The following is a 55,920-nucleotide window of genomic DNA, read 5'->3' as shown; positions in this document are numbered from 1 at the left end:
ACGAGGTAGACGACGGCGATTTGGAGCAGGATCGGCAGGTAGGTCATGGCGGCGCGGCCCGGCGGCGGGGCGATGGCGGAATGGGCAAGCCGCTACTGTAGCGCGCGCGGCGCGGTCGCGCTCCGGCGGCGCGCGTTCGGGGGTGGCCGAGGAAGGTTATTGCGGATCGAGGCGCAGGCGAGCGATGTACGGCAGGTGGTCCGACAGCCACGCGGCTTCGCCGGACGGCGCGCGCCATTCGAGCGGCGTCAGGCCGCGCACGAACATCTTGTCGAGCGCGAGCGCCGGCGAGAACGCAGGGAACGTGCGGCCCGATTCGCCGAGCAGCGTCGCGACCTCGGACATCCCGATTTCGCCGAACAGCGCGACCGAATCGTTGCGCCAGTCGTTGAAGTCGCCGGCGAGCATCAGCGGGCCGTCGCCCGCGTTGCGCACGATCCAGTGCGCGATCCAGTGCATCTGGCGCAGCCGCGCGGCGCGCGTGAGCGCGAGGTGCGCGCACAGCAGCGTGACCGGGCGCGCGCCCGCGAGCGTCGCACGCGCGACGAGCAGCCCGCGCCGCTCGAAGCGGTGCGCGGAGATGTCCCAGCGGCCGCCGAGGTCGAGCGGATGCGGCGACAGGATCGCATTGCCGTGCCGCCACGACGGCTTGAACACGTTCGGCCCGAGCGCGATCTGCCAGTCGAGCGCATGCGCGATCTCGGTGGCCTGGCAATGCCACACGTCGTCGACCGCGTCGTCCATCTGCGCGCCGAAGCCGGGCGCGAGCACGGGGCGCGGCATGCGGCGCGCCATCGCTTCCTGCAGGAAATACACGTCGGCGTGCGTCGACTGCATCCAGTTGCGCATCGCGTTCCACGCGGTGAAGCCGAGCGGCGAGCGACCCTTGTGCAGGTTCCAGCTGACGGCGGTGATTTCGTCGGGGGCGGCGTGCGGTTCGGCGAACGGCAAGGACAGGGCGTCGGCGGACATGACGCTCAGTCCTTCGCGACGTGCGCACGCACGCGGTACACGAGATGCGGATGCTGTTCGACGAGCGTCCAGTCGGTCCATGCGTCGGCGCCGACCGACAGGCCGGGGTGGCTCGCGACAATCTGCCGCGGCGACGCGGGCACGCACGGATCGCTGCGCGTCGCGTTTTCGTCGTCGAGCGTTTCCTGCACGTCGAGCGCGAGCGACACGGTGTTCGCGTTGGCGTCGACGGTGAGCGGCGCGACGGTGACCGAACGCGAACGCTCGGTCGGCACGACGCGCGCGGCATTGCCGCACCCGACCGGCACGGCGGACGGATAACGATGGGTATCGGTGCGGGTCTGACCCACGGTGGTGCGTTGCTGGAACGTGTCGATCGTCTGACCGTCGCGCACCACCTGGATCTCCCACGCGACGGAGGCCGGCGCGGGGCTTTGCGCATGGGCGGCGAGCGTGACGCTCGCGAGCAGGACGGCCAGGCCGTGTTTCAGCATGAAACGTCTCCGGAAACGCGCAATAGCGGGGAACGGACGCACATCTTACGCCCGATCGATTTCGATCGTGATGTGACAGGACGCACTGCGACAGGTTCGCAGCACGATGCGGTCCTGCCCGGCAGGTAGGGTCGCGTCACGCGTTTTCAAGCGAAAAAGCGCGCGAACTCGGCCACCGGCGCGCGCTCGGTGACGAGGCGGTTCTCGATCGCGTCGGGGTCCGCATGGCCGAGCGACATCCCGCAGACGAACTGTTCGTTGGCGGGAATGCCGAGGTGGTCGGCGACGATCCGGTGATACGGCACGAACGCGGCCTGCGGGCAGGTATCGAGCCCGCGTGCGCGTGCGGCCGTCATCACGCCCTGCAGGAACATCCCGCAATCGAGCCATGCCCCTAACGTCATCACGCGGTCGAGCGTGAAGAACAGCGCGACCGGCGCATCGAAGAAACGGAAGTTGCGCGCGTGCTGCGCGTGCATGCGCGCCTTCTCGTCGCGGCCGATGTTCAACAGCCCGTACAGATCCCAGCCGACCTTGCGGCGCCGGTCGATATACGGCGACACCCATTCGCGCGGGTAGTAGTCGTATTCGGCGACGTATTTCTCGTCGCGCGCGGGATCGTCGTGCGCCGCGGTCAGCGCGGCGGCGAGCGCATCGCGCGTGGCGCCCGTCGCGACGTATACGCGCCAGGGCTGGATGTTGGTGCCCGACGGCGCGCGGCTCGCGGCTTCGAGGATCGCCTCGAGCGTGTCGCGCGGCACGGGTGTCGGCAGGAAGGCGCGGATCGCGCGGCGCGACGTGAGCGCCGCGTCGACGGCGTCGATCGCATCGGCATCGACGTGGGGGGAAGCAGCGGGGGCGGACATCGGCATACCTTTGGGGCATCGCGCGACGCGCCGTGCGGGCGCCGTCGGCAAGGCCGGCGCGGCGGGTGGGTGAACCAACGATCATACGCTGCGGCGCGCGGCCATGCAGCGCGCGCGAAGTGTTAGCAGCAGACTCGCATGGCTGCTTGCTTGCGCGGGGATACGGGATCGCTACACTGAAATCGTAAGGGTCTGATGGTTGTGTGACGGCGAGTGCAGCGAGGTTGGTATGACGACGGCGATGGTGAAACAGGAACTGGCGGTGGCGTCCTTCAGCACGGTGTACGACCTCGAGCAGGTCGAGACGGCGCTGAGCGACCTGAACGAGAGCGCGAGCGACGCACTGCGCGCCACTTACGAGCGGATGCTCAAGACGGGGAATCTGCGCTTCTGCGTGAAGCCGAACCGGATGCCGTCGTTCGATGAACTTGGCGACGCATTGCCGAATTTCGGCGAGCCGCTCGACGACGTGCGCAAGCAGGTCGCGCTGTGCCTTGAAACGGACGACCGGCTCGAACTGATGCCGATCCTGCTGCTCGGGCCACCCGGGATCGGCAAGACGCATTTCGCGAAGGCGCTCGCGCAACTGCTCGGCACCGCGTACCACTACGTGCCGATGAGTTCGCTGACGGCCGGCTGGATCTTGTCGGGCGCGTCGTCGCAATGGAAGAACGCGAAGCCCGGCAAGGTGTTCGAGGCGCTCGTGAACGGCAGCTACGCAAACCCGGTGATCGCCGTCGACGAGATCGACAAGGCCGGCAGCGATGCGCAATACGATCCGCTCGGCGCGCTGTACGCGTTGCTCGAGCACGACACTGCGCGCGCATTCGTCGACGAATTCGCGGAAGTGCCGATCGATGCGGGCAACGTGATCTGGATCGCGACCGCGAACGACGCGCAGGCGATTCCGGAGCCGCTGCTCAACCGGATGAACGTGTACGAGATCGCGCCGCCCGATGCGGCCGGCGCGCGCCGGATCGCGCAGACGATCTACGACGAGATCCGCACGTCGCATGCGTGGGGGCGGCGCTTCCCCGACACGCTCGGCGACGACGCGCTCGACATGCTGGCCGCGACGCCGCCGCGCACAATGCGTCGCGCGCTGCTGCACGCATTCGGCGCCGCGCGGCTCGACGGCCGCGATGCGATCGGGCCGCACGACATCCGCGCGGACGAGGGCGCCGCGAAGCGCCGGCCGATCGGCTTCTGACACGGCGGCGCGCACGGCTGCTGCGTGTGCGCGCCGCGTCGTCGGCTGCGTCGGCGCGACGCGCTGCGGATGCGTTCGGCACGCGGGCGAACCGGGACGTACAATTCTCTTCTCTCCCTTCGACGCGTTAGCGGCGCGAACTGTCATGGAGCAGATGGATTGTGTCGTGATCGGCGCGGGTGTCGTCGGTCTGGCGATTGCGCGGGAACTGGCCGCGCGCGGGCGTGAAACGATCGTGCTCGAGGCGGCCGACGCGATCGGCACGGGCACGAGTTCGCGCAACAGCGAAGTGATTCACGCGGGGCTCTACTACCCGCGCGGGTCGCTGAAGGCGATGTCGTGCGTGCATGGCCGCGACATGCTGTACGAATTCTGCGAAACGCATCACGTGCCGCACCGGCGCGCGGGCAAGCTGCTGGTCGCGACGAGCGCCGCGCAGGTGAAGCAGTTGAAGGCGATCGCCGCGCGCGCGGTCGAAAACGGCGTGCTCGACCTGCTGCCGCTCACGCGTGCGGAGGCGCAGACGCTCGAGCCCGCGCTCGAATGCGTGGAGGCGCTGTTCTCGCCGTCGACCGGCATCGTCGACAGCCACCAGCTGATGCTCGCGCTGCTCGGCGACGCGGAACGCAACGGCGCGATGTGCGCGCTGAAATCCCCGGTCGAATCGATCGACGTGCTGCGCGGCGGGCGCTTCGTCGTGCGCACGGGCGGCGACGCGCCGACCGAGATCGAGGCCGCGTGCGTGATCAACAGCGCGGGCCTCGGCGCGCAGGCGCTCGCGCGCCGCACGCGCGGCCTCGACCCGCGCTGGGTGCCGCCGCTCTATCTCGCGCGCGGCAATTACTTCAGCCTGTCGGGCCGCGCGCCGTTCTCGCACCTGATCTACCCGATGCCCGATCGCGCAGGGCTCGGCGTGCACCTGACGCTCGATCTCGGCGGGCAGGCGCGCTTCGGCCCGGACGTCGAATGGTGCGATTCGCTGCGCTACGAAGTCGATCCGGCGCGTGCGACCGCGTTCTACGCGTCGATCCGCGCGTTCTGGCCCGGCCTGCCCGACGACGCGCTGCAGCCGGCGTATGCGGGCATCCGGCCGAAGCTCGCGGGGCCCGGCGAGCCGCCGGCCGACTTCATCGTGCAGGGCGCCGCGCAGCACGGCGTGCGCGGGCTCGTGAACCTGTTCGGCATCGAGTCGCCGGGGCTCACCGCGTCGCTCGCGCTCGCGCAGCGCGTGGGCGAGATGACCGCCTACCGCTGACGCGACGCACGGGCCGCCGTGTGAAATCCCTTATCTCTGGAATTTCGGCGCGCACATTTATTCGCTTGGGCGTTATTCTGTCGAACGGCTGTCGCCAGAACAGCTTTCAAACCGATAACGTTGGAGCGAGTCCCCCATGAAAACATCCCGTCGGAGTTTCCTGATTACGAGCATTGGTGCCGTGTCCGCGCTGGCGCTGTCGCGCGAAGCGCTGGCCGATGCGCCGATGCTGTCGGAAACGGATCCGACCGCCGTGGCGCTTGGCTACAAGGCCGATGCCACGAAGGTCGACAAGACGAAGTACCCGAAATACGCAGCGGGCCAGGATTGTGCGGCCTGCATGCTGTACCAGGGCAAGAAGGGCTCGGCATCGGGTCCGTGCGGCGCCTTCCCCGGCAAGCAGGTGTCGGCGAAGGGCTGGTGCAGCGCCTTCTCGAAGATGGGTTGAGTCCCGTGCGGCATCGTGCGATGCCGCATTGTGGCGAAAACCGCAAAACGCCCGCCGTCGAAAGATGGCGGGCGTTTTTTATGCTTGAAAACGGTTCCGTCGCTTTCTACACTCGCTGCAAACCTGTGCGCCGCGACCCACCCGCGCGCCGCGCCGCCTGACACGGCGAATTCACGAGGACGAGGCACGCATGGCGACGATTGCGAATTCAACGAAAACGATCCGGCCCGAGCGTGCGCTGAACCGCCGCGCGGTGGCCGCCGCCGTGATCGGCAACGCGCTCGAGTGGTACGACTTCACGGTGTTCGGCTTCATGACGGTCGTGATCGCCGAGCTGTTCTTCCCGACCTCCAGCGAATACTCGTCGCTGCTCCTCACCACCGCGACGTTCGGCGTCGCGTTCTTCATGCGCCCGATCGGCGGCATCGTGTTCGGGCTGTACGCGGATCGCGCGGGCCGCAAGGCCGCGCTGTCGCTCGTGATCCTGCTGATGACGGCCGGCATCTTCCTGCTCGCGATCGCGCCGCCCTATGCGGCGATCGGCATCGGCGGCCCGATCCTGATCGTGCTCGGCCGGCTGCTGCAGGGCTTCTCCGCGGGCGGCGAATTCGGCAGTGCGACGGCGCTGCTGATCGAAGCCGCACCGTTCTCGAAACGCGGCTTCTACGGCAGCTGGCAGATGGCGAGCCAGGCGGCCGCGCTGCTGATCGGCGCGCTCGTCGGCGCGGCCGTCACGCGCGGGCTGTCGCACGACGCGCTGCGCAGCTGGGGCTGGCGCGTGCCGTTCATCCTCGGGCTCGTGATCGGCCCGATCGGCTTCTACATCCGCCGCCATCTCGCCGATTCCGAAGCGTTCCTGCATGCGCAGCAGAGCGCGCGCCGCGCGACGCTCGGCGAAGTGTTCACGCGCCACCCGCGCGAGGTGCTGTGCGGGCTCGGCTCGGTGATCGCGCTGACGGTGACGATCTACGTGCTGATCAGCTATCTGCCGACTTTCGCGGTGAAGCAGCTGAAGCTGCCGTACGCGGAATCGTTCTACGCGGTGATCGTCGGCAACCTGCTGCTGATGGTGCTGTCGCCGGTCGCGGGCGCATGGTCCGATCGCATCGGCCGCAAGGGGCTGTCGCTGTGGTCGCTCGTGCTGACGCTCGCGCTGATGTATCCGCTGTTCGCGTGGCTCGACGCGGCGCCGAGCATCGGGCGGCTGATCGCGGTGCAGGCCGTGCTGTCGGTGACGCTCGCGGGTTACTACGGGCCGTTCGGCGCGATGATCGCCGAGCTGTTCCCGGCCAACGTGCGCTCGACCGGGCTGTCGATCGCGTACAACGTCGCGGTGATGCTGTTCGGCGGCTTCGGGCAGTTCATCGTCACGTGGCTGATCAAGGTCACGGGCACGCCGCTCGCACCGACCTACTACGTGATGGCCGGGATCGCGCTGTCGATCGTCGCGGTCGCGTTCGTGCCGGCGCGCAGTGCCGACCTCGATGCGCCGGCGTGATCGCATGACGATTTGAAGACGGTCATCGGATCGTTTCATAAAACGCAATGATGTGCTGCAGAGCACAGGGAGCGGCGCATCGAGCCGTCGTGTTCGCGCCCGAATTGTTTAGTCGTCGAACGAAACTTGCGCGAGATGAACGGAATTGTCGCTCGCGCGCGTTTTCGCATTTTTTACCCACACTAAACATCGGCACAAACCCGTGCGGGGCATATAGAAGAGTTTTTTCTCCGGCTTGTTGCCACATCGTTAGCTCAAGTAATATCCGCGTACACCGGCCCCTGGCGGGCCGGTTCCGATCTGGAGACCTGGAGGAAACATGGAATACAACCGTCTGTTGCACACCCTGCGTGTTACCGCCATTGCAGGCGTGGCAGCGGCATCGCTCGGCGTCGCGGGCTCTGCATTCGCACAGATCCCGAACAAAACGCTCGTCTACTGCTCAGAAGGCAGCCCGGCGGGTTTCGATTCCGCGCAATTTACGACCGGCGTCGATTTCACCGCCGCCACGTTCACCGTCTACAACCGCCTCGTCGAATTCGAGCGCGGCGGCACGAAGGTCGAGCCGGGCCTCGCCGAGAAGTGGGACGTATCGTCCGACGGCAAGGTGTACACGTTCCACCTGCGCCACGGCGTGAAGTTCCACACGACCGACTTCTTCAAGCCGACGCGTGAATTCAACGCGGACGACGTGCTGTTCACGTTCCAGCGCATGCTCGACCCGAACCAGGCGTTCCGCAAGGCGTACCCGGTGTCGTTCCCGTACTTCACCGACATGGGCCTCGACAAGCTGATCACGAAGGTCGAGAAGGTCGATCCGTACACCGTGAAGTTCACGCTGGCCGAGCCGAATGCGCCGTTCATCCAGAACATGGCGATGGAATTCGCGTCGATCCTGTCGGCCGAATACGGCGACCAGCTGATGAAGGCAGGCAAGGCCGCCGACATCAACCAGAAGCCGGTCGGCACGGGCCCGTTCATCTTCCGCAGCTACACGAAGGACGCGACGATCCGTTTCGACGGCAATCCTGATTACTGGAAGAAGGGCGAAGTGAAGCTGTCGAAGCTGATCTTCTCGATCACGCCGGATCCGGGCGTGCGCGTGCAGAAGATCAAGCGCAACGAATGCCAGGTGATGAGCTATCCGCGTCCGGCCGACATCGCGACGCTGAAGGCCGACTCGGGCGTCGACATGCCGTCGCAGGCCGGCTTCAATCTCGGCTACCTCGCGTACAACGTCGAGCACAAGCCGGTCGACAAGCTCGAAGTGCGTCAGGCGCTCGACATGGCGATCAACAAGAAGGCGATCCTCGAGTCCGTCTACCAGGGCGCCGGCCAGGCTGCGACCGCGCCGATGCCGCCGACCCAATGGTCGTACGACAAGAACCTGAAGATGGCGCCGAACGACACCGCGAAGGCGAAGGCGCTGCTCGCGAAGGCCGGCTATGCGAACGGTTTCGAGATCACGCTGTGGGCGATGCCCGTGCAGCGCGCATACAACCCGAATGCCCGCCTGATGGCCGAGATGATCCAGGCCGACTGGGCGAAGATCGGCGTGAAGGCGAAGATCGTCACGTACGAGTGGGGCGAGTACATCAAGCGCGCGCACTCGGGTGAGCAGGACACGATGCTGATCGGCTGGACGGGCGACAACGGCGATCCGGACAACTGGCTCGGCACGCTGCTCGGCTGCGAAGCGATCAAGGGCAACAACTTCTCGCACTGGTGCTACAAGCCGTTCGACGAGCTGGTCCAGAAGGGCCGCACGACGACGGGCCAGGACGCACGGACGAAGCTCTACATGCAGGCCCAGCAGATCTTCGCGCAACAGCTGCCGTTCTCGCCGATCGCGAACTCGACGGTCTACCAGCCGGTGCGCAAGAACGTGGTCGACATGCGTATCGAACCGCTCGGCTATGCCCGCTTCGACGGTGTTAGCGTGAAGTAACACGCCTGTCGTAAGCTGTCGCGAAGACCGGCTAACTCATCCGGCGGCGGGAGGCCAAAAGCTTCCCGTCGCCGGTCGCACATTTCCCACAAGAAAATACGAGACGCATCATGTTCACATTCGTGTTGCGCCGCGTGGGCATGGTGATCCCGACTTTCATCGGCATCACCATCCTGGCGTTTGCGCTGATTCACCTGATACCGGGCGACCCCATCGAAGTGATGATGGGCGAGCGCGGCGTCGATCCCGCGATGCACGCAGAGGCGATGAAACGCCTTGGGCTCGACCAGCCGCTGCCCATGCAGTACCTCCACTACATCGGCCGGGCGCTGCATGGCGACCTCGGCACGTCGATCATCACCAACACGAGCGTCGCGGGCGAATTCTTCGCGCGCTTCCCGGCGACCGTCGAGCTGTCGCTGTGCGCGCTCGTGTTCGCGCTCGCGGTCGGGCTGCCGGCCGGCGTGATCGCCGCGCTGCGGCGCGGCTCGGTCGTCGACCACGGCGTGATGGGCACCGCGCTCACCGGCTATTCGATGCCGATCTTCTGGTGGGGGCTGATCCTCATCATGGTGTTTTCGTCGTACCTCGGCTGGACGCCCGTGTCGGGGCGCATCGCCGTCGAATACGACTTCCCGCACCCGACGGGCTTCATGCTGATCGACGCGCTGCTCGCGCCGGACGAAGGCTCGTTCAAGTCGGCGGTCAGCCACCTGATCCTGCCCGCGATCGTGCTCGGCACGATCCCGCTCGCGGTGATCGCGCGGATGACGCGCTCGTCGATGCTCGAAGTGCTGCGCGAGGACTACATCCGCACCGCACGCGCGAAGGGGCTGTCGCCCGTGCGCGTGGTCGTCGTGCATGCGCTGCGCAACGCGCTGATCCCGGTCGTCACCGTGATCGGCCTGCAGATCGGCACGCTGCTCGCGGGCGCCGTGCTGACCGAGACGCTCTTTTCGTGGCCCGGTGTCGGCAAGTGGCTGATCGATGCGATCGGCCGCCGCGACTATCCGGTCGTCCAGGGCGGCATCCTGTTGATCGCGACGCTCGTGATCGTCGTGAACCTGGTCGTCGACCTGCTGTACGGCGTGCTGAATCCGCGCATCCGCCACACGAGGTAATCCCATGAGCAATCTGCAAAACACCCTGCCGACCGAATCCGCGCCGGCCGGCGGCCGTGCGCTCGCGCTGCGCGAGTTCTGGGCCAACTTCTCGCGCAACCGCGGCGCCGTCGGCGCCGGCATCGTCGTGCTCGTGCTGATCCTCGTCGCGCTGCTCGCGCCGCTGATCGCGCCGCACAGCCCGGTCGAGCAATACCGCGACTTCGTGAAGATCCCGCCCGCGTGGCTCGACGGCGGCAACTGGAAATTCATCCTCGGCACCGACGAAGCGGGCCGCGACATTCTTTCGCGGCTGATGTTCGGCGCGCGGATGTCGTTCTGGATCGGCTTCGTGTCGGTCGTGCTCGCGCTGATCCCCGGCATCGTGCTCGGGCTCGTCGCCGCGTTCTTCCAGAAGTGGGCCGACACGCCCGTGATGCGCATCATGGACGTGCTGCTCGCGCTGCCGTCGCTGCTGCTCGCGGTCGCGGTCGTCGCGATCATCGGCCCGGGCCTCACCAACACGATGTTCGCGATCGCGATCGTCGCGCTGCCGGCCTATGTGCGCCTCACGCGCGCATCGGCGCTCGGCGAGCTGCAGAAGGAATACGTGACGGCGTCGCGCGTGGCCGGTGCCGGCACGCTGCGCCTGATGTTCTCGCAGGTGCTGCCGAACTGTACCGCGCCGCTGATCGTGCAGGCGACGCTCGGCTTCTCGTCGGCCATCCTCGACGCGGCCGCGCTCGGCTTCCTCGGCCTCGGCGTGCAACCGCCGACCGCCGAGTGGGGCGCGATGCTGGCGTCCGCGCGCGACTACATCGACAACGCGTGGTGGATCGTGACGATGCCCGGCCTGTCGATCCTGATTTCGGTGCTCGCGATCAACCTGCTCGGCGACGGGCTGCGCGACGCGCTCGATCCCAAACTGAAACGGATGGCCTGACATGAGCAACAACCTTCTGACCATCCGCAATCTCGCGGTGAACTTCAACGGCCTGCCCGCTGTCGACCGGATCAACATGTCGATCGCGCCGGGCGAGGTGGTGGGCGTCGTCGGCGAATCGGGCTCGGGCAAGAGCGTGACGATGATGGCGCTGATGGGCCTGATCGACGCACCGGGCAAGGTGACGGCCGACGAGGTCACGTTCAACGGCGTCGACCTGCTGAAGGCGTCGCCGAAGGCGCGCCGCAAGATCGTCGGCAAGGACATCGCGATGGTGTTCCAGGACGCGCTGACGAGCCTGAACCCGAGCTACACGGTCGGCTACCAGATCAAGGAGGTGCTGAAGCTGCACGAAGGCCTGCGCGGCGACGCGCTGAACCGGCGCGCGCTCGAACTGCTCGACCAGGTCGGCATTCCCGACGCGAAGAACCGCATCGCGTCGTTCCCGCACCAGATGTCGGGCGGGATGAACCAGCGCGTGATGATCGCGATGGCCGTCGCGTGCAACCCGAAGCTCCTGATCGCCGACGAGCCGACCACCGCGCTCGACGTGACGATCCAGGCGCAGATCATGGATCTGCTCGTGAAGCTGCAAAAGGAACGCGGGATGGCGCTCGTGCTGATCTCGCACGACCTGGCCGTGGTGTCGGAGGTCGCGCACCGCGTCGCGGTGATGTACGCGGGCGAGATCATCGAGACCAACAGCGTGCCCGACATCTTCCGTGCGCCGCATCATCCGTACACGGAAGCGTTGCTCGCGGCGATTCCCGAGCACAATAAGGGTGCGCGTCGCCTTGCCGCATTGCCCGGCATGGTGCCCGGCCGCGATGATCGCCCGTCCGGGTGCCTGTTCGCGCCGCGCTGCAAGTATGTCGTCGACGATTGCCGCAAGGCGCGGCCGGCGCTCGACACGCTGGTGTCCGGCAACGATGCGATGCGCGCGCGCTGCATCAAGCCGCTCAATGTTTCCAACCTCGACCTGACGGGAGGCGCACGATGAATGCAGTCCACGAAACGCGCCACGCGTCGCACGACGAGGACGTACTGGTGGCCGACGGCCTCGCGAAGCACTATTCGGTGAAGCGCGGGATGTTCGGGCAGGGCACCGTGAAGGCGCTGAACGGCGTGTCGTTCTCGCTGAAGCGCGGCAAGACGCTCGCCGTCGTCGGCGAGTCGGGCTGCGGGAAGTCGACGCTCGCGCGCCAGCTCACGATGATCGAGACGCCCACGTCGGGCAGCCTGACGATCGACGGCAAGAACGTGGCCGGCGCGAGCCGCGAGACGGTCGCCGACCTGCGCCGCCGCGTGCAGATGGTGTTCCAGAACCCGTTCGCGTCGCTGAACCCGCGCAAGACCGTCGAGCAGACGCTTTCCGAGCCGCTCGAGATCAACGCGAACCTGACGGCCGCCGAGCGCGCGCAGCGCATCGCGCAGATCATGCGCACGGTCGGGCTGCGGCCCGAGCATGCGAAGCGCTATCCGCACATGTTCTCGGGCGGCCAGCGCCAGCGTGTCGCGATCGCGCGCGCGATGATCCTCGATCCGCGCATCGTCGTCGCCGACGAGCCGGTATCCGCGCTCGACGTGTCGATCCAGGCGCAGATCCTGAACCTGTTCATGGATCTGCAGGAGCAGTTCAAGACGAGCTACGTGTTCATCTCGCACAACCTGTCGGTGGTCGAGCACGTCGCGGACGACGTGATGGTGATGTACTTCGGCAGCGTCGCCGAGCTCGGCGACAAGGCAACGATCTACGCGCGGCCACGCCACCCGTACACGCGGGCGCTGATGTCGGCGACGCCGGCGATCTTCGAGGAAGACCGCCGCGTGCAGATCAAGCTGCAGGGCGAACTGCCGTCGCCGCTCAATCCGCCGTCGGGCTGCGCGTTCCACCAGCGCTGCCCGTATGCGGTCGAGCGGTGCCGCGCGGAGGAGCCGAAGCTGCGCGAGGTCGATGGCCGGCAGGTGGCGTGCCATCGCGCCGAGGAGGTAGGGGAGGCGAATGCCTGATGTGTTGGCGGCGCGCGTGTCCTGCGTGCGCCGTGCGGGGGCAAGCGGCGCGCGCGTGATGCGCGCGTACCGCTACGCGCGGCGCTGGAGCGTGCGTACCGTCACGGGCGCGGCGCTGGCCGGCGCGTGCGTGGCGGCCAGCCTCGTGGTTCCCGTCGAAACCGCGCGCGCCGAAGGGCGCGCGCCGGCCACTTCACCGATCCATCCGTCGCAAGTCCCGCCGCCCGGCATGAGCCTGCCGGGCTTCCACGCACCGTCCGTATCGGACGGCACGGTGTCGCGCGGCACCGTGCGCGTGCAGCCCGCGCGCATGCCGTTCTACGTCGCGACCAAAGGCAACGTCACGCTCTACGTGCTCGGCACGCTGCATACGGGCGATCCGTCCGATTACCCGAGCGCGCAGCCGTTCCGGCCGCGCATCCTCGCGGCGCTCGCCGCGTCGCCGACGCTCGCGCTGGAGCTGTCGCCCGACGATCTGCTCGAATCGCAGGACGACGTGTCGAAGTACGGCGTGTGCCGCTACCCGTGCCTGCAGCGCCTGCTGCCCGAACCGCTGTGGCAGCGGCTCGCGGCGCGCCTGCGCGGCAACCCGGCCGCGCTCGCCGAGATCCGCAAGATGCGGCCGTGGCTCGCGGCGCTCGTCGTCGAGACCTACGATTCGCTGTCGGCCGGCCTGCAGACCGAATACGGCACCGAGGCGCAACTGCAGAACGTGTTCCTGAAGAAGAAGGGCGGCCGCGTGATCGGGCTCGAGACGCTCGCCGAACAGATGCGCGCGTTCACCGGGCTGACGCTGGCCGAACAGCGCGAGATGCTCGCGCAGGACATGGTGCAGACGCCCGCGCAGAACGCCGACGACATCAAGGCGCTGCACCGGCTGTGGCGAATTGGCGACGCCGATGCGATTTCCGCGTGGGCCGTCGCGAAGAGCGAGCGGCTCGCACGTTCGAAGGCGCTGTCGGCGTCGATCGACAACAAGATCGTGTACGAGCGCAACCGGCGCTTCGTTGCACGAATGACGGCAATCGCCGCGCCGAACCGGCCGCTGTTCGTCGCGATCGGCGCGCTGCATCTGGGCGGCCCGCGCGGCGTGCTCGAATTGTTGCGTCAACAAGGTTACAGCGTCGACGCGAACTGAGCGTCGTCATCGCGTCCGAACCGATCCTCCCCTGTTTGATCGACGTCGCTCGAGCCCGTCAAACGCCTGTATGGGCATGCGATTCGATAAGGAAAACCCTCGATTCGTCGGAAAATAGCGTTTCAAACGATTGACATCCCGTTCTGCCAATATCTATTCTTCGATCCACAAGTTGAAAAAATGAAAAGAATAGAAAAAGTTCTACGGGGTAGCAGAAAATAAAGCGCGGGGTTAGCGCGTTGCCGGCACGTGGTGCATACGTGCCGGCCGCGGAAAGTGTCTGCATGTACGGCGGGGCCAATCATCGTCGGACAACAAGAATGCATGCAGGCCGACTTGCACATAAGCAACGCTCCGTCGTCTGACCGGGGAATGCAGTGATCGGGCGGCGGCGGACGTTTTTTAATCCGGAAGAATTTTCCGGTCACCGTCGAAAGACGGTTTCGGGGGGTGAATCGGCAGACGGCGAAGCCGCAGCGATTGCGCCAACGGAAAAGCGCCACGAGGGCGCTTTTTTCTTTTGTGCGGCCGCTACACGCAACGTGCGTTGCGCGGGATGAATGCGCGTCACGCGCCCTCGTCGGCCTGCAGCGCGCCGGGCGCGACGACGTCGACGCCGGCGGCCTCCAGCGCCGCGCGAATCCGCTTCGCGAACGCCAGCGCATGCGGCCCGTCGCCGTGCAGGCAGACGGTCTGCGCGTTGAGCGGCACCCATTCGCCGCTCAGGGCGCGCACCTGCCGGTTGCGCACCATGTCGAGCGTGCGCGCGAGCACCGCGTCTTCATCGTCGATCAATGCGCCGGGCTGGCTGCGCGGCACGAGCGAGCCGTCGGCGCGGTAGCCGCGATCGGCGAACACTTCTTCCACGGCGGCGAGCCCCGCATGCCGCGCGGCCGCGACGAACACGCTGTTCGCGAGCCCGAACACCGCGAGCGACGGATCGAAGTCGTGGATGGCGGACACCACCGCATCGGCGATCATCGGGTCGCGCGCGGCCTGGTTGTACAGCGCGCCGTGCGGCTTCACGTGCGCGATGCGCCCGCCTTCGGCCTGCGCGATCGCCGACAGCGCGCCGAGCTGGTACAGGACGCCCGCGTAGATGTCGCCGGCCGGCAGCTGCATTTCCTTGCGGCCGAAATTCTCCGGATCGTGAAAGCTCGGGTGCGCGCCGATCGACACGCCTTTCTGCACGGCCCAGCGCACGCAGTCGCGCATCGCATTCGCGCCGCCTGCATGCCAGCCGCATGCGATGTTCGCCGACGTGACGAGGTCGAGCAGCGCCTCGTCCGATCCGCATCCTTCGCCGAGATCGGCATTCAGATCGATTTCCATGTTGTTCCTCGTCCACTGATGGCGTGGCGCGTCTTTCGTTACTGCTCCGCCATTGTCACGCTGCGCGCGATTGGGCGCGGCGGCGCGCTTCTTCTCGCATGTCGATCGCAACGTCGATCTGCCGCAGATAGGCACGTTCTGCGGAGAGGGCGGCGCGCGCGGCGTCGGGTGTCGTGCGCACGAAGCGGATCGGCAGGTTGAGCCGCGCCTGTGCGAGTTTCCACAGATCGGCGCGGATCACCGTGCCGATCTTCGGGTAGCCGCCGGTGGTCTGCGCGTCGTGCATCAGCACGATCGGCTGGCCGTTCGGCGGCACCTGGATCGTACCGGGCAGCACCGCGTGCGACAGCAGCTCGACCGGCCGCTCGCGCACGAGCTCGGCGCCGGCGAGGCGATAGCCCATCCGGTTGCTGTTCGCGGTGACGAGCCATTCCTCGTCCCAGAACGCCTGCTGCGAATCGGCCGCGAACGATGCGTAATCGGGGCCCGGCAGCACGCGCACGGGCATCGCCCACGGCGCATGCGCGGGGCGGTGACGGCGCGGCGGCTCGTCGACGCGCACGAAGGCGCACCACGCGGGCGCCTTCACGCCGAATTCGGGCGCATCGGCCGCGAGGCAGCCCGCGCCGGCCGGCGGCACGCCGACCGGGAGCCGGTCGCCGTCGCGCAGCGTGCGGCCGCCGAGGCCGCCGAAGCGCGACGCGAGATCGGTGCTGCGCGAGCCGAGCATCGGCAGCACGTCGATGCCGCCCGCGATGCACAGATAGCCGCGCATCCCGCGTTTCGCGGCCGGCAGCACGAGCGTCTGCCCGGCCTCGACCGGCAGGCTCCACCACGAATACACGCGCTGGCCGTCGAGCGTCGCGCCGAACTCGGTGCCGGTGATCGCGATGCGCGTCGCGCGCGTGAAGCGGAACGTGGCAGGACCGATCGTGACTTCGACGGCCGCCGCGTCGGGGCGGTTGCCGACGAGCCGGTTGCCGACCTCGAGCGCGAGGCCGTCGAGCGCGCCGCCCTGCGCGACGCCGAGGTGGCGTGCGCCGCGGCGCCCGAGATCCTGCACGGTCGACAGCGGGCCGGCGCGCAACACCTCGATGGTGCCCGGTGCGTTGCTCTGGGTCATGACGCGTCGACTCCCGCAATGGTGAATCGCACGCGATCGCCGGGCAGCAGCAGCGTCGGCTGCGGCCGCGCCGGATCGAACAGCACCTGCGACGTGCGGCCGATCAGCTGCCAGCCGCCGGGCGACGTGGCCGGGTAGATGCCCGTCTGCGCGCCGCCGATGCCGACCGAGCCGGCCGGCACCTCGAGGCGCGGCGCCGCGCGGCGCGGCGTGTGCAGCGATGCGTCGAGGCCGCCGAGATACGCGAAGCCCGGCTGGAAGCCGACGAAGAACACGACATAGTCGCCCGCCGCGTGGCGGGTGACGACTTCGTCGGCCGGCAGGCCCGTGTGCGCGGCGACGGCCGCCAGGTCGGGGCCGGCGGCACCGCCGTACTCGACCGGAATCTCGATTTCGCGGCCGTCCGCGTGCTCGACGTCGGCCGTCTCCCACGCGTCGCGCAGCGCGGGCGTGAGCGATTCGGCCGTCGCGGCGAGCGCGTCGAACACGATGGTCAGGTTGTTCATGCCCGGCACGACGTCGATCACGTCGGGCCACGCGCGCGCGGCCTCGGCAACGGCCCAGACGCGGCGCTGGCAGTCGAGCGTGGCGGGCGGCGGCACCTCACAGACGAGGGCGGCATCGCCGAGCGGATAAATGCGGGGTTGCGTCATCGGACTGGCACGGTTCGGACGGCAATGTTAGCGCACATTGTCAATAAAATATCGACAACTTCCCAATAAGCGTTTTCGCCTAGCCCGTATGTCCGGGCTTCTGGCGTACACTCGGCACTCCCTGTCATCCGGCTTGCTCCGCCTTTCCATGAAGCGTCCTGCGACCAAGATCGTGTCATCCGAACACCTCGTTTCCGATTCGAGCGCGGAGCTGTCGGAGCTCGAATACGGGCTCATCATGGCAGGCAATGCGTTCAACCGGTGGATGGTGCGCTGCATGTCGGCGGCCGGCGCGAAGGACATGACGGCGGTCGAGGTGTCGCTGCTGCATCACGTCAGCCATCGCGAACGCAAGAAGAAGCTCGCCGACATCTGCTTCGTGCTCAATATCGAGGATACGCACGTCGCGACCTATGCGCTGAAAAAACTGATCGCCCGCGGCTATGTGAAGAGCGAGAAGAGCGGCAAGGAAGCGTTCTTCTTCGCGACCGACGCCGGCCGCGACCTGTGCCTGAAATATCGCGAGGTGCGCGAGCATTGCCTGATCGAGACGCTGAAGGACAGCGGGCTCACCAACGAGCAGATCGGCGACGCGGCGCAGCTGCTGCGCCACGCATCGGGCCTCTACGACACGGCCGCACGCGCGGCGGCGTCGCTGTAAACGATTGCGGAGACCGGGGCGCGCGGGCCTGCGCTGACGGGCGCGAGACGACCGCGGCGCCGCGCGCCGCGTCATCCGGCGGCCGGGTAGAGCGCGCCGTCGGTCACGATCCAGCGCAGCGCGAGATCATGCGCCTCGGCCGGCAGCGCATCGACGCGGCACGCTTCATACGCGATGCCGACCGTTACGGGCGGGGCGTCGCCCGGCCATGCGGCGAGCGTGCGGTCGTAATAGCCGCCGCCGTAGCCGAGCCGGTAGCGCTGCGGATCGAATCCGACACAGGGAATCAGCAACAGGTCGGGCACGACGACGATTCCCGAAGCCGGTTCCGGAATCCGGTGATGACCTTCGCGCATCGGCGTGTGCGCATCCCACGCATGGAACGCGAGCGGCGTGTGCCGCTCGCCGATCACGGGCAGCGCGGCGCGCCGGCCGGCACCTGCCGCGCACCACGCGAGCACCGCATCGCGCGCATCGAATTCGCCGGGCAGCGGCCAGTAGAACCCGACCGTGCGCGGCGCCAGACGGTCGAGCAGCGTGCGCAGCCGCGCGTCGAGCGCGGCGTTCGCGGCGGGTTGCGACGCGGCGTCGCGACGCGCACCGGACAGCGTTTTGCGCAGCGCAACCTTCGGGTTCGGCACAGGGTTGCGTGCTATGCTTTCGCTCACTTCGCGCTCCATTCAAAACGATGTCGAACAGCCTTTTCCGAGTATATCGCGCGGTCGCGCTGACGCTTTCGGCCACCGCGCTCGTCGCGGGCACCGCCGCGTGCGCCGCACCGAACGACGATGCGGTCTCCGGGGACGACCAGACCTTCGTGCAGCTTCGTGAAGCCGCACGCCGCAACGACGCCGCGAAAGCCGCGCAGCTCGCGTCGATGATCCCGAACTATCCGGTCCCGTCCTACGTCGAGTATTTCCAGATCAAGCCGCAGCTGTTCGATTCGACGGGCCGTGCGCGCGTCGACGCGCCGGACGCACCGGTGCAGTCGTTCCTGCAGCGCTACGACGGCCAGGCGATCGCCGACCGCCTGCGCAACGACTACCTGCTCGTGCTCGGCGCGCGCCACGACTGGCGCAACTTCGACGATCAATACAAGCGCTTCGTGCTCGACGACGACACGCAGGTCAAGTGCTATGCGCTCGAATCGCGCGCGGCGCGCGGCGAGAACGTCGCCGATGCGGCGCGTGCGCTGCTCGTCGAGCCGAAGAACTACGGCGACGCATGCGTCGACCTGATCACCGCGTTGACCGTCAACCAGCAGTTCACGAGCGACGACGTGTGGCAGCAGGCACGTCTCGCGTACGAGCAGAACTACACGACGCTCGGCGGCAAGATCGTCGACGCGCTCGGCCCGCGCCCGGTCGGCTTCGACCAGGCGACGAGCGCGCCGCCGCTGTACCTCGCGCGCGGCGTCGGCGCCGACGCGACGTCGCACCAGCTCGCGCTGATCGCGCTCGGCCGCATGGCGCGCAACGATCCGGACGCGGCCGCCGGCATGCTGACGACGGTCGCGCCTTCGCTGACCAAGCAGGAACAGGCGATCGCGTGGGGCGCGATCGGCTACCAGGGCGCGATCAAGCGCTCGCCGCTCGCGTCGGTCTGGTACGCGAAATCCACGAATGCGCCGCTGTCGAACCCGGGCTACGAATGGCGCACGCGCGCCGCGCTGCTTGCCGGCAACTGGCCGATGGTGCGCTGGTCGATCGAGCAGATGCCGCCGTCGCTGCGCGACGATCCGGCGTGGATCTACTGGCATGCGCGCGCGCTCAAGCAGAGCGGCGACACGCTGCAGGCGAACCAGGAATTCGAGCAGGTCGCGGGCCAGTTCAACTTCTACGGGCAGCTCGCCGGTGAAGAGCTCGGCCAGCGCACGTCGATCCCGCCGCGCACGAAGGTGAGCGACGCCGAGGTCGACGCGATGGGCAAGATTCCGGGCTTCGCGCTCGCGCAGCGCTTCTACGGGCTGAACCTGCGTCTCGAAGGCAACCGCGAATGGAACTGGCCGCTGCGCGGGATGACCGATCGACAGCTGCTCGCGGCCGCCGAATACGGCAAGCGCGTCGAGTTGCTCGACCGCACGGTCAACACGGCCGACCGCACGAAGGCCGAGCACGACTTCACGCTGCGCTACCCGTCGCCGTACCGCAACATCGTCGAGCGCTATGCGCAATCGACCGGCCTCGACGTCGAATGGGCGTACGGGCTGATCCGCCAGGAATCGCGCTTCATCATCAGCGCGCGTTCGTCGGTGGGCGCGGGTGGCCTGATGCAGCTGATGCCGGCCACCGCCCAGATGGTCGCGAAGAAGCTCGGCATGGGCACGATCACGCGTGCGCAGATGCACGACATCGATACCAACATCCAGCTCGGCACCTGGTATCTGGCGGACATCTACAACAACTTCGACAGCTCGCCGGTGCTCGCCACCGCCGGCTACAACGCGGGCCCGGGCCGGCCGCGCCAGTGGCGCCAGGTGTTGACGCAGCCGGTCGAAGGCGCGATCTTCGCAGAAACGATTCCGTTCAACGAGACGCGCGACTACGTGAAGAACGTGCTGTCGAACACCGTCTACTACGCGGCGCTCTTCGAGGGCAAACCGCAGTCGTTGAAGAAACGTCTAGGCATGATCTCGCCCTGATACGCAATCTTCACACTGCCGCGCGAGACGCGGCAGTGTTCTTTTGAGGTCCCGAACATGGATCGCCAGACCGTCGCGCTGCTGGGCGGCACCGGCTTCATCGGCAGCCGGCTCGTCAATGCGCTGATCGATGCCGGCAAGCAGGTGCGGATCGGCACGCGCCGGCGCGACCACGCGCGCCACCTGCAGATGCTGCCGGTCGAGATCGTCGAGCTCGAAGCACTCGACACGCGTACGCTCGCGCGCTTCGTCGCCGGCGCGCATGCGGCGATCAACCTGGTCGGCGTGCTGCACGGCGGCCGCGGCACGCCGTACGGGCCCGGCTTCGAGCGCGCGCACGTCGCGCTGCCGGCCGCGCTCGCGAGCGCCTGTACCGAGGTCGGCGTGCGGCGCCTGCTGCACATGAGCGCGCTCGGCGCCGATTCGCGCGGCGCAAGCATGTACCAGCGCTCGAAGGGCGACGGCGAGGCCGCGCTGCATGCGATCGCGGCGACCGATTCGCTCGCGCTGACGATCTTCCGCCCGTCGGTCGTGTTCGGCCCCGGCGACGCGTTCCTCAACACTTTCGCGAACCTGCAGCGCACGGTGCCCGTGCTGCCGCTCGCGATGCCCGATGCGCGTTTCCAGCCGGTGTTCGTCGGCGATGTCGTCCGCGCGTTCGTCAACACGCTCGATCTCGCGGCCGCGCACGGCAAGACCTACGAACTCGGCGGCCCGACCGTCTATACGCTCGAGCAGCTGGTGCGTTATTGCGGCACGCTGGTCGGCCGGCAGGCGCGCATCGTGCGGCTGCCCGACGCGCTCGCGCGGCTGCAGGCGAGCGTGTTCGAATGCCTGCCCGGCGAGCCGGTGCTCACGCGCGACAATCTCGCGACGATGTCGGTGCCGAACGTGCTGTCGGGGCCGCTCGCGCCGGAGCTCGGGATCTCGCCCGCGAGCCTCGAAAGCATCGCGCCCGCGTATCTCGGCGAAGCCACGAAGCGTTCGCGGTTCGACTGGTTCCGCTCTCGCCGCTAGCGCCCGCGCGGGTTGCCGTCGTCCGGCCCCATTCCTTTCCCTTTTCGCGTTGTCCGGAACCCTGTCATGAAACTCGTCATTGGTGACAAGAATTACTCGTCGTGGTCGATGCGGCCCTGGCTGCTGCTCGCGCATTTCGGCATCCCGTTCGACGAGATCGCGGTCGAGCTGCGCCGCGACGACACGGCCGCGCGCATCCGCGAATACTCGCCGACCGGCAAGGTGCCGTGCCTGATCGACGACCACGGCGTCGCGATCTGGGATTCGCTCGCGATCGCCGAGACGCTCGCCGAGCGTTATCCGCAGTTCCCGATGTGGCCGGCCGATCCGCTCGAGCGTGCGCATGCGCGCTGCGTGTCGGCCGAGATGCACTCGGGCTTCGCTGCGCTGCGCACGCAGATGGGCATGAACGTGCGCGCGTCGATGCCGGGGCGCGGCGCGACGCCGGACGCGCTCGCCGACGTCGCACGCATCGATGCGCTGTGGAGCGCATGTCTCGAGGCGTCGGGCGGGCCGTTCCTGTTCGGCGAATTCGGGATTGCCGATGCGATGTACGCGCCCGTCGTGATGCGCTTCAACACGTATGAGCCGGGCCTGTCGCCGGACGCGGCCGGCTATGCGGCGCGCGTGACGGCGCTGCCGGCCGTGCAGCGCTGGATCGACGCCGCGCGCCGCGAAACGAACGTGATCGCCGAATACGAGCCGACGCCATGAACATTTACGCGGTAGGCGGAGCGATCCGCGACGAATTGCTCGGCGTGCCCGTGCAGGACCGCGACTACGTGGTGGTCGGCGCGACGCCCGAGCAGATGGCCGCGCAGGGCTTCCGGCCGGTCGGCAAGGATTTCCCGGTGTTCCTGCATCCGCAGACGCAGGAGGAGTACGCGCTGGCGCGCACCGAGCGCAAGACGGCGGCCGGCTATCACGGCTTCCAGTTCCATTACGCGCCGGACGTGACGCTCGACGAGGATCTCGCGCGGCGCGACCTGACGGTCAACGCGATGGCGCGCGAGGTGAGCCCGGAGGGCGCGCTGGTCGGGCCCGTGATCGATCCGTTCGACGGCCAGGCCGACCTGCGCGCGCGCGTGTTCCGGCACGTGAGCGACGCGTTCGTCGAGGATCCGGTGCGGATCCTGCGGATTGCGCGCTTCGCCGCGCGGTTTGCCGATTTCACGGTGGCGGACGAAACGCTCGCGCTGATGCGGCGGATGGTCGACGCGGGCGAGGTCGATGCGCTGGTGCCCGAGCGCGTATGGCAGGAACTCGCGCGCGGGCTGATGGAGGCGAAGCCGTCGCGGATGTTCGCGGTGCTGCGCGAGTGCGGCGCGCTCGCGCGCATCCTGCCCGAGGTCGATGCGCTGTGGGGTGTGCCGCAGCGTGCCGACTATCACCCGGAAGTCGATACCGGCGTGCACGTGATGATGGTCGTCGACTATGCGGCGAAGCAGCGCTATTCGCTGCCGGTGCGCTTCGCGGCGCTCACGCACGATCTCGGCAAGGCGACGACGCCCGCGGACGTGCTGCCGCGCCACGTCGGCCACGAAGGCCGCAGCGTCGATCTGCTCAAGCCGTTGTGCGAGCGGCTGCGCGTGCCTAACGAATGCCGCGATCTTGCGCTCGTGGTCGCGCGCGAGCACGGCAACCTGCATCGCGTGATGGAGATGGGCGCGGCCGCGCTGGTGCGGCTGTTCGAGCGCAGCGACGCGCTGCGCAAGCCGGCGCGTTTCGCCGAGATGCTGCAGGCGTGCGAATCGGATGCGCGCGGGCGGCTGGGGCTCGATGCGCAACCGTATCCGCAGGCCGAGCGGCTGCGCGTCGCGCTCGCGGCCGCGCGTAGCGTCGATGCCGGCGCGATCGCGCGCGGCATCGGCAACGACGCGGAGAAGATCAAGGATGCCGTGCATCGCGCGCGGATCTTGGCCGTCGCGCAAGCGCTCGAGATCGACGAGTAAGGGCGACGAATACGGCGGCGAATACGGCGACGAACAGGGCGGCGCGCGCCCGCAGCCGTTACGCCTTCTTCTTGCGCGCCGGGGTAGCGGCCGCCGGGCGTTTGCCGGTGGACGCGCGCGGTTTCGCCGAAGCCTTCTTTTCCGCGGCGCCTGCCTTGGCCGGCCGGGCTGCCTCGGCGTCGCGGTCGCTGCGTTTCGCGGCCGGCGCGGCGCGGCGGCTCATACGCGGCTCGCCGGGCGCCGGCGGCCTGATTTCCATCGTCGCCGACACCAGTTCGGCGCACCTGTCGTCGAACAGCGGCAGCGTGCCGACCGCGATCAGCTCGGCCGGCCCGTCGCCGACGTTCGCGACGCGATGCCGCTTGCGTGCGTCGAAGTGCAGCGAATCGCCGGGCCCCAGCGGGTAGACCTTCTTGCCGACCGTGTAGCAGATGCGGCCGGCCAGCACGTACACGAACTCGTCGCCGCCGTGCGACACCCATTCCGAACGGTAGCCTTCCATCATCCGCACCTTGAGCGCGTTGACCTGGCTGCCTTCGAAGGTGGTGGAGAGCCGCTCGTACCACTGCGACGTGGCGTCGAGCGCGTACGGCTTGCGGCTGCCTTCGTGCGAATCGGGCTGCACCTGGCGCGGCTGGTCGATCAGCGCGCCGAGCGGGACGTCGAGCGCCTTGGCGACGTTGACGAGCGAAGACAGCGAGATGCCGGTGAGATGCCGCTCGACCTGCGACAGGAACCCGACCGACAGCTTCGCCTCGGTCGCGACTTCCAGCAGCGTCTTCTTCGCTTCCCGGCGCAGGCGGCGAATGCGCAGGCCGATACGCATGATGTCTGAATCCATGAATCTCTTTCGTGGCAACGAGTCGGGAGGCGAGCGGAGAGGCGGTGCAGTCGCCGGGACTTGCTTTCCGCGCATCGCACGAAGCACGGCCGTCGGGACGGCGATGCCGGCGCATTGTACCGCGCAGTGCCGCCGGGCGAATTCGCGTTGTGCCGGAATCCGCGGCCGTCGCGCCGATTTTAGTCCTACGAAAATTTTAGCTTGACCTCAATTTCAGCGTGCTCTAGATTCTGTCGCGCATCAAACAAAGTTAAGTGAGACAAAAATTCCCCGAAGGCCTGCCGCCGGAACGGCACCGCGGGCCGGCTGCGCGCCGGGCCGTGCGTGATCCGCGCCACGGCGGCGTGTCGTTTGCGGCATGCGCCATGCCGCGTCACGCCGCCGGCCGCCGACAACAATGAATAACGGGCACACGATGATCGATCGACTGAAATACAGCTTCTCCGGCCTTCCCCCGTACGACGCGTCCGTCGCCGACACGCAGGCCGGCCTGTCGCGCCTGCTCGACGCCGCGCGCCTCGACGCGGTGATCGTCACGTCGCAGGACGAATACGTGACCGAGTACCTGCCGCGCAGCAACAACCCGCGCTACGCGCTGTCGGGTTTCGACGGATCGGCCGGCTGCGGGATCTTCCTGAGCGCGGCGACCGCACAGGCGCTCGGCGTGCCGCCGTTCGTCCTGTTCGTCGATGGCCGTTATCACCTGCAGGCCGAGCAGCAGTGCGATCCGGCGCGCGTGCATATCGAGAAGCTCGGGATGAACGTGACGATCTGGCAGGCGATGGCCGACTGGCTGGTCGCGCATGCGAGCCGGCTCGCGCGGGTCGGCTACGACGCGCTGCGGATCAGCGTCGCGCAGCGCGACCGGCTGCTCGCGCAGACGCAGGCCGCGTCGCTCGACTGGACGAGCCTCGCCGATCGCGAGATCGACCGTGCGATCGCGCTGCCGGGCTGGATCGTCGAGCGGCCGATCTTCGAGGTGCCGGAAGCGATGACCGGCCTGAGCGTCGCGCAGAACCTCGACACGCTGAACCGCCAGCTCGCCGCGCACACCGGCGCGGCCGACGGCAAGACCGCGTTCTTCTCGTGCGCGTCGGACGATCTCGCGTATCTGCTGAACAGCCGCGGTTATCACATCCCGAATGCGTCGTCGCACCTCGGCTTCCTGTTCGCGGTCGGCGGGCAGGTCGCGCTGTTCCTGCCGGAAGGCTGCGACGGCTGCGAGGTCGCGCTCGATTCGTATCCGGCGCTGAACGTGATCCGCCGCGATGTGGCGGCGCTCGAGCGTTTTCTTGCGCAGTTCGCGGTCGAGCATGTGTGCTACGGCTTCGAATCGGTGAACTGCGCGCTCGTCGATGCGGTGAGCCGCGTGTGGCCGCGCGCTCGGCATGCCGATTTCAACCCGGTCGAGGCGATGCGGGCGAGCAAGACGCCGGCGGTGCTCGACCGGTTCCGCGACGCGTTCGCGCGCAGCTCGGCGGCGATTGCCGAGACGATGCGCTGGGCGAAGACCGGCGAGCCGGGCGCCCGCCACACCGAATACGACCTCGCACGCACGATCAACGACGCGTACGGCGCGCGTTCGGCCGTCGCGCTGACGTTCCCGTCGATCGCGGCGAACGGCGCGAACAGCGCGTTCGCGCATTACACGGCGGCAAGCGCCGGCGTCGAGCTGACGGAAGGCGAGCTCGTGCTGCTCGACAGCGGCGCCTATTACGAAGCCGGCTTCGCGACGGACTGCACGCGCGTCGTGCTGCGCCGCACGCACCCGGACACGGTTGCGCAGCCGTGGCAGCGCGAGATCTACACGGTCGCGCTGAAGGCCTGCATCAAGGGGCTCGTCACGCGCTTCCCGAGCACGGCGACGGGCGCCGACGTCGACGCGCTCGTGCGGCAGGTGTGCCGCGACCACGGCCACGATTTCGGCCACGGCACCGGGCACGGCGTCGGGATTCACGTGCACGAAGGCGGCGTGCGGTTCGCGCCGGGCGCGAAGTACGGGCTGGTGCCGAATGCGGTGATTTCGGTCGAGCCGGGCATCTACCTGGCGGGCAAGGGCGGCGTGCGGATCGAGAACATCGTGATCATCCGGCCCGACGAAACGCAGCCGGGCACGGTGAGGTTCGAGAACATCGTGACGGTCGGCTACGACTGGGACCTGATCGATCTCGACCTGCTCGACGACGACGAGCGCGCATACCTGCGCGACTACGAGCGGCTGTGCGTGGAACGCGGCACGCAGGTCACTGCGTGTCCGCTGCTGTAAGCGCCGCCGCCCGCCGCGATCAGTTCAGCAGGCGCGCACGCACGAACGGTGCGATCCGCTCGGCGAGCCACGCGTGCGTGCGCGTCGTCGGGTGCAGCGTGTCCCAGAACACGAAGCGCGCCGGATCGTGGCAGTCCGCCCGTGGCGTCTGCGCGCTCAGGTAGGTGAGCGACGACGGCTTCGGGATGTCGAGGCAGGCGCGCGTCGAGTCGTCGAAGCCGTACCGGGCCGGGTGGCTCAGCAGGTCGTCGAACGGCGCGTAGGCGTCGAACACCTCGAGCCGCAGCGTCGCGCCGTAGCGATCGCGCAGCGCGGCGGCCGCGTCGACGAGGCGCCGGTTGTAGTCCTTGACCTGCGCCGCGACGCTCGCCGTATCGGCGCGGGTCGCGAACACCGGCGCGCGCGACACGTCCGGCAGCGTGACGAGCATGATCCGCGTCGCGCCGGCCGCGGCGAGCCGCTCGAGGCTGTCGCGCACCGCATTCGCCGCCTGCTCGGGCGAGCGTCCGTAGTTCACGAGATCGTTGCCGCCCGCGAACACCGCGAACAGCGTGTTGGCAGGCCGGTAGTCCGGGGCGCGCTCCATGTATTCGCGCCACGAGTCGATCTGCTGCACGAGGCCCGGCACGACGAGGTGCTGGTCGGTCGCCGCACCGCCGATCGCCCAGTTGTAGAACGGCAGCCGCAGCGCGTTCGCGAGATATTCGGCCCACACCGGGCCGTTGCTGAAGCGCCCCGCATGCCAGCTCGTGCCGTTAGGCAGCTTCCACTGGCTCGCGTTGAACATGTTCTGGGTGTCGGACAGGCTGTCGCCGAACACGATCAGCTTGTTGACGCGCGCGTCCTGTTGCGCGGCGTCGATGGTCCACACCGTGTAGTTGAACGACAGCGCGTTGTTGGCCGCGACCGCCTGCGTGAGGTCGGACTGGATGCCCTTCGCCGCCAGCGTCTTGCGGCACACGTCGGCAAGGGTGTCCTGTGTCGTCGTGCTGTAGAACATGTTCTTCCACTGCGTGATGCCGTCGGCCCACCAGTAGCCGGACACGCGATACCAGTCGCCGCCGGCGGGGTCGCGCGCCCATTCGTAGGTCGCGGCCGGCTTCAGCGGATCCGCGTCGATCCGGTACCAGCAACGCAGGTACGTGTAGGTATCGGACCCGCGGCGCGCTGCGCGCGACGTCGCGCCAGGCGCGCTCGATGCGGCCGGCGGCGCGACGTCGGGGCCGGCCGGCGACAGCGACATGTCGCCCGTCGGCGTGGGCAGCGGCGCGGCGCCGGCGGCGTGTGCGGCGGGGAGCGTCAGCGTGGCGGCCAGCGCCGCGACGGCGGAAGCGGCGACGATGCGGCTCGACAACGGAATGCGGAAACAAGACATGCGGCCCTCTTCTGATTGTTGTGACGAGACGGCGGCGCGGTTGCGCGGCCGTGTATCGGAAGGGACCGTGGGCGCCGGGCTCGGGCCCGGTCTGTCGAAACGTGAAGTGCCGCGAACGGCGGCGAGAGGCGGTCGATACGGTGTCGGCGGTGCCGCCGGCCGGTCAGCGCGTCAGCGCCGAGACGCGCCCGTCCGGGCCGTACACGCCGGTCGGCGCGGGCGCCGAGCGCAGCACGGCGAGCGCGCGCTCGTTGTAGTCCATCCGGATGCGGATCAGCATCCCGTTGTTCGCATTGGCCTGGCGCGCGCGTTCGGCGGCCTGCTGCAGCAACTGCCAGCGGCCGGCGAGGCGCGCATCGCGCTCGGCGGCCTGGTCCATGCCCTTCTTGCCGGCCGGAAAGCCGAGCGCGGAAAGCTGCGTGTCGCGCGTGCGTTCGAGCTGCGCGAGCCGGTCGATCAGCGCGGTTTTCTTTTCGACGATGCCGGGCAGCATCTCGAGCGGCTCGGCCGTCGTCAGCGCCTTTTCCTCGTAGACGAGCAGGGACGCGAACGCCTCGACCGTCGCGTGTTCGTCGTTGACCGTGGCCAGCAGCTCTTCTCTCATCGCGTCATGCTCGTCGCGCCGGCACGCGGTGGCGCGCCGGCAAACCGGTGGAACCGGCTAGGGCCTGCTTACGCTAATAACGGGCTTGCGAACGAGCCTTGCCGGCTGCAGTGCAAGAAGCAAGGAGCGCCGTTTGGCCGAGCCAAACAAGCGACGCGCGACGCCGCAATGCGGCCGGCAAGGCTCGTTCCCCTGATTGGAAAAATCCTTTGTGGGGCTGGCCACCAGAAGGGCCGATCGCTGCGTCATACTCCTTGCGAATACGTCGAGTATTCGCTTCGTCGCAATCCTTGCGCTCGGCCCTTCTGGTGGCCAGCGCAAGCCCGTTATTAGCGTAAGCAGGCCCTGGGCCGGCTTAGTTACCCTGCGGGCGCTGTTGTTGCAGCAGCTCGCGGGCGGTATTCAATACGCCGTCGGCAATCTTGTTCGCGTCGATCGTCAACGTGCCGTTGTTCAGCGCGTCCTTGATCGACTGGACAAGGCCGGTGTCGATATCGGCGTCGCCCGACGCGGATACCGACCGCAACTGGCCGGACAGACCCGACAGGTTCACGGTCGTGTCGCCGCCGGTCGATCCAGCGTCGGCCGCCTGCGCGGACGACTCGGCCGTGCCGGATTGCACACGGGACGCGCCGTTGCCGGTCGGCGCCAGGGGGCTCGGGTTCGGAGTGGAATCGATCTTCACGATGGGTTTCCTGTACGGTTTGACCCAGATAACGGCCGGGTCGGCCCGAACTTTAGCATCGCGAACCCGAAATGCCCCGAATAAACAATTCTTTACACTCTTGCTGCTGAATCCGTCCCTATAGCGGAATTTCCACGGTGCCGGCGTCCTTGACGATCGCCGTGACGATCTGGCCCGCCGCCATCCGCACCCGCACCGACTGGCCCGGCGCCGCATTCGCGAGCACGCTGCCCTCGGCCGAAATCGTGAAGCCGGGCCCGGCCGCGACGACCCGCACCGTCTGGCCGGCCGACACCGACGCCGCGCTTTTCAGCAGGTCCTGCCGCAGCGGCAGGCCGGCCGAGATGCGCGCGAGCGCGGTCGAGCCGATCGCCTGCGCCGGATCGGTGATCACCGCGAGCGGCATGACCGTCAGGTCGCCGTCGCGGGCGACCAGGTCGGCCGCGGAGAGCGGCTCGCCGGGCGCGATCTGGCGCGCGGCGACGTAATAGGTGGCCTGCACGGCGACCTTCGCCTGCAGGTAGACGGTCCACGGCCGCTCGCCCGCGCAGCGCACGCCGACCGTCGTGCGGCCCCACAGGCGCGCGCCGGTCGGCAGGAACGGCTCGAGCGTCGTGCACGCGGCGAGCCCGCGCGGAAACGCGGTCGTGACCGTCGCGGTGGTCTTGCCGGGCAGGCCGGCGATCTGCTGTTGCAGGAACGCGAGGGCTGCGCGGCGGATCGTCTCGGGATCCTGCTGGCCGGGCGGCGTCGCGGGCTGGGCCGCAGCGGCAGCCGGGGCCGGGTTCGCGGAAACCGCCGCCGCGCGCGGCGCCGCTGCGGCCGACGCGGCGCGGGCCGCGGCAAGGCGTGCGGCGGCGGCCGACGGTTGCGCCGGCCGAACGGGATTCGACGCGGGCTCGGCCGTGCCGGCGACGACCGTCGCGACGGCGCTCGGGTCGGCGGCGCGCGGCTGCGCGCCGTAGCCGGCGTTCACGCGCGCGGCTGCACGAACGGGCGACGGCGCGGGCGCCGGGGGCGGAACGGTCGTCACGACCATCGCGCCGGCCGGTTGCGCCGCGTAGCCGGTCGCGGCACTTGCCGCCGGAGCAGCTCGGCCCGCCTCCGGCGCGATGCCCGCACCCGAAGCCATCGCCGCATTCCCGCCGAACTGCCCGCCGTTCGCCGCGTTGGCGTGGGCGAGCGCGGTTTCGGCCGTCTCGCCGCGTCCGGGAATCACGATCATCCCGTCTTCCGCGCGTGCGGCCGGTGCGGCGACCCACAGCGCCGCAGCGAGTGCAACTGCAGGCGCAAACGCACGCCGGACGTGCGTGAGCCGCCCGTTCCTTCCGCGAAGTGCGCTGCCAGTCATCGCCGTGTCCTCGAACCGTTGATCCGATTTGCATTCTAGGGAGCCGGGCCGCCGCGCAAACGATGAATAGAGGGGGCCTTTGCCGCGTTATTCGCCCGATTGCCGGTTGCATCCGACGCCTACCATCGCTGTCATGGAAAAAAGCCTCTCGAGTCGCCATCCGGCGCGAGGGGCGTGCAGCGCTTCATACGGAGAGACGCACACATGCTGGACAAACTCGATGCGGAATTCGCGTTCGGCCGACAGGCGCTCGACGTGCGCGCCTACCGGCAGGAACTGCTGTCGTCGAACATCGCGAACGCCGACACGCCCGGCTACCAGGCCCGTGACGTCGATTTCGCGTCGACGCTCGCGCGCTCGCTGAAGCAGACGGGCGGCGGCCTGGCGCCGAGCAACGCCGCGCAGCTGCCGATGGCGCAGCCGGCCGGCGTGACGAACGGCATGTCGATGGTGTCGACGGCGGCCGGTCACATGGCCGGCACCGCGAAGCTGATCCCGACCGGCGGCCCGTCGGACGACTACGGCCGTGCGCAGTACCGGATGCCGCTGCAACCGTCGCTCGACGGCAACACGGTCGATCTCGACGTCGAGCGCGTGCAGTTCGCGAACAACGCGCTGCACTACGAATCCGGGATGACCGTGATGACCCAGCAGATCAAGGCGATGATCGCCGCGATCTCGACGAACTCGTAAGCGCAACCGAACCCGAGCACAAGCACCAGGAGCCACCATGCCTTCGTTGATGAACATCTTCGGCGTCGCCGGTTCGGCGCTGTCCGCGCAATCGCAGCGCCTGAACGTCACCGCGTCGAACCTCGCGAACGCCGACAGCGCCACCGGCCCCGACGGCAAGCCGTACAAGGCCAAGCAGGTCGTGTTCGCGACCGACCCGATCGGCGGCGCGCGCACCGCGTCCGGCCAGGGCGTGGGCGGCGTGCGCGTGACGAAGGTGATGGACGACCCGTCGCCGATGAAGTCGACCTACGACCCGGCGAACCCGTCCGCCGACGCGAACGGCTACGTGCAGATGCCGAACGTCGATCCGGTGCAGGAGATGGTGAACATGATCTCGGCGTCGCGCTCGTACCAGGCCAACGTCGAGACGCTGAACACCGCGAAGACGCTGATGCTCAAGACGCTGACGATCGGCTCGTAAGCCGCGCGCCGACCTCACAGACCACGACAGAAGGCCACCCAGGATGACTTCCTCCAGCACGACGATCGGCAGCAACGGCACGAACGTGTCGACCCTGCCGACCGACACGATGAACACCAACAACGTGTCGTCGACCAACGGCACGTCGGCGAGCGACCTGCAGGCGACGTTCCTGAAGCTGCTCGTCACGCAGTTGCAGAACCAGGATCCAACCAGCCCGGTCGACAGCTCGCAGATGACGTCGCAGCTCGCGCAGATCAACACGGTGAGCGGCATCGCGCAGCTGAACACGTCGCTGACGTCGCTGTCGACGCAGCTCACGGCCGGCCAGCAGACGCAGGCCGCGCTGCTGATCGGCACGAACGTGCTCGCGCCGGGCAACTCGGTCGCGGTGAAGAGCGGCGCGGCGTCGCCGTTCGGCGTGTCGCTCACGAGCGACGTGTCGAACCTGACGATCACCGTGAAGAACAGCTCGGGCGTCGTCGTCAACACGATCAACGCGGGCAAGCAGTCGGCCGGCACCGTGCCGTTCAACTGGACGCCGACCGACGCGGCCGGCAACGCGCTGCCGGACGGCGCGTACACGGTCAGCGCGCAGTACACGGGCACCGACGGCAAGGCCTACGCGCCGACCGTGCTGGCGGCCGCCACGGTGCAGAGCGTGATCAAGCAGGCGGACGGCACGGCGGGGCTGGTGCTGTCGAACGGTACGACGGTGGGGCTCACCCAGGTCGCGTCGATCTTCCCGAACGTCAAGACGTCGTCCACGACCGGCGACACCACCACCAACTGATCGAGCTTTCTCGAAACGGAGACCGAAATGGGTTATCAACAGGGTCTGAGCGGCCTCGCCGGTGCCTCGAACGCACTCGACGTGATCGGCAACAACATTGCGAACGCGAACACGGTCGGCTTCAAGTCGAGCACCGCGCAGTTCTCCGACATGTACGCGAACTCGGTCGCGACGTCGGTCAACACGCAGATCGGCATCGGCACGTCGCTCGGGTCGGTGCAGCAGCAGTTCGGTCAGGGCACGATCAATACGACGAACTCGTCGCTCGACGTCGCGATCAACGGCAACGGTTTCTTCCAGATGTCGAACAACGGCGTGACGACGTACTCGCGCGACGGCACGTTCCAGCGCGACAAGAACGGCTACATCGTCGACTCGCAAGGCCGTAACCTGATGGGCTATGCGGCCGGCGCGGGCGGCGTGATCAACACCGCGCAGACCGTGCCGCTGCAGGCGCCGACGACCAACATCGCGCCGACCGCGACGACCAAGATCACCGGCCAGTTCAACCTGAACTCGCAGGACACGACGCCGACCAAGACGCCGTTCAGCGCGACCGACAGCACGACCTACAACTACTCGACGTCGATCCAGGTGTACGACTCGCTGGGCGGTTCGCAGGCGGTCAACATGTATTTCGTGAAGTCGGCATCCGGCACGTGGGAAGCGTACGCGGGCGTCCAGGGCGGCGCGACGACCGATCTCGGCACGGTCACGTTCGATTCGTCGGGCGCGATCAAGAGCACGACGACGGGCACGCCGCCGACGCCGACCGCGTCGGTCGGCCAGTTCCAGTTCACCGTGCCGACCACCGACGGCTCGACGACGCCGCAGAACCTCACGCTCGACCTGACCGGCACGACGCAGTACGGCGGCAAGGACGGCGTGAACAACCTCGCGCAGAACGGTTTCGCGAGCGGCACGCTGACGACCTATTCGATCGGCGCCGACGGCAAGCTGACCGGCAACTACTCGAACGGCCAGACCGCCGTGCTCGGCGAGATCGCGCTGGCGAACTTCAACAACCCGAACGGGCTGGTGAACCTCGGCGGCAACCAGTATGCGGAAACCGCCGCATCGGGCGTGCCGCAGATCTCCGCGCCGGGCAGCACGAACCACGGCACGCTGCAGGGCAGCGCGCTCGAAAACTCGAACGTCGACCTCACGTCGCAGCTCGTCAACCTGATCACCGCGCAGCGCAACTACCAGGCGAACGCGCAGACGATCAAGACGCAGCAGACCGTCGACCAGACGCTCATCAACCTGTAAGCGCGGATAACCGGCAGCCATGGACCGACTGATCTACACGGCGATGACGGGCGCGTCGCAGTCGCTCGACCAGCAGGCGATCGTCGCGAACAACCTCGCGAACACGTCGACGACGGGCTTTCGCGCGCAGCTCGCGACGTATCGCGCGGTGCCGATGAATTTCGGCGACGGCAGCGCGATCGACCCGACGACGACGCGTACCTACGTGCTCGCGTCGACGCCCGGCGCGGATTACGCACCGGGTCCGATCACGCGCACCGGCAATCCGCTCGACGTCGCCGTGCAGGGCGCCGGCTGGCTGTCGGTGCAGGCGGCCGACGGCAGCGAGGCGTACACGCGCGCCGGCAACCTGCACGTCGACGAGAACGGCCAGCTCGTCAACGCGAGCAACCTGCCGGTGATCGGCAACGGCGGTCCGATCTCGGTGCCGCCGAACGCGGAAGTGACGATCGGCAAGGACGGCACCGTTTCCGCGCTGATGCCGGGCGACCCGCCGACGGCGGTTGCGATGGTCGACCAGATGAAGCTCGTCAATCCCGATCCGGCCACGCTCACGCGCGGCAACGACGGGCTGTTCCGCACCGCCGACGGCAATCCGGCCGACGCCGACCCGAACGTGGTCGTCACGCCGAATTCGCTCGAAGGCAGCAACGTCAACCCGGTGACCGCGATGGTCGCGATGATCGACAACGCGCGCGCGTTCCAGCTTCAGTCGAAGCTGATCCAGACGGCCGACCAGAACGAGCAGTCGGCGAACCAGCTGCTCAATTTCAGCTGAGCGTCCGCGCCAGCCCACGCAGGAGACCTTACAAGTGAACCGTTCGCTCTACATCGCCGCCACCGGCATGAATGCGCAGCAGGCGCAGATGGACGTGATTTCGAACAACCTCGCGAACACCAGCACGAACGGCTTCAAGGCGTCGCGCGCGGTGTTCGAGGATCTGCTGTACCAGACCATCCGCCAGCCGGGCGCGAACTCGACGCAGCAGACCGAGCTGCCGTCGGGCCTGCAGCTCGGCACCGGCGTGCAACAGGTCGCGACCGAGCGCCTGTACACGCAGGGCGGCCTCACGCAGACCGGCAACTCGAAGGACGTCGCGATCAACGGCGCGGGCTTCTTCCAGGTGGTGATGCCGGACGGCACGAACGCGTACACGCGCGACGGCTCGTTCCAGACCAACGCGCAGGGCCAGCTCGTCACGTCGAGCGGCTACCAGATCCTGCCGGCGATCACGATCCCGCAGAACGCGACGTCGCTGACGATCGGCAAGGATGGCGTGGTGACGGTCACGCAGGCGGGCTCGACCAATTCCGTGCAGATCGGCGCGCTGCAGATCGCGACCTTCATCAACCCGGCCGGCCTCGAGGCGCGCGGCGAGAACCTGTTCTCCGAGACGACGTCGTCGGGCGCGCCGAACGTGTCGCAGCCGGGCCTGAACGGCGCGGGCGTGCTCAACCAGAACTACGTCGAAGCGTCGAACGTGAACGTCGTGCAGGAACTGGTCAACATGATCCAGACGCAGCGTGCCTACGAGATCAACAGCAAGGCCGTGACGACGTCCGACCAGATGCTGCAGACCGTCACGCAGATGAAGAGCTAACCGGAAAGTCCCGTCGTCGCCATGAAGCAGGTTCGCCTCCTCCCGTCAGCCCCCGTCCGCGCCGCATGCGCGGTCGCGGTGGCGGCGCTCGCCGGTTGCGCGCAGATTCCGCGCGACCCGATCATCCAGCAGCCGATGACGGCGCAGCCGCCGATGCCGATGTCGATGCAGGCGCCCGGCTCGATCTACAACCCCGGCTACGCGGGGCGGCCGCTCTTCGAGGATCAGCGGCCGCGCAACATCGGCGACATCCTGACGATCATGATCGCGGAGAACATCAACGCGACCAAGTCGTCGGGCGCCAACACCAACCGGCAGGGCAACACCGACTTCAACGTGCCGACGGCCGGCTTTCTCGGCGGGCTGTTCGCGAAGGCGAACCTGTCGGCCACCGGCAACAACAAGTTCGCGGCGACCGGCGGCGCGAGCGCGGCGAACACGTTCAACGGCACGATCACGGTGACGGTCACCGGCGTGCTGCCGAACGGCAACCTCGTGGTCAGCGGCGAGAAGCAGATGCTGATCAACCAGGGCAACGAATTCGTGCGCTTCTCGGGGGTCGTCAACCCGAACACGATCTCGGGCGCGAACTCCGTCTACTCGACGCAGGTCGCCGACGCGAAGATCGAATACTCGTCGAAGGGCTACATCAACGAAGCCGAGACGATGGGCTGGCTGCAGCGCTTCTTCCTCAACATCGCGCCGTGGTGATGACGATGCAGACGACCCTGATCCACCGCCTGTCGGCCCGCGCGCATGCCGCCGCGCGGCTCGCCGTCGCATTCGCGGCCGTGGCCGCGGCGTGTGCGCTCGGCGCGGCGCCCGCGCATGCGGAGCGCCTGAAGGATCTCGCGCAGATCCAGGGCGTGCGCGACAACCCGCTGATCGGCTATGGCCTCGTCGTCGGTCTCGACGGCACGGGCGACCAGACGATGCAGACGCCGTTCACGACGCAGACGCTCGCGAACATGCTCGCGAACCTCGGCATCTCGATCAACAACGGTTCGGCGAACGGCGGCCCGTCGTCGCTGAGCAACATGCAGCTGAAGAACGTCGCGGCCGTGATGGTGACGGCCACGCTGCCGCCGTTTGCGCGGCCGGGCGAGGCGCTCGACGTGACGGTATCGTCGCTCGGCAACGCGAAGAGCCTGCGCGGCGGCACGCTGCTGCTCACGCCGCTGAAGGGCGCGGACGGGCAGGTGTACGCGCTCTCGCAGGGCAACATGGCGGTCGGCGGCGCGGGCGCCAGCGCGAACGGCAGCCGCGTGCAGGTGAACCAGCTCGCGGCCGGCCGGATCGTCGGCGGCGCGATCGTCGAGCGCGCGGTGCCGAACGCGATCGCGCAGATGAACGGCGTGCTGCAGCTGCAGCTGAACGACATGGACTACGGCACCGCGCAGCGGATCGTGTCCGCGGTCAACTCGAGCTTCGGCCCGGGCACCGCGACGGCGCTCGACGGCCGCACGATCCAGCTCGCGGCGCCGGCCGATTCGGCGCAGCAGGTCGCCTTCATGGCGCGGCTGCAGAACCTCGACGTGAGCCCGGACAAGGCCGCGGCGAAGGTGATCCTGAACGCGCGCACGGGCTCGATCGTGATGAACCAGATGGTCACGCTGCAGAGCTGCGCGGTCGCGCACGGCAACCTGTCGGTCGTCGTCAATACGCAGCCGGTGGTGTCGCAGCCGGGGCCGTTCTCGAACGGGCAGACCGTGGTGGCGCAGCAGTCGCAGATCCAGCTGAAGCAGGACAACGGCGCGCTGAAGATGGTGACGGCCGGCGCGAACCTCGCCGACGTCGTGAAGGCGCTGAACACGCTCGGCGCGACGCCCGCGGACCTGATGTCGATCCTGCAGGCGATGAAGGCGGCCGGCGCGTTGCGCGCCGACCTGGAGGTGATCTAAATGGCGGCGAACCTTCCGAACGCGAACGACCTCACGCAGCGCTTCGCGCTCGACGTGCAAGGTTTCGATGCGCTGCGCGCGCAGGCGAAGCAGTCGCCGCAGGCCGGCGCGAAGGCGGTCGCCGGCCAGTTCGACGCGATGTTCACGCAGATGATGCTCAAGAGCATGCGCGACGCGTCGCCCGACGGCGGGCTGTTCGATTCGCATACGTCGAAGATGTACACGTCGATGCTCGACCAGCAGCTTGCGCAGCAGATGTCGACGCGCGGGATGGGCGTCGCCGACGCGCTGATGAAGCAGCTGCTGCGCAACGCCGGCGCGGGCGCGGGCAGCGACACGGCGGCCGACGTCGGCGCGGGCGGCATGGGCGCCGGCGGCCTCGGCACGGCCGGCAACGAAGGCAGCCTCGCCGCGATGAACGCGATGGCGAAGGCCTATGCGAACGCGGCGAACAATGGCGGTCTCGCCGGCGCGCGCGGTTACTCGGCCGGCAGCGCGCTGACGCCGCCGCTGAAGGGCGCGAGCGGCGTGCAGGACGCCGATGCGTTCGTCGACCGGCTCGCGGGCCCCGCGCAGGCGGCCAGCGCGACGACCGGCATCCCGGCGCGCTTCATCGTCGGCCAGGCCGCGCTCGAATCAGGCTGGGGCAAGCGCGAGATCCGCGCCGCCGACGGGTCGACCAGCTACAACGTGTTCGGCATCAAGGCGAACAAGGGCTGGACGGGCCGCACGGTGTCGGCGCTGACCACCGAATACGTGAACGGCACGCCGCGCCGCGTGGTCGCGAAATTCCGCGCGTACGACTCGTACGAGCACGCGATGACCGACTACGCGAACCTGCTGAAGAACAACCCGCGCTACTCGGGCGTGCTCAGCGCGAGCCGCAGCGTCGAAGGCTTCGCGCACGGGATGCAGAAGGCCGGTTACGCGACCGATCCGAACTACGCGAAAAAGCTGATCTCGATCATGCAGCAGATCGGCTGACGGCCGGCGCCCGCTTTCGCTGAAAACGGGCGCCCGCAGCCATCCGGTTCCCCCTTCGGACCGCGCCCGGCAGCCCGCCGCGCGCGGTTTCAACGTTTGCGCGAAAAAATTCACCAATTCGATCTAAACTTTCGGTCAGCACTGCCGCTAAGTGTGAGAGACCTGTGACCGGGCCCGTGATCTGGCCCGGTTTTACTGCGCACCGGTTGTCCGGGCGCTCATGACAAGAAAGACCGGCTAGCCATGAATATCGAAACGTCGACGGACCCCAGCCTGGATGCAGGCCACTCCGGGCCCGACTATGCCCGCCGTAATCCCCTGGAAATCGGCGTGCAGTTGCGCAACCTCGTGAATCGCGGCGATTTCCTGACCGTCCAGTACCCGGGCGGCCAGCTCGTCACGCGCCTGCTCGAGGTCGATGTCGGTGCGCGGACGTTCACGTTCGACTGGGGTGCGCTGTCCGAGCAGAACGCCGGCATCCTCGGCGCGTCGCATTGCACGTTCGCGGCCTCGCCGGAGGGCGTGCGCGTCGAATTCACCACGGGCACGCCGCGCGAGACGCGCTACGAGGGGCTGCCCGCGTTCGTCGCCGATTTCCCCGACGTGCTGGTCTGCATCCAGCGCCGCGAGTATTTCCGCGTCGACGCGCCGATCGTCGATCCGTTCCTGTGCCGCGGCAAGCTGCCGGACGGCGAGAGTTTCCTGTTCGAGGTGCATAACCTGTCGCTCGGCGGCGTGGGGCTGCGCACGGCCGACGAACGCGTCGAGGCGCTCGAGGTCGGCACGCTGCTGCCGGACGTCGAACTCGAGCTGACCGGCCACGGCAAGCTGTCGCTCGACCTGCAGCTCGTGTCGCAGCGCTCGACGCAGATGCCGAACGGGTCGCGGCGCTACCAGCTCGGCTTCCGCTACATGTCGCTGCCGGGCAGTGCGGAAAACACGCTGCAGCGGCTCATCACGCAGCTCGAAATGAAGCGCCGCTCGCTCGCGCGGGCCTGACGCGCCTGCGGCCGCCGGCCTTGCCCGGCGCGCCCCGCGACCCTCCGCCGGCCGCACCTGCCGGACGCTTCGACCGGCGACGCGCGCTTGCGCGTCGCGCGTGCATTTTTTCCTCAATTTTTCCGATCAGCGGCCGTTATACCGGGAGTCACGCAACCCGGCGGCCGCAGCGCGGCCGGCTCATCAGGATCGCGCATGTCCAACACACTCATGAACCTCGGCGTCAGCGGCCTGAATGCCGCGCTCTGGGGCCTCACGACGACCGGCAACAACATCAGCAACGCCGCGACGCCCGGCTATACGGTCGAGCGGCCGGTCTATGCCGAAACGAGCGGCCAGTACACGGGCAGCGGTTACATGCCGCAGGGCGTGAGCACCGTCACCGTGCAGCGCCAGTACAGCCAGTACCTGAGCGACCAGCTGAACACCGCGCAGACGCAGGGCGGCGCGCTGACGACGTGGTACACGCTCGTCGCGCAGCTGAACAACTACATCGGCAGCCCGACGGCGGGGATCTCGACCGGGATCACGAGCTACTTCACCGGGTTGCAGAACGTCGCGAACAACGCGTCCGACCCGTCGGTGCGCCAGACCGCGATCAGCAACGCGCAGACGCTGGCCAACCAGATCAACGCGGCCGGCCAGCAGTACGACGCGCTGCGCCAGAGCGTGAACACGCAGCTCACCAGCACCGTGTCGCAGATCAACACCTACACCGCGCAGATCGCGCAGCTGAACCAGCAGATCGCGGCGGCGAGCAGCCAGGGCCAGCCGCCGAACCAGCTGATGGACCAGCGCGACCTCGCGGTGTCGAACCTGTCGGGCCTCGCCGGCATCCAGGTCGTGCGCAACGACAGCGGCTACAGCGTGTTCATGTCGGGCGGCCAGCCGCTCGTCGTCGCCGACAAGAGCTACCAGCTCGCGACCGTCACGTCGCCGTCGGATCCGAGCGAGCTGACCGTCGTGTCGCAGGGGATCGCCGGCGCGAACCCGCAGGGGCCGAACCAGGCGCTGCCCGATTCGTCGCTGTCGGGCGGCACGCTCGGCGGCCTGCTCGCGTTCCGCAGCCAGACGCTCGACCCCGCGCAGGCCCAGCTCGGCGCGATCGCGACCAGCTTCGCCGCGCAGGTCAACGCGCAGAACGCGCTCGGCATCGACCTGTCGGGCAACCCGGGCGGCAACCTGTTCACGATGCCGTCGCCGACCGTGTACTCGAACCAGGGCAATACCGGCAACGCGTCGCTGTCCGTGTCGTTCGCGAACGCGTCGCAGCCGACGACGAGCGACTACACGCTGTCCTACGACGGCACGAACTACACGCTGACCGACCGCGCGAGCGGCGCGGTGGTCGACCAGAAGGCGGGGCCGATGCCGGTCTCGCTCGGCGGCCTGAATTTCTCGACCCCGTCGGGCTCGATGAACGCCGGCGACAAGTTCACCGTGCTGCCGACGCGCGGCGCGCTGAACGGCTTCGGCCTCGCGACGACGAGCGCATCGGCGATCGCGGCCGCCTCGCCGGCCGTCACGTCGGCGGCGAGCACCAACACCGGCACGGGCAAGATCACGCTGGGCGGCGTGACCGCGGGCTACCAGGTGCCGACGACCAAGCTGACCTACGACGCGACGGCGAAGACGCTGACGGGCTTCCCGGTCGGCACCACGGTGACGATCGGCACCACGCCGCCGACGTCGGTCACGATCAACAACCCGACGGACACCGTCCCGTACGACCCGGCAGCCGGCGCGACGATGACGATGTCGGGGACGGCCGCGGGCGCGCTCAACGGCGTGAGCGTCACGCTGTCCGGCGCACCGGCGACCGGCGACTCGTTCACGATCGGGCCGTACGCGGGCGGCACCAGCGACGGCTCCAACGCGCTCGCGCTGTCGAAGCTGGTCAACGCGAAGGCGCTCGGCAACGGCACGACGACGCTCACGGGTGCCTATGCGAGCTACGTGAACGGCATCGGCAACACGACGACCCAGCTGAAATCGTCGAGCGCCGCGCAGACCGGGCTGATCGGCCAGATCACCGAGGCGCAGCAGTCGGTGTCGGGCGTGAGCACGAACGAGGAAGCAGCCAACCTGATGCAGTACCAGCAGCTTTACCAGGCGAACGCGAAAGTGATCCAGACGGCGGCGACGCTGTTCCAGACCGTGCTCGGCCTGTTCAACTGACCGGATTCGAGGGATAGAAGCGATGCGGATTTCCAGCGCCCAGTTCTTCCAGCTGAACGTTTCCCAAATGAACGACCAGCAGGCCCAGCTCGCGCAGCTGTATCAGCAGATCTCGAGCGGCGTGAGCCTGCAGACGGCGGCCGACAACCCGGCCGGCGCGGCGCAGGCCGTGCAGCTGTCGATGACGTCGGCGACGCTGTCGCAGTACGCGACCAACCAGAATACGGCGCTCGCGTCGCTGCAGGCCGAGGACCAGACGCTGCAGAGCGTGAGCGGCGTGCTGACGAGCGCGCAGACGCTGCTCGTGCGCGCCGGCGACGGTTCGCTGTCCGACAGCGACCGCTCGGCGCTCGCGACGCAGCTGCAGGGTTACCGCGACCAGCTGATGACGCTCGCGAACACCAACGACGGCGCAGGCAACTACCTGTTCGCCGGCACGAAGAATTCGGCGGCGCCGTTTTCGACGACGCCGAGCGGCAGCGTCGCCTATGTCGGCGACACGGGGACGCGCCAGGTGCAGATCGCCGATTCGAGCACCGTGTCGCAGGGCGACACGGGCGCCGCCGTCTTCATGTCGGTGCCGGCGATCGGCAGCTCGCCGGTGCCGTCGGCCGGCGCGGGCAACACGGGCACCGGCACGATCGGCGCGGTCACGGTGACGAACCCGTCGATCGCGACGAACGGCCATCAGTACTCGATCACGTTCGGCGGCACGGCCGCCGCGCCGACCTACACGGTGACCGACAACTCGGCCAGCCCGCCGACCACCACGCCGGCGCAGGCCTATTCGGCGGGCTCGGCGATCTCGCTCGGCGGCGGGATGACGGTGGCGGTGTCGGGCACGCCGGCCGCCGGCGACACGTTCGCGGTCTCGCCCGCGCCGCAGGCGAGCGGCGGCTCCGACGTGTTCTCGACGCTCGACGCGATGATCTCGGCGCTGAAGACGCCCGTGACCGCCAATGCGGTGGCGGGCGCGGCGCTGAAGAATGCGCTGATGACGGGCTCGACCAAGCTCGGCAACACGATGCGCAACGTCACGACGATCCAGGCATCGGTCGGCGGCCGCGAGCAGGAAGTCAAGGCGATGCAGGCCGTCAACCAGACGGCGACGCTGCAGACGACCAGCAACCTGTCGGACCTGACCAGCACCAACATGGTCACGACGATCAGCCAGTACCTGCAGGTGCAGAACGCGCTGACCGGCGCGCAGAAGGCCTACGTGCAGCTGCAGAACATGTCGCTGTTCCAGTACATCAATCCCTGATGCACGGCGCGTCGGCAGCGATGTGAGCGCACGCTTGCATCGCCGCCGGCGCCATCCGCCGCCCGCGTGCCCTGCGCGGGCGGCCGCTTCACCGGGCCGCGCGGCCGCACGCCGCTTCGCATGCGCGGCACATGCGGCACTCAGCGTCGCACGCCTGTCAGCCCCGCCTGCCAGCCCCGCGCGTCAGCCCGCTTGCCAGCCCCATTTCCGCTCCGTAAACTCGCGCCAGATTCCAGACCGGCGCATCCTTGGCAGCCGGCGACCGACAGGAGCCCTTTCCCCATGTCCGATTCCTATTTCCCGCGCTGGCGGGTCCAGTCGACCGGCGCGGCATCGCGCGTGGTCGGCACCGACGAGCGCCTGCCGTGGCCGCAGATGGTCGCGATGGGCGTGCAGCACGTCGTCGCGATGTTCGGTTCGACCGTGCTCGCGCCGCTACTGATGGGCTTCGACCCGAACCTGTGCATCTTCATGTCGGGCATCGGCACGCTGCTGTTCTTCGTGCTGGTCGGCGGCCGCGTGCCGAGCTACCTCGGCTCGAGCTTCGCGTTCATCGGCCTCGTGATCGCGGTGACGGGCTACGGCGGCAGCGGCCCGAACCCGAACATTCCGGTCGCGCTCGGCGGGATCATCGCGTGCGGCGTGGTGTACGTCGCGATCGGCGCGCTGGTGCAGGCGATCGGCACGAACTGGATCGAGACGCTGATGCCGCCGGTCGTGACCGGCGCGGTCGTTGCGGTGATCGGGCTGAACCTCGCGCCGATCGCGGTGAAGGGTGTATCGGCGTCGACCTTCGACTCGGTGATGGCGCTCGTGACCGTACTGTGCGTCGGCGGCGTCGCGGTGTTCTCGCGCGGCATGGTGCAGCGCTTGCTGATCCTCGTCGGGCTGGTGATCGCCTACGCGATCTATGCGGTCGCGACCAACGGGATGGGGCTCGGCAAGCCGATCGATTTCTCGATCGTCGGGCAGGCGGCCTGGTTCGGGGTGCCGAGCTTCCGCGCGCCGGTGTTCGATCCGCACGCGATGCTGATGCTCGCGCCGATCGCGGTGATCCTGGTCGCGGAGAACCTCGGCCACATCAAGGCCGTCAGCGCGATGACGGGCACGAGCCTCGATCGCTACGTGGGCCGCGCGTTCATCGGCGACGGGCTCGCGACGATCGTGTCGGGCAGCGTCGGCGGCACCGGTGTGACGACCTACGCGGAGAACATCGGCGTGATGGCCGTCACGCGGATCTACTCGACGCTGGTGTTCGCGGTTGCCGCGGTGATCGCGATCGTGCTCGGTTTCTCGCCGAAATTCGGCGCGGTGATCCAGACGATCCCGGGCCCCGTGCTCGGCGGCGTGTCGATCGTCGTGTTCGGGCTGATCGCGGTGACGGGCGCGCGGATCTGGGTCGTCAACAAGGTCGACTTCTCCGACAACCGCAACCTGATCGTCGCGGCCGTCACGCTCGTGCTCGGCGCCGGCGACTTCTCGCTGAAGATCGGCGGCTTCGGGCTCGGCGGGATCGGCACCGCGACGTTCGGCGCGATCATCCTGTACGCGATCCTGCGCAAGGAAAAGGAACCGGGCCCGGTGGTCTGACCGCGAGCGGGCGGCGCCATGCCGCCCGCTGGCGCGCCCTCACGCGCCGGTATTCGACTGCGCCTGCAGCCACGCGCAAAACTGCGCGACGAGCGGATCGTCGGCCGGTGCGCGCGGCGCGATCCACCAGTAGCTGCGCGTCGCGATCCGCGGCCCGGGCAGCGGCATCACGAGCCGGCCGCTCGCGAGCTCGTCGTCGATCAGCGGCAACGGGCCGAGCGCGACGCCCAACCCGTCGACCGCTGCCTGCAGCGCCAGGTAGAAGTGGTCGAACGACTGCCGCTTGCGCCCCTTCATCGTCACGCCGGCCGCCGCGAACCAGTCGCGCCAGCCTTCCGGCCGCGTATCCGAATGCAGCAGCACGTGCCGCGCGAGATCGTCCGCGCGCGCGATCGGCGCGCGCTTGAGCAGCGCCGGGCTGCAGACCGGGATCACGCTTTCGTCGAGGAAGTGGCCGCTCGTGCAGTTCGGCCAGTGGCCGGGGCCGCGGCGGATCGCGACGTCGAAGCCGTTCAGCGTGTCGAGCGGCGCATTCGACGTCGACAGCTTCAGCTCGACGTTCGGCACGTCGCGCTGGAACCGCGACAGGCGCGGCAGCAGCCATTTCATCGCGAAGGTCGGTAGCGCGTTGATGCGCAGCACGCGCGCCGCGCCGGTGTTGCGCAGCTGCTCGGTCGCGTGCGCGATGCTGTCGAACGCCGCGCGCACGGTGTCCAGGTAGCGCCGGCCTTCGTCGGTGAGCTTCACGCGCTTGCCGTAGCGGTGGAACACGGGCTTGCCGAGCCACGCCTCGAACCCGGCAATCTGCCGGCTGATGGCACCATGAGTCACATGCAGCTCGTCGCCGGCGGCGCTGAAGCTTTCATGTCGTGCCGCGGCTTCAAAGGCCCGAAGCGCGGAAAAGGGCGGGAGATCGCGTGCCATGCTTGTGATTCTAGATCACAAGGGCGCGCCGATAAAATCGTTTTGCCACGATCCGGAACGGCGGTAACCTCGGTTCACCGTTTAGTGAGGAGCACCATGCAATCCGCTGTTCCACCTGCCGCCCCGCCGTCTGCCGCGGCGCCCCGCAGCGTCGGCCTCGCCGAGCTGTTCACCGGTTTCCTGTCGCTCGGCCTGATGTCGTTCGGCGGCGCGTTGCCGTTCGCGCGACGCACGATCGTCGACGAGCGCAAGTGGCTCTCCGCCGACGAATTCACCGATCTGCTCGGCCTGTGCCAGTTCCTGCCGGGCGGCAACGTGATCAACCTGTCGGTCGCCGTCGGCATGCGTTTTCGCGGCGTTGCCGGCGCGTTCGCCGGCATTCTCGGGCTGATCGCGGGCCCGACGCTCGTCGTCGTCGCGCTCGGCGTGCTGTACGCGAAGACGCAGAACGATCCGCACGTGCAGCACCTGTTCGCGGGGCTCGCGGCCGCGGCCGCCGGCCTGCTCGTCGCGATGGCCGTGAAGGTCGCGAAGCCATTGCGGCACGCACCGGCGGCGGCCGGCATCGCGGCGCTCGCGTTCGTCGCGATCGCGGTGCTGCGCATTCCGCTGCTGACCACGATGCTCGTGCTGACGCCTGTCAGCGTGTGGCTCGCGTCGCGCCGTCGCGACGCGGGCACGCCGCAGCCGGCGCAGGCCGCCGCGCGCGACACCCGGCCGGGAGACCGCCCATGACCGACACGCTGATCGCCATCGCGACGATCTTCAGCCAGCTATCGCTGCTCGCCTTCGGCGGCGGCAACACGATCCTGCCGGAGATGCAGCGGCAGGTCGTCGACGTGCATCACTGGATGAGCGCGCACGAGTTCACCGCGCTGTTCGCGCTGGCCCAGGCGGCGCCCGGGCCGAACATGATGATCGTGTCGCTGGTCGGCTGGCACGTGGCCGGCTGGGCCGGGCTGCTGGTCGCGTCGCTCGCGAAGTTCGGGCCGTCGTCGATCGTCACCGTGCTCGCGCTGCATGCGTGGGAGCGCTTTCGCGACCGGCCGTGGCGCCGCTACGTGCAGCAGGGGATGATGCCCGTCACGGCCGGGCTCGTCGCGGCAAGCGCGGTGCTGATCTCCGAGGCATCGAACCGTACGGCCATCCAGTGGGGCATCACGGCCGCGTGCGCGGTGCTCGCGTGGCGCACGCGCATCCATCCGCTGTGGCTGCTCGCCGGCGGCGCGCTGATCGGGCTCACGGGCATCGGGCAGTGAGCGGCCTGCAGGCTACCGCGACGCCGGCCGCTCGCTGTTCACGAGGCCGAGCAGCCGGCCGCGCTCGCTGCCGACGTCGTCCGTCACGGCCGGCCAGTCGAGCACGAAACCCGCATCGAGCGCGTCGCGCGTGATCGCGCCGTAATCGGCCTTCCCGACCTTGCCGCCTTGCAACGCGTCGGCCACCTCGTGCTTCAGCTTCGGCGTGAACGACGGATAGGCGGCCGTGAGTGCCGCGTACTGGCGCGCATCGATCTCGCCCGATTCGCGGTTGAACGCCCAGACGGCCACCAGCACGATCGCGGCGAACGGGATCACGGTAAAGCGCAGGAAGAACTTCGCGAGTGTCATTCGAAGGCTCGGTGAAGTGGCGCGGGGCGGCGGACGGGGCACAATCGGGCCCGGTCGGCCCGGTATACTCGGCCGGTCTTCCGGCGGCGAGCACCGCCCGGCCGACAGGCTCCGGCACGCGGCGATGCGCGGCGGGAATCCGCCCCCCGACGGCGAGCATTATATTGGCGCGCGGCATGCCGGCGATGCCCGGCCGCGCAGCGCCGGCGGCGTTTCGCGCTCGCCGGCAGAACTGAATTTCGCACCGCCCGCCGCGCGCGGCCGGGCGGCGCGCACCACGGGAGGATCGATGGATCTCGACGGCGCCAGCCGCAATCTCACCGTCGCCGCATTGCTCACGCTGTCCGGCGGCTACCTCGACGCGTACACGTACGTCGGCCACGGCCACGTGTTCGCGAACACGATGACCGGCAACGTCGCGCTGCTCGGCATCAACCTGTCGGCCGGCGAATGGGCCGCCGCGCTGCATCACGTGCCGCCGCTCGTCGGCTTCGTGATCGCGGTGTTCGTCGCGCACCTGCTCGGCCTCGCCGCGCAGCGCGGCTGGATGCGGCACACGGCGTTCGCGAGCCTGATCGTCGAGATTGCGTTTCTCGGCGTCGCCGCGAGCGGCCTCGTCGGCGCGTCGAGCGCGTGGCTGATCCCGGGCATCTCGTTCGTCGCGACGCTGCAGACGCTGTCCTTCACCCATCTCGAGGAACTGTCGTACACGTCGGTGATGACGACCGGCAACCTGCGGCGCGCCGCGCAGAAGCTGTTCGTCGGGCTGATCCCGCGCCATGACGCGGGCGCGCTGCACGACTCGGCGCTGCTCGCGACGATCAGCTTCTGCTTCCTGGCCGGCGCGGTGGTCGGCGGCCTCGTGACGCGGCTCGCGCCGGACGTCGCGCTGTGGGGCGCCGTGCTGCTGCTCGTCGGCGCATTCGCGGAAATCGTGCGGCGCGCGTGGCGCCGGCACACGGCCGACGGCGGGCCGGCGGCGGCGTGACCGCGCACCCCGCGGGCGCCTTCGTGCGCCCGTCCGTTCCGCGGCGCCGGCCGCGCGATCCTTACAGACCCGACGCACCGTAAGCCGCGCGGCCGGTTGCTGCCGCGCAGCGCCTGCCGCCCGCCGGACAAGCGTCCCACGCGTAACGTTGTGCGCGGGCGACAGTTCCGCCATTACCGCGCATTTCAATTTCTTTCAGCGATCGCACTCGTCATATGATTCAGCCCACATCGCGCGCGCCAAGAACGTGAGCGATCGCCACCCGGCTGCGCACGCGGCCGGCCATGAATGGAGACACCTACAAAAAGGAAAGCTCATGAAGCAGACCACCCGACTCGCAGCCATCGCAGGGGGCGCCGCGCTCGCATTTGCCAGCCAGTACGCGGCCGCACAAAGCTCGGTCACGCTCTGGGGCGTCGCCGACGCCAGCATCCGTTACCTGACCAACGCCAACGCCAAGAACGACGGCCTGCTGTCGATGACCAACGGCGCGATCACGAACAGCCGCTTCGGCATCTACGGCACGGAAGACCTCGGCGGCGGCCTGAAGGCCGTGTTCAACCTCGAAAGCGGCGTGAACCTGCAGAACGGCGCATTCGCCGACAGCGGCCGCCTGTTCAACCGCGCAGCGTACGTCGGCCTGCAGAGCCCGTACGGCACGGTGACCCTCGGCCGCCAGAAGACGCCGCTGTTCGACCTGCTGTCGGATACCTACGATCCGCTGACGGTCGGCAACTACCTCGAAAACGCGTGGCTGCCGGTCGCACTCGGCGGCGGCCTGTATGCGGACAACCAGATCAAGTACACGGGCAAGTTCGAAGGCCTGACCGCGAAGGCGATGTACTCGACCGGCACCAACTACGAGTCGACCGGCGCCGGCGGCTTCTCGGGCCAGATCCCGGGCTCGCTCGGCAAGGGCAATGCGTGGGGCGTGTCGCTGTCGTACGTGATGGGTCCGCTCAGCATCGCGGCCGGCGCGCAGCAGAACAGCGACAACTCGGCACGCAAGCAGACGATCTACCACGCGAACGTCGTGTACGCGTTCAGCAAGGCGAAGATCTACGCGGGCTACCTGCGCTCGAAGGACGACACCGGCTTCGTCGACAGCCTGCTCGCGCAGCAGTCGATTCCGGTGGCGAAGGGCACGGGCCGGATCGACGACGGTCCGTTCGCGGGCGTGAGCTGGCAGGTCAGCGCACCGCTGACGCTGACGGGCGCGTTCTACTACGACCACATGCGCAACGCGATGACCACGAACGGCACGCTCGCGAGCGGCAACCGCTATGCGATCGTCGGCATCGCCGAGTACGCACTGAGCAAGCGCACCGAAGTCTACGGCACCGTCGACTTCAACAAGACGAACGGCGCGGCGAACGTCGAGCTGCCGGGTCGCAGCAACCAGACCGGCATCGCGATCGGCCTGCGCAATATCTTCTGACGAACGTCGGAACGCATGCGCCGGCATGGGCCCGGCGCGCATCGAAGAGGCGCCGCAAGGCGCCTCTTTTTTTTCGTCACGCGACCTTCATACGCGCGCACGAGTATTCGGCAATCGCTCCATTGCGGAAGTCCCGCGCCGTAAGCGTTCCGTCGGCATTCCAGAACATACTTTTACAGTACGCGCGAAGGCTTTCCGCTACGCTGCGAGCATCGCCCGCTGCGTGCCGTCAGGCCCGCGCGTGCGTCGTTCCGGTGGCGCTCGGCGAGCGCGGCCGGCCAGGTGCGTAACTTGTGTATCCGGTGATGACAATCGCGGTCTGCCGGTTTTTTTCGTGGGACGATGCGCTCACGATTTTCTTGAAAGGGGATGACGATGGGTATCCTGGACACCGTGGGTGAAATCGCTGGCGCAGTCGCAGCCGTCGAAGGCGCGGAAAAGCTGGATCCGGATGCGGGCCTGCTGACCAAGGCGGCTGCAGCCGTCGCCGGTTTCAAGGGCGCCGAGGCAGTCGAAGGTCTGCTCGAGAAGAAGAAGGAAGAGCAGCCCCAGCAGCAGGCGGACGACACGCAGGCGACGGACGGCAGCGACACGTCGCAGGCATGAGCATGGCGGCTGGTCCGGCCGCGGGCGCGCCCTTCGCGCGCCCGGGCGGACCGGTGCCGCGCAGCCGGCAGGTCGGGCATGCGGTCGATCGGTGACGCATGACACACCCGGCAGCTGGTTTGACCGGCGAGAGGCCACGTCTCTCGCCGTTTTTTATTGGGCGCGCGCCTGGTCGCGCCGTGCTCCGCACGAATCCCCGAATCTTGCTATCGTGCCTTCATCCGAACTGCGATGAGGGAATGCGATGGATTTCGACTACGACCTGTTCGTCATCGGCGCCGGCTCCGGCGGCGTGAGGCTCGCGCGGATGTCCGCGTCATACGGCGCACGCGTCGGCATAGCGGAAGAAGAGCAGATCGGCGGCACCTGCGTGCTGCGCGGCTGCATCCCGAAGAAGCTGCTCGTCTACGCATCGCACTATCCGCATGAAGTCGAGGACGCGAAGGGCTTCGGCTGGACCTTCGGCGCCGGCACGCTCGACTGGTCCGCGCTGATCGCCGCGAAGGATCGCGAGATCAACCGGCTCAGCGACATCTACATCAACCTGTTGCGGCAATCGGGCGTCGACATGCACGCGGGCCGCGCGACGCTCGTCGATGCGCACACCGTCGCAATCGGCGAACGCAGCATTCGCGCGCGGCATATCGCGATCGCGACCGGCTCGCGCCCGTCGTCGCCGGCGCGGCCCGGCATCGAGCACACGATCACGTCGCGCGAGGCGCTGTCGCTCGCGACGTGCCCCAAGCGCATCGCAGTGGTCGGCGGCGGCTATATCGCGGTCGAGTTCGCAGGCATCTTCAACGGCTTCGGCAGTCACGTCGACCTGTTCTATCGCGGCGAGAAGATCCTGCGCGGCTTCGACGACGACGTGCGCCAGTTCCTGACCGACGAGATGACGAAGCAGGGTGTCGCGATCCACGCGCGCGCGGTGGTCGAGTCGATCGAGCGCGCGGACGACGGCACGTTGAGCGTGCGCGTCGGCGATGCGCGGCACGGGCCGTACGACCAGGTGCTCTATGCGACCGGCCGCGTGCCGAACGTCGACGGGCTCGGACTCGAACAGGCGGGCGTGATGCTCGACGCGCGCGGCGCAATTGCGGTCGATGCGTATTCGGCGACGTCGGTGCCGTCGATCCACGCGATCGGCGACGTGACGTCGCGGCCGCAGCTCACGCCGGTCGCGACGCGCGACGGCGGGCTGCTCGCGCGCACGCTGTTCGGCGGGGCGCGGGTCGCGGCCGATCATGGCTTCGTACCGTCGGCCGTGTTCAGCCAGCCCGAGGTCGCGACGGTCGGCCAGACCGAAGCCGACGCGCGTCACGCGCACGGCGAGGTCGACATCTACCGTACGTCGTTCAAGGCGCTGCGCCATACGCTGTCGGGCCGCGACGAGCGCACGATGATGAAGCTCGTCGTCGCGCGCGACAGCCAGCGCGTGGTCGGTGCGCACATGGTCGGCCGCGACGCGGGCGAGATCATCCAGGGGATTGCGATCGCCATTCGCGCGGGCGCGACGAAGGCGCAGTTCGACGACACGATCGGTATTCATCCGACCGCAGCGGAGGAATTCGTGACGATGCGGCAGAAGGTGGCCGACTAGCGGGAGCGGCGTGTATTCGCACCGGCCGGGAGGGGGCGGCCGCGCTTCGGCGCGGCCGTTTCTCGTTGGTGCGTACGTCGCTCAATGCACGCCGAACGCGTCGAGCATCCGGTACCAGCTCATCGCGAGCACCAGTGCCGGCGTACGCAGCGTCTCGCCGCCGGGGAAGTCGCGATGCCGGATCTTGTCGAACAGGTCGAAGCGGCTCGCCTGTCCGTTGATCGCTTCGGCGATCAGCTTGCCCGCGAGCGCGGTCGTGTTCACGCCGTGCCCCGAAAACCCCTGCGCGAAGTACATCGTCGGCGCGATCCGGCCGAAGTGCGGTGCGCGGTTCATCGTGATGTCGACGAAGCCGCCCCATGCATAGTCGACCTTCACGTCCGCGAGTTGCGGGAACGTCTTCAGCATGTCCGCACGCATCGCCGCGGCGAGGTCGCGCGGCTCCCGCGTCGAGTAGCTGACCTTGCCGCCCCACACGAGCCGGGTGTCGGGCGCCGGCCGGAAATAGTCGAGCACGAAGCGGCTGTCACAGATCGCCGCGCGTGCGGGCATCAGCGCGGCGGCGCGCGCTTCGCCGAGCGGCTCGGTCGCGATCACGTAGGTGCCGACCGGCATGATCTTCTTCGACAGCGCGGGCGCGAGCGTGCCGATGTAGGTGTTGCATGCGAGCACGACGAAGCGCGCACGCACGTTGCCGCCGCTCGTCTCGACGACGTGGCCGCCCGACACGTCGCGCACGCGTGTCACGCAGCTGTCCTCGTGGATGCGCACGCCCGCGTCGGTCGCCGCACGCGCGAGGCCGAGCGTGTAGTTGAGCGGATGCAGGTGGCCGCTGTCGGGGTCGTACAGCCCGCCGCAATAGCGGGCCGACTGCACGTAGTCGCCGAGTTCCTCGGCTTCGACGAAGTGAAAGCGGTCGTAGCCGAAGCGTTTCGCGGCTTCGTCGCGCCAGCGCTTCAGCGAATCGGCGTCGCGCTCGGTGTTCGCCGCGGTCAGGTAGCCGGGCACCAGCGCGCAGTCGATGTCGTGCTGCGCGATGCGCGACTTCACGAGCGACAGCGTTTCGAGCCCCATGTCCCACATGCGCTTCACGTCGCCTTCCGGCATGAACTGCCCGAACGTGTCGATGTCGCACGCAAAGCCGCCGATCAGCTGGCCGCCGTTGCGGCCGCTCGCCGCCCATCCGACCCGCGACGCTTCGAGCACGGTCACCGAATGGCCGCGCTCGGCGAGGTTGAGCGCGGCGGACAGGCCCGTGAGGCCCGCGCCGATCACGCACACGTCGGCGTCGATCGTGCCGGCAAGCGGCGCGTGGCGGGTCGTATCGTTGGCGGTCGCCGCGTAGTAGGACGCGACGTGCGGCTGGTTGGCGAATGTCTGCATGGTCAGGAGAACGGAGAAAGGGGGCTTAGAACAGTTCACGCACGCGGTGGTACAGCATCCCGAGTTCGAGCGCGGGTTGCCGCCATGCGTCGCCGCCGGGAAAGCGCCGGTGACGCACGCGCGCAAACAGGTCGAACGCGCGCGTGTCGCCCGCGATCGCACCGGCGATCGCGCGTCCGGCTATGCCGGTGAGCGCGACGCCGTGCCCGCTGAAGCCCTGGACGTAGAAGAAGTTCGGATCGAGTGCGCCGAAGTCCGGCGCGCGGTTGCGCGTGACGTCGACGAAGCCGCCCCACGCGTGGTCGACGCGCACGTCGCCGAGCTGCGGGAACACGCCGACCATGCGCTGCCGGATCGCTTCGGCGAGCGTGGCGGGCGACGCGCCGGCCGAGTTCGCGCGGCCGCCGAACAGCATCCGATGGTCGGCCGAGAGCCGGAAATAGTCGAGGAAGAAATTGTTGTCGCACACGGCTTCGCGCCGGGCGATCAGTGCGTCGGCGCGCGCCTGGCCGAGCGGCTCGGTTGCGATGATGTACGACGCGATCGGTGCGATGCGGGCGGCGGTCGCGGCGGGCAGGATGCCGCCGGGCCCCGCGTTGCAGCACGACACGACGTGGCGGCAGCGCACCTCGCCCGACGGCGTGCGCACGACGGGCCGCGCGCCGCGCACGACGTCGAGCGCCGGCGTGTGCGCATACAGCGCGACGCCTTCGCGGCGCGCGGCGTCGGCGAGGCCGAGGCAGTACTTGAGCGGATGCAGGTGGCCCGACAGCGGGTCGTGCACGCCGGCCAGATAGCGCGTCGATGCAATGCGTGCGTGGATCTCGCCGGTGTCGAGCCACGCGAGCGACGGATGGCCCCAGCGCGACGTCGCGGCCTCCATCCACGCGCGCAGGTCGTCGATGCGGCGCGGCTTCGTCGCGACCGTCAGATAGCCGCGCGTGAAGTCGCAGTCGATCCCGTAGCGCGCGATGCGTTCGGCGATCAGCGCGACGCCGTCGAGCGACAGCGACCACGCGGCACGCGCGCCGTCGGCGCCGAGCTGCTGCTCGATCACCTCGTCCTTCGCGAAGCCCGTGATGGCCTGGCCGCCGTTGCGGCCCGACGCGCCCCAGCCGGGCCGGTGCGCATCGAGCACGGCGACGGACAGCCCGCGCGCGCGACAGTCGAGCGCCGTCGACAGGCCCGCGAAGCCGGCGCCGATCACGCAGACGTCGACGTCGATCGCATCGTCGAGCACGGGGTCGTCCACGGCGGGGCGCACGGCCGTTGCTTCGTAGTACGAGTCGCGCGCGAGCGCATCGGCGCGGCGGGTGAAAGACTGCGTCATGAAACCGGCTCCCTCGAAAAGGCTGCAACCTGCCCGCAGCCACCCCTGAAAACGGCGCGGGACGCCGTGCGCGCGGCACGGCGTCCCGCGTGTGCTGCGTCAGAACGAATAGATGAACTGCGTGGCGAGCAGGTCGTTGGACTTGCCGTACGAACCGTCGTTGCGCAGGAACACCTTGTTGTTCGCCCAGTCGTGCCGGTATTCGACCTTCACGGTGATCTGCTGGGTCGGATAGAACAGCAGGTCGAGCGCGACGTCCTGGCGGATCGCCCCCTTGCACTCGAAGCCGAGGCCGCCGCCGGCCTTCGACGTCGCGAGGCAGTCCGAATCGACGCCGAAGCCGTTGCTCGGATCCATCCCGTTGCCGTTCAGCGCGATGCCGCCGCCGCCGCCGCCGTTCTTGCTGTTGACGAGCGCATCGTAGCGCAGCGTCACGCCCATGCGGCCGACCACCGGCGCGTTGAACTTGCGGTGCGCGAGCAGCGACAGCCCGTACCACTGCGCGAGTCCGCCGTTGAACGCCGCATGCTGCTGCTGGCCGTAGTCGACTTCGGCGTTGTACTGGATATCGGCGAGCGTGTAGGTCGCGTCGAGTTCGCCGAAGAAGAACGAACCGTAGGCCTTCGGCGCGGCGCCGCCCGGGCCGTAGTGCACGACGCCCTGATCGTCGATCGCGCTGGCCAGCGTCTGCCGCCCGATGTTGATCGACCCGCCGATGTCAAGCGCGCTCGACCACGTGTAGTCCGCGCGCGCGGTGAAGGTCGGCACCTTGTTGCTGGTGGTGATCGGGTCGCCGAGCGCATTGGTGCCCGTCTGCGTGACCGAGCCGTACGTGCGGTACTGCTCGTTGCCGACGAAGAACTTCCACGCCCAGTTGCCCTTCGTGTAGTTCGCACCGGCGCCGACGTAGCTGCCCGGATCCGAGAAATCGTACAGCAGGTTGTGCGTGAGCGTGAGCATCTGGTTCGACTGCTGCACCTCGTAGCCGCCGAAGCTCGGGATCAAGCCGGCGACCAGCGTCGTCTCGGCGGTGATCGGTACGTTGATGACGGCCGTGTTCAGCAGGTTGTCGGTGATCGAGCCGCGCGAGTTCTGCAGCAGTGTGATGCCGTTGCCGCGGTTCGGCATCAACGTGATCTCGGCCGACGGCGCCATCGGGCCGACGCCGAACGTCTTCTTGATGTCGAGGTAGAGATCGCCGAACGTGCTGTTGAAGTAGTTGTATGCGTTCTCGTGGTTCGCGAACAGGAACGACGACGTGCCGGCCGCGCGGTTGTAGATGTAGGTCGGGTCGATGTAGCCCGTGACCGACAGGCCGGCCAGCGGGCCCGTGTTGGCCGCGTCGGTCAGCGAATCGACCTTCAGCTGCTGGTTGGCGATCTGCTGCTTCATTTCGCCGACTTCGTCGTTGGTCAGCGTGGCCTGCGCCTTGCCATAGTCCGGCGAGCCCGGGTCGACGGCTACGGCGACCGGCGCTGCTCCGGCCTTCGCGCCAGCCGTCGCTGCCGTGGCGCCGCCCGGCTTCGCGGAAAGCTGCGCCTGCATCGCCTTCATCTGTTTCTGCAGCGCCGCGACCTGCGCCTGCAGCGCCTTGATCTCGGCGGATGTCGAGTCGGCCAGCGCGATGCCCGGCAACGCGCCGGCCACCAGCAGGCAGATCAGTTTCTTCTTCATTGCGGATTCTCCTTGTCGTGCGCCTGTCAAATCGGGATCGAATCGCGCGCCCCCCTGGGGCAGCGCGTCTTGCTTGTCTGCAGTGCTTGTTATCCTTGAAACGGGAGGTGCGTCGTCAGGCTGCCGCGAACGCCGCCTTCAAGTCGGCCATCCGGCGCCGCTCGCGCGCGATCATCATCCGGTTCACGACGATCACGCCGATCGTCACGGCCGTGATGAACAGCGTCGCCAGTGCGTTCATCTCCGGGT

The 55,920-nt window shown here is 68.5% G+C and carries 53 protein-coding genes and 1 pseudogene (1 of these 54 only partly in view); 35 read left to right on the top strand and 19 right to left on the bottom strand.

The annotated features are described in order from the left end of the window. The 4 genes from HWX87_RS30845 to HWX87_RS30830 form a co-directional block, all read right to left on the bottom strand. Positions 1-47, bottom strand: partial view of a LysE family transporter gene (locus HWX87_RS30845; RefSeq protein ID WP_176050763.1) — the 5' end (the start) only. 601 nt of this gene lie to the left of the window's left edge; 47 of the gene's 648 nt are visible here — the first part of the coding sequence; its start codon is at positions 45-47; its stop codon lies off the left edge, out of view. 109 nt (positions 48-156) lie between these two features. Beyond that, positions 157-972: an endonuclease/exonuclease/phosphatase family protein gene (locus HWX87_RS30840; protein ID WP_034190285.1), complete on the bottom strand. Its 816-nt coding sequence runs from the start codon at positions 970-972 to the stop codon at positions 157-159. 5 nt (positions 973-977) lie between these two features. Further along, on the bottom strand, positions 978-1,466 hold the full coding sequence (locus HWX87_RS30835) for a hypothetical protein (RefSeq protein WP_176050762.1): 489 nt from the start codon (positions 1,464-1,466) through the stop codon (positions 978-980). A gap of 146 nt (positions 1,467-1,612) precedes the next feature. Beyond that, positions 1,613-2,332, bottom strand: coding sequence for a nitroreductase (locus tag HWX87_RS30830; protein ID WP_176050761.1), 720 nt, complete (start codon positions 2,330-2,332; stop codon positions 1,613-1,615). 229 nt (positions 2,333-2,561) lie between these two features. Between HWX87_RS30830 and HWX87_RS30825 the strand changes: the two genes are divergently transcribed. The 10 genes from HWX87_RS30825 (at position 2,562) to HWX87_RS30780 (ending at position 13,882) form a co-directional block, all read left to right on the top strand. Beyond that, positions 2,562-3,542 (top strand): AAA family ATPase, encoded by a 981-nt coding sequence (locus HWX87_RS30825; RefSeq protein WP_176050760.1) that lies wholly within the window; start codon positions 2,562-2,564, stop codon positions 3,540-3,542. A gap of 145 nt (positions 3,543-3,687) precedes the next feature. Beyond that, on the top strand, positions 3,688-4,797 hold the full coding sequence (locus HWX87_RS30820) for an NAD(P)/FAD-dependent oxidoreductase (RefSeq protein WP_176050759.1): 1,110 nt from the start codon (positions 3,688-3,690) through the stop codon (positions 4,795-4,797). Positions 4,798-4,933: 136 nt separating this feature from the next. Next, positions 4,934-5,245, top strand: a complete 312-nt coding sequence (locus HWX87_RS30815; protein ID WP_021163765.1) for a high-potential iron-sulfur protein — start codon at positions 4,934-4,936, stop codon at positions 5,243-5,245. Positions 5,246-5,435: 190 nt separating this feature from the next. Next, complete coding sequence (locus HWX87_RS30810; protein ID WP_176050758.1) at positions 5,436-6,743, top strand: MFS transporter; 1,308 nt, start codon at positions 5,436-5,438, stop codon at positions 6,741-6,743. Between the two features lie 319 nt (positions 6,744-7,062). Next, positions 7,063-8,691, top strand: coding sequence for an ABC transporter substrate-binding protein (locus HWX87_RS30805; RefSeq protein WP_176050757.1), 1,629 nt, complete (start codon positions 7,063-7,065; stop codon positions 8,689-8,691). 110 nt (positions 8,692-8,801) lie between these two features. Next, positions 8,802-9,812 (top strand): ABC transporter permease subunit, encoded by a 1,011-nt coding sequence (locus HWX87_RS30800; protein ID WP_176050756.1) that lies wholly within the window; start codon positions 8,802-8,804, stop codon positions 9,810-9,812. Positions 9,813-9,816: 4 nt separating this feature from the next. Further along, positions 9,817-10,734 (top strand): ABC transporter permease subunit, encoded by a 918-nt coding sequence (locus HWX87_RS30795; RefSeq protein ID WP_176050755.1) that lies wholly within the window; start codon positions 9,817-9,819, stop codon positions 10,732-10,734. A gap of 1 nt (position 10,735) precedes the next feature. Beyond that, positions 10,736-11,734, top strand: a complete 999-nt coding sequence (locus HWX87_RS30790) for an ABC transporter ATP-binding protein (protein WP_176050754.1) — start codon at positions 10,736-10,738, stop codon at positions 11,732-11,734. Further along, positions 11,731-12,744 carry a peptide ABC transporter ATP-binding protein gene (locus HWX87_RS30785; RefSeq protein WP_176050753.1) on the top strand — a complete coding sequence of 338 codons (1,014 nt, stop codon included), beginning with the start codon at positions 11,731-11,733 and terminating at the stop codon, positions 12,742-12,744. Before HWX87_RS30790 ends, HWX87_RS30785 begins: the two co-directional genes overlap by 4 nt. Further along, positions 12,737-13,882, top strand: a complete 1,146-nt coding sequence (locus tag HWX87_RS30780; protein ID WP_176050752.1) for a TraB/GumN family protein — start codon at positions 12,737-12,739, stop codon at positions 13,880-13,882. Before HWX87_RS30785 ends, HWX87_RS30780 begins: the two co-directional genes overlap by 8 nt. A 567-nt stretch (positions 13,883-14,449) precedes the next feature. Here the strand turns inward: HWX87_RS30780 and pxpA are convergent. From pxpA to pxpB, 3 genes are read right to left on the bottom strand one after another with little or no spacing between them, the layout of a single operon-like run. Further along, positions 14,450-15,214 (bottom strand): 5-oxoprolinase subunit PxpA, encoded by a 765-nt coding sequence (gene pxpA, locus HWX87_RS30775; RefSeq protein WP_034190296.1) that lies wholly within the window; start codon positions 15,212-15,214, stop codon positions 14,450-14,452. 55 nt (positions 15,215-15,269) lie between these two features. After that, positions 15,270-16,337, bottom strand: a complete 1,068-nt coding sequence (locus tag HWX87_RS30770) for a biotin-dependent carboxyltransferase family protein (RefSeq protein WP_176050751.1) — start codon at positions 16,335-16,337, stop codon at positions 15,270-15,272. Next, a complete protein-coding gene (gene pxpB, locus HWX87_RS30765; RefSeq protein ID WP_176050750.1) occupies positions 16,334-16,990 on the bottom strand; it encodes a 5-oxoprolinase subunit PxpB in 657 nt (218 codons plus the stop codon). Before pxpB ends, HWX87_RS30770 begins: the two co-directional genes overlap by 4 nt. A 148-nt stretch (positions 16,991-17,138) precedes the next feature. Here pxpB and HWX87_RS30760 point away from each other — a divergent pair, with 148 nt between their 5' ends. After that, positions 17,139-17,651, top strand: coding sequence for a winged helix DNA-binding protein (locus tag HWX87_RS30760; RefSeq protein WP_176050749.1), 513 nt, complete (start codon positions 17,139-17,141; stop codon positions 17,649-17,651). Positions 17,652-17,722: 71 nt separating this feature from the next. On the opposite strand, the gene HWX87_RS30755 is transcribed toward HWX87_RS30760, so the two are convergent. Beyond that, the gene (locus HWX87_RS30755) at positions 17,723-18,331 is read right to left on the bottom strand and encodes a 5-formyltetrahydrofolate cyclo-ligase (RefSeq protein ID WP_176050748.1); all 609 of its coding nucleotides are present in this window, start codon (positions 18,329-18,331) and stop codon (positions 17,723-17,725) included. 8 nt (positions 18,332-18,339) lie between these two features. Here HWX87_RS30755 and HWX87_RS30750 point away from each other — a divergent pair, with 8 nt between their 5' ends. From HWX87_RS30750 to HWX87_RS30735, 4 genes are all read left to right on the top strand, one after another. Next, positions 18,340-20,292, top strand: a complete 1,953-nt coding sequence (locus tag HWX87_RS30750; protein ID WP_176050747.1) for a lytic transglycosylase domain-containing protein — start codon at positions 18,340-18,342, stop codon at positions 20,290-20,292. A gap of 57 nt (positions 20,293-20,349) precedes the next feature. Further along, entirely contained in the window at positions 20,350-21,309 is a 960-nt protein-coding gene (locus HWX87_RS30745) for a complex I NDUFA9 subunit family protein (protein WP_176050746.1), read from the top strand. A 66-nt stretch (positions 21,310-21,375) separates the two neighbouring features. Continuing rightward, positions 21,376-22,023, top strand: a complete 648-nt coding sequence (locus HWX87_RS30740; protein ID WP_176050745.1) for a glutathione S-transferase family protein — start codon at positions 21,376-21,378, stop codon at positions 22,021-22,023. Further along, positions 22,020-23,261 carry a multifunctional CCA addition/repair protein gene (locus tag HWX87_RS30735; protein ID WP_176050744.1) on the top strand — a complete coding sequence of 414 codons (1,242 nt, stop codon included), beginning with the start codon at positions 22,020-22,022 and terminating at the stop codon, positions 23,259-23,261. Before HWX87_RS30740 ends, HWX87_RS30735 begins: the two co-directional genes overlap by 4 nt. Positions 23,262-23,319: 58 nt before the next feature. On the opposite strand, the gene HWX87_RS30730 is transcribed toward HWX87_RS30735, so the two are convergent. Further along, a complete protein-coding gene (locus HWX87_RS30730; protein ID WP_176050743.1) occupies positions 23,320-24,102 on the bottom strand; it encodes an XRE family transcriptional regulator in 783 nt (260 codons plus the stop codon). 415 nt (positions 24,103-24,517) lie between these two features. On the opposite strand from HWX87_RS30730, the gene HWX87_RS30725 reads away from it, so the two are divergent. Then, on the top strand, positions 24,518-26,368 hold the full coding sequence (locus HWX87_RS30725) for a M24 family metallopeptidase (RefSeq protein WP_176050742.1): 1,851 nt from the start codon (positions 24,518-24,520) through the stop codon (positions 26,366-26,368). A gap of 19 nt (positions 26,369-26,387) precedes the next feature. Here the strand turns inward: HWX87_RS30725 and HWX87_RS30720 are convergent, their stop codons facing one another. From HWX87_RS30720 to flgA, 4 genes are all read right to left on the bottom strand, one after another. Further along, positions 26,388-27,743, bottom strand: coding sequence for an SGNH/GDSL hydrolase family protein (locus HWX87_RS30720; RefSeq protein WP_176050741.1), 1,356 nt, complete (start codon positions 27,741-27,743; stop codon positions 26,388-26,390). Positions 27,744-27,906: 163 nt separating this feature from the next. Further along, positions 27,907-28,347, bottom strand: coding sequence for a flagellar protein FlgN (locus HWX87_RS30715; RefSeq protein WP_176050740.1), 441 nt, complete (start codon positions 28,345-28,347; stop codon positions 27,907-27,909). Positions 28,348-28,702: 355 nt separating this feature from the next. Beyond that, positions 28,703-29,032, bottom strand: coding sequence for a flagellar biosynthesis anti-sigma factor FlgM (gene flgM / locus HWX87_RS30710; RefSeq protein WP_176050739.1), 330 nt, complete (start codon positions 29,030-29,032; stop codon positions 28,703-28,705). 118 nt (positions 29,033-29,150) lie between these two features. After that, positions 29,151-30,383, bottom strand: coding sequence for a flagellar basal body P-ring formation chaperone FlgA (gene flgA / locus HWX87_RS30705; RefSeq protein WP_176050738.1), 1,233 nt, complete (start codon positions 30,381-30,383; stop codon positions 29,151-29,153). Between the two features lie 204 nt (positions 30,384-30,587). On the opposite strand from flgA, the gene flgB reads away from it, so the two are divergent. From flgB to HWX87_RS30640, 13 genes are all read left to right on the top strand, one after another. Further along, positions 30,588-31,076 (top strand): flagellar basal body rod protein FlgB, encoded by a 489-nt coding sequence (gene flgB, locus HWX87_RS30700; RefSeq protein ID WP_176050737.1) that lies wholly within the window; start codon positions 30,588-30,590, stop codon positions 31,074-31,076. Positions 31,077-31,113: 37 nt separating this feature from the next. After that, entirely contained in the window at positions 31,114-31,539 is a 426-nt protein-coding gene (gene flgC, locus HWX87_RS30695; protein WP_176050736.1) for a flagellar basal body rod protein FlgC, read from the top strand. A 43-nt stretch (positions 31,540-31,582) separates the two neighbouring features. Beyond that, a complete protein-coding gene (gene flgD, locus HWX87_RS30690) occupies positions 31,583-32,332 on the top strand; it encodes a flagellar hook assembly protein FlgD (RefSeq protein ID WP_176050735.1) in 750 nt (249 codons plus the stop codon). Between the two features lie 27 nt (positions 32,333-32,359). Continuing rightward, positions 32,360-33,601: a flagellar hook protein FlgE gene (flgE, locus tag HWX87_RS30685; protein WP_176050734.1), complete on the top strand. Its 1,242-nt coding sequence runs from the start codon at positions 32,360-32,362 to the stop codon at positions 33,599-33,601. A gap of 19 nt (positions 33,602-33,620) precedes the next feature. Next, complete coding sequence (gene flgF, locus HWX87_RS30680) at positions 33,621-34,379, top strand: flagellar basal-body rod protein FlgF (RefSeq protein WP_176050733.1); 759 nt, start codon at positions 33,621-33,623, stop codon at positions 34,377-34,379. 34 nt (positions 34,380-34,413) lie between these two features. Then, positions 34,414-35,202: a flagellar basal-body rod protein FlgG gene (flgG, locus tag HWX87_RS30675; RefSeq protein ID WP_166962600.1), complete on the top strand. Its 789-nt coding sequence runs from the start codon at positions 34,414-34,416 to the stop codon at positions 35,200-35,202. A gap of 21 nt (positions 35,203-35,223) precedes the next feature. Next, positions 35,224-35,913, top strand: coding sequence for a flagellar basal body L-ring protein FlgH (flgH, locus tag HWX87_RS30670; protein WP_176050732.1), 690 nt, complete (start codon positions 35,224-35,226; stop codon positions 35,911-35,913). A gap of 5 nt (positions 35,914-35,918) precedes the next feature. Continuing rightward, positions 35,919-37,103 (top strand): flagellar basal body P-ring protein FlgI, encoded by a 1,185-nt coding sequence (locus HWX87_RS30665; protein WP_176050731.1) that lies wholly within the window; start codon positions 35,919-35,921, stop codon positions 37,101-37,103. After that, positions 37,104-38,087: a flagellar assembly peptidoglycan hydrolase FlgJ gene (gene flgJ, locus HWX87_RS30660; protein ID WP_176050730.1), complete on the top strand. Its 984-nt coding sequence runs from the start codon at positions 37,104-37,106 to the stop codon at positions 38,085-38,087. Positions 38,088-38,330: 243 nt separating this feature from the next. Then, positions 38,331-39,086, top strand: coding sequence for a flagellar brake protein (locus HWX87_RS30655; RefSeq protein WP_006477567.1), 756 nt, complete (start codon positions 38,331-38,333; stop codon positions 39,084-39,086). 195 nt (positions 39,087-39,281) lie between these two features. Beyond that, positions 39,282-41,264, top strand: coding sequence for a flagellar hook-associated protein FlgK (gene flgK / locus HWX87_RS30650; protein WP_176050729.1), 1,983 nt, complete (start codon positions 39,282-39,284; stop codon positions 41,262-41,264). 22 nt (positions 41,265-41,286) lie between these two features. Beyond that, positions 41,287-42,528, top strand: coding sequence for a flagellar hook-associated protein FlgL (flgL, locus tag HWX87_RS30645; RefSeq protein ID WP_176050728.1), 1,242 nt, complete (start codon positions 41,287-41,289; stop codon positions 42,526-42,528). A 282-nt stretch (positions 42,529-42,810) separates the two neighbouring features. Further along, positions 42,811-44,118, top strand: a complete 1,308-nt coding sequence (locus HWX87_RS30640) for a solute carrier family 23 protein (RefSeq protein WP_176050727.1) — start codon at positions 42,811-42,813, stop codon at positions 44,116-44,118. Positions 44,119-44,157: 39 nt separating this feature from the next. On the opposite strand, the gene HWX87_RS30635 is transcribed toward HWX87_RS30640, so the two are convergent. After that, positions 44,158-45,042 carry a transcriptional regulator GcvA gene (locus HWX87_RS30635; protein WP_176050726.1) on the bottom strand — a complete coding sequence of 295 codons (885 nt, stop codon included), beginning with the start codon at positions 45,040-45,042 and terminating at the stop codon, positions 44,158-44,160. A 96-nt stretch (positions 45,043-45,138) separates the two neighbouring features. Between HWX87_RS30635 and HWX87_RS30630 the strand changes: the two genes are divergently transcribed. Beyond that, a complete protein-coding gene (locus tag HWX87_RS30630) occupies positions 45,139-45,777 on the top strand; it encodes a chromate transporter (protein ID WP_176050725.1) in 639 nt (212 codons plus the stop codon). Then, complete coding sequence (locus HWX87_RS30625) at positions 45,774-46,301, top strand: chromate transporter (RefSeq protein ID WP_176050724.1); 528 nt, start codon at positions 45,774-45,776, stop codon at positions 46,299-46,301. Before HWX87_RS30630 ends, HWX87_RS30625 begins: the two co-directional genes overlap by 4 nt. Before the next feature lie 12 nt (positions 46,302-46,313). On the opposite strand, the gene HWX87_RS30620 is transcribed toward HWX87_RS30625, so the two are convergent. Next, positions 46,314-46,652: a hypothetical protein gene (locus tag HWX87_RS30620; protein ID WP_176050723.1), complete on the bottom strand. Its 339-nt coding sequence runs from the start codon at positions 46,650-46,652 to the stop codon at positions 46,314-46,316. 289 nt (positions 46,653-46,941) lie between these two features. On the opposite strand from HWX87_RS30620, the gene HWX87_RS30615 reads away from it, so the two are divergent. The 4 genes from HWX87_RS30615 (at position 46,942) to gor (ending at position 51,284) form a co-directional block, all read left to right on the top strand. After that, a complete protein-coding gene (locus HWX87_RS30615; RefSeq protein WP_176050722.1) occupies positions 46,942-47,640 on the top strand; it encodes a YoaK family protein in 699 nt (232 codons plus the stop codon). 316 nt (positions 47,641-47,956) lie between these two features. Next, on the top strand, positions 47,957-49,078 hold the full coding sequence (locus HWX87_RS30610) for a porin (protein ID WP_011353454.1): 1,122 nt from the start codon (positions 47,957-47,959) through the stop codon (positions 49,076-49,078). Positions 49,079-49,453: 375 nt separating this feature from the next. Beyond that, a complete protein-coding gene (locus HWX87_RS30605) occupies positions 49,454-49,684 on the top strand; it encodes a hypothetical protein (RefSeq protein ID WP_176050721.1) in 231 nt (76 codons plus the stop codon). A gap of 244 nt (positions 49,685-49,928) precedes the next feature. After that, on the top strand, positions 49,929-51,284 hold the full coding sequence (gor, locus tag HWX87_RS30600) for a glutathione-disulfide reductase (protein ID WP_176050720.1): 1,356 nt from the start codon (positions 49,929-49,931) through the stop codon (positions 51,282-51,284). Positions 51,285-51,365: 81 nt separating this feature from the next. Here the strand turns inward: gor and HWX87_RS30595 are convergent, their stop codons facing one another. From HWX87_RS30595 to HWX87_RS30580, 4 genes and pseudogenes are all read right to left on the bottom strand, one after another. Continuing rightward, positions 51,366-52,667: an FAD-binding oxidoreductase gene (locus HWX87_RS30595; RefSeq protein ID WP_176050719.1), complete on the bottom strand. Its 1,302-nt coding sequence runs from the start codon at positions 52,665-52,667 to the stop codon at positions 51,366-51,368. 25 nt (positions 52,668-52,692) lie between these two features. Then, positions 52,693-53,997 (bottom strand): FAD-dependent oxidoreductase, encoded by a 1,305-nt coding sequence (locus tag HWX87_RS30590; RefSeq protein ID WP_176050718.1) that lies wholly within the window; start codon positions 53,995-53,997, stop codon positions 52,693-52,695. Between the two features lie 99 nt (positions 53,998-54,096). Next, the gene (locus tag HWX87_RS30585) at positions 54,097-55,671 is read right to left on the bottom strand and encodes a DUF3138 family protein (protein ID WP_176050717.1); all 1,575 of its coding nucleotides are present in this window, start codon (positions 55,669-55,671) and stop codon (positions 54,097-54,099) included. 115 nt (positions 55,672-55,786) lie between these two features. After that, positions 55,787-55,920: pseudogene (locus HWX87_RS30580) on the bottom strand (putrescine ABC transporter permease PotI); the annotation flags it as partial.

This window comes from Burkholderia sp. BCC1644 (genome assembly GCF_902833225.1).
Lineage (GTDB): Bacteria > Pseudomonadota > Gammaproteobacteria > Burkholderiales > Burkholderiaceae > Burkholderia.
This window is presented reverse-complemented; position numbering and strand designations above follow the sequence as displayed.

What these genes read in the sequence shown, in the direction of transcription:
- flgH (WP_176050732.1), top strand. Translation starts at nt 35,224, where the DNA reads ATGAAGCAGGTTCGCCTCCTCCCGTCAGCCCCCGTCCGCGCCGCATGC.
- flgJ (WP_176050730.1), top strand. Translation starts at nt 37,104, where the DNA reads ATGGCGGCGAACCTTCCGAACGCGAACGACCTCACGCAGCGCTTCGCG.
- flgL (WP_176050728.1), top strand. Translation starts at nt 41,287, where the DNA reads ATGCGGATTTCCAGCGCCCAGTTCTTCCAGCTGAACGTTTCCCAAATG.
- HWX87_RS30590 (WP_176050718.1), bottom strand. Translation starts at nt 53,997, where the DNA reads ATGACGCAGTCTTTCACCCGCCGCGCCGATGCGCTCGCGCGCGACTCG.
- HWX87_RS30790 (WP_176050754.1), top strand. Translation starts at nt 10,736, where the DNA reads ATGAGCAACAACCTTCTGACCATCCGCAATCTCGCGGTGAACTTCAAC.
- HWX87_RS30830 (WP_176050761.1), bottom strand. Translation starts at nt 2,332, where the DNA reads ATGTCCGCCCCCGCTGCTTCCCCCCACGTCGATGCCGATGCGATCGAC.
- HWX87_RS30735 (WP_176050744.1), top strand. Translation starts at nt 22,020, where the DNA reads ATGAACATTTACGCGGTAGGCGGAGCGATCCGCGACGAATTGCTCGGC.
- gor (WP_176050720.1), top strand. Translation starts at nt 49,929, where the DNA reads ATGGATTTCGACTACGACCTGTTCGTCATCGGCGCCGGCTCCGGCGGC.
- HWX87_RS30805 (WP_176050757.1), top strand. Translation starts at nt 7,063, where the DNA reads ATGGAATACAACCGTCTGTTGCACACCCTGCGTGTTACCGCCATTGCA.
- HWX87_RS30620 (WP_176050723.1), bottom strand. Translation starts at nt 46,652, where the DNA reads ATGACACTCGCGAAGTTCTTCCTGCGCTTTACCGTGATCCCGTTCGCC.
- HWX87_RS30665 (WP_176050731.1), top strand. Translation starts at nt 35,919, where the DNA reads ATGCAGACGACCCTGATCCACCGCCTGTCGGCCCGCGCGCATGCCGCC.
- HWX87_RS30615 (WP_176050722.1), top strand. Translation starts at nt 46,942, where the DNA reads ATGGATCTCGACGGCGCCAGCCGCAATCTCACCGTCGCCGCATTGCTC.
- HWX87_RS30655 (WP_006477567.1), top strand. Translation starts at nt 38,331, where the DNA reads ATGAATATCGAAACGTCGACGGACCCCAGCCTGGATGCAGGCCACTCC.
- HWX87_RS30725 (WP_176050742.1), top strand. Translation starts at nt 24,518, where the DNA reads ATGATCGATCGACTGAAATACAGCTTCTCCGGCCTTCCCCCGTACGAC.
- HWX87_RS30740 (WP_176050745.1), top strand. Translation starts at nt 21,376, where the DNA reads ATGAAACTCGTCATTGGTGACAAGAATTACTCGTCGTGGTCGATGCGG.
- HWX87_RS30835 (WP_176050762.1), bottom strand. Translation starts at nt 1,466, where the DNA reads ATGCTGAAACACGGCCTGGCCGTCCTGCTCGCGAGCGTCACGCTCGCC.
- HWX87_RS30810 (WP_176050758.1), top strand. Translation starts at nt 5,436, where the DNA reads ATGGCGACGATTGCGAATTCAACGAAAACGATCCGGCCCGAGCGTGCG.
- HWX87_RS30605 (WP_176050721.1), top strand. Translation starts at nt 49,454, where the DNA reads ATGGGTATCCTGGACACCGTGGGTGAAATCGCTGGCGCAGTCGCAGCC.
- HWX87_RS30840 (WP_034190285.1), bottom strand. Translation starts at nt 972, where the DNA reads ATGTCCGCCGACGCCCTGTCCTTGCCGTTCGCCGAACCGCACGCCGCC.
- HWX87_RS30755 (WP_176050748.1), bottom strand. Translation starts at nt 18,331, where the DNA reads ATGGAGCGCGAAGTGAGCGAAAGCATAGCACGCAACCCTGTGCCGAAC.
- HWX87_RS30585 (WP_176050717.1), bottom strand. Translation starts at nt 55,671, where the DNA reads ATGAAGAAGAAACTGATCTGCCTGCTGGTGGCCGGCGCGTTGCCGGGC.
- HWX87_RS30770 (WP_176050751.1), bottom strand. Translation starts at nt 16,337, where the DNA reads ATGACCCAGAGCAACGCACCGGGCACCATCGAGGTGTTGCGCGCCGGC.
- HWX87_RS30745 (WP_176050746.1), top strand. Translation starts at nt 20,350, where the DNA reads ATGGATCGCCAGACCGTCGCGCTGCTGGGCGGCACCGGCTTCATCGGC.
- pxpA (WP_034190296.1), bottom strand. Translation starts at nt 15,214, where the DNA reads ATGGAAATCGATCTGAATGCCGATCTCGGCGAAGGATGCGGATCGGAC.
- pxpB (WP_176050750.1), bottom strand. Translation starts at nt 16,990, where the DNA reads ATGACGCAACCCCGCATTTATCCGCTCGGCGATGCCGCCCTCGTCTGT.
- HWX87_RS30750 (WP_176050747.1), top strand. Translation starts at nt 18,340, where the DNA reads ATGTCGAACAGCCTTTTCCGAGTATATCGCGCGGTCGCGCTGACGCTT.
- HWX87_RS30785 (WP_176050753.1), top strand. Translation starts at nt 11,731, where the DNA reads ATGAATGCAGTCCACGAAACGCGCCACGCGTCGCACGACGAGGACGTA.
- HWX87_RS30630 (WP_176050725.1), top strand. Translation starts at nt 45,139, where the DNA reads ATGCAATCCGCTGTTCCACCTGCCGCCCCGCCGTCTGCCGCGGCGCCC.
- HWX87_RS30825 (WP_176050760.1), top strand. Translation starts at nt 2,562, where the DNA reads ATGACGACGGCGATGGTGAAACAGGAACTGGCGGTGGCGTCCTTCAGC.
- HWX87_RS30815 (WP_021163765.1), top strand. Translation starts at nt 4,934, where the DNA reads ATGAAAACATCCCGTCGGAGTTTCCTGATTACGAGCATTGGTGCCGTG.
- HWX87_RS30760 (WP_176050749.1), top strand. Translation starts at nt 17,139, where the DNA reads ATGAAGCGTCCTGCGACCAAGATCGTGTCATCCGAACACCTCGTTTCC.
- HWX87_RS30625 (WP_176050724.1), top strand. Translation starts at nt 45,774, where the DNA reads ATGACCGACACGCTGATCGCCATCGCGACGATCTTCAGCCAGCTATCG.
- flgK (WP_176050729.1), top strand. Translation starts at nt 39,282, where the DNA reads ATGTCCAACACACTCATGAACCTCGGCGTCAGCGGCCTGAATGCCGCG.
- HWX87_RS30730 (WP_176050743.1), bottom strand. Translation starts at nt 24,102, where the DNA reads ATGGATTCAGACATCATGCGTATCGGCCTGCGCATTCGCCGCCTGCGC.
- HWX87_RS30795 (WP_176050755.1), top strand. Translation starts at nt 9,817, where the DNA reads ATGAGCAATCTGCAAAACACCCTGCCGACCGAATCCGCGCCGGCCGGC.
- flgC (WP_176050736.1), top strand. Translation starts at nt 31,114, where the DNA reads ATGCCTTCGTTGATGAACATCTTCGGCGTCGCCGGTTCGGCGCTGTCC.
- flgF (WP_176050733.1), top strand. Translation starts at nt 33,621, where the DNA reads ATGGACCGACTGATCTACACGGCGATGACGGGCGCGTCGCAGTCGCTC.
- flgD (WP_176050735.1), top strand. Translation starts at nt 31,583, where the DNA reads ATGACTTCCTCCAGCACGACGATCGGCAGCAACGGCACGAACGTGTCG.
- HWX87_RS30820 (WP_176050759.1), top strand. Translation starts at nt 3,688, where the DNA reads ATGGAGCAGATGGATTGTGTCGTGATCGGCGCGGGTGTCGTCGGTCTG.
- HWX87_RS30715 (WP_176050740.1), bottom strand. Translation starts at nt 28,347, where the DNA reads ATGAGAGAAGAGCTGCTGGCCACGGTCAACGACGAACACGCGACGGTC.
- flgA (WP_176050738.1), bottom strand. Translation starts at nt 30,383, where the DNA reads ATGACTGGCAGCGCACTTCGCGGAAGGAACGGGCGGCTCACGCACGTC.
- flgE (WP_176050734.1), top strand. Translation starts at nt 32,360, where the DNA reads ATGGGTTATCAACAGGGTCTGAGCGGCCTCGCCGGTGCCTCGAACGCA.
- flgB (WP_176050737.1), top strand. Translation starts at nt 30,588, where the DNA reads ATGCTGGACAAACTCGATGCGGAATTCGCGTTCGGCCGACAGGCGCTC.
- HWX87_RS30610 (WP_011353454.1), top strand. Translation starts at nt 47,957, where the DNA reads ATGAAGCAGACCACCCGACTCGCAGCCATCGCAGGGGGCGCCGCGCTC.
- HWX87_RS30800 (WP_176050756.1), top strand. Translation starts at nt 8,802, where the DNA reads ATGTTCACATTCGTGTTGCGCCGCGTGGGCATGGTGATCCCGACTTTC.
- HWX87_RS30640 (WP_176050727.1), top strand. Translation starts at nt 42,811, where the DNA reads ATGTCCGATTCCTATTTCCCGCGCTGGCGGGTCCAGTCGACCGGCGCG.
- HWX87_RS30720 (WP_176050741.1), bottom strand. Translation starts at nt 27,743, where the DNA reads ATGTCTTGTTTCCGCATTCCGTTGTCGAGCCGCATCGTCGCCGCTTCC.
- HWX87_RS30780 (WP_176050752.1), top strand. Translation starts at nt 12,737, where the DNA reads ATGCCTGATGTGTTGGCGGCGCGCGTGTCCTGCGTGCGCCGTGCGGGG.
- HWX87_RS30635 (WP_176050726.1), bottom strand. Translation starts at nt 45,042, where the DNA reads ATGGCACGCGATCTCCCGCCCTTTTCCGCGCTTCGGGCCTTTGAAGCC.
- HWX87_RS30595 (WP_176050719.1), bottom strand. Translation starts at nt 52,667, where the DNA reads ATGCAGACATTCGCCAACCAGCCGCACGTCGCGTCCTACTACGCGGCG.